49 protein-coding genes and 1 pseudogene (1 of these 50 only partly in view) are annotated in these 57671 nt (G+C 71.1%); 18 read left to right on the plus strand and 32 right to left on the minus strand.

Going from position 1 to position 57671, the window contains the following annotated elements:
- On the minus strand, positions 1 to 696 hold a 696-nt coding region (locus tag AWQ68_RS43370), incomplete at its 3' end, for a hypothetical protein (RefSeq protein ID WP_218006737.1).
- Positions 697 to 864: 168 nt separating this feature from the next.
- Here AWQ68_RS43370 and cofD point away from each other — a divergent pair.
- Entirely contained in the window at positions 865 to 1842 is a 978-nt protein-coding gene (gene cofD, locus AWQ68_RS00935) for a 2-phospho-L-lactate transferase (protein WP_066933026.1), read from the plus strand.
- Between the two features lie 20 nt (positions 1843 to 1862).
- Positions 1863 to 3146, plus strand: coding sequence for a coenzyme F420-0:L-glutamate ligase (locus AWQ68_RS00940; RefSeq protein WP_066934117.1), 1284 nt, complete (start codon positions 1863 to 1865; stop codon positions 3144 to 3146).
- Positions 3147 to 3164: 18 nt separating this feature from the next.
- Here the strand turns inward: AWQ68_RS00940 and AWQ68_RS00945 are convergent, their stop codons facing one another.
- The 4 genes from AWQ68_RS00945 to manB form a co-directional block, all read right to left on the minus strand.
- Positions 3165 to 4922, minus strand: coding sequence for a substrate-binding domain-containing protein (locus AWQ68_RS00945; RefSeq protein ID WP_373281480.1), 1758 nt, complete (start codon positions 4920 to 4922; stop codon positions 3165 to 3167).
- A 103-nt stretch (positions 4923 to 5025) separates the two neighbouring features.
- Complete coding sequence (locus tag AWQ68_RS00950) at positions 5026 to 7626, minus strand: bifunctional FO biosynthesis protein CofGH (protein WP_084463533.1); 2601 nt, start codon at positions 7624 to 7626, stop codon at positions 5026 to 5028.
- A 498-nt stretch (positions 7627 to 8124) separates the two neighbouring features.
- Positions 8125 to 9093: a DNA-3-methyladenine glycosylase family protein gene (locus AWQ68_RS00955; RefSeq protein ID WP_066934124.1), complete on the minus strand. Its 969-nt coding sequence runs from the start codon at positions 9091 to 9093 to the stop codon at positions 8125 to 8127.
- Between the two features lie 375 nt (positions 9094 to 9468).
- On the minus strand, positions 9469 to 10572 hold the full coding sequence (gene manB / locus AWQ68_RS00960) for a mannose-1-phosphate guanylyltransferase (protein ID WP_245655688.1): 1104 nt from the start codon (positions 10570 to 10572) through the stop codon (positions 9469 to 9471).
- 100 nt (positions 10573 to 10672) lie between these two features.
- Between manB and AWQ68_RS00965 the strand changes: the two genes are divergently transcribed.
- Positions 10673 to 11161: a type II toxin-antitoxin system RelE/ParE family toxin gene (locus tag AWQ68_RS00965; protein ID WP_084463534.1), complete on the plus strand. Its 489-nt coding sequence runs from the start codon at positions 10673 to 10675 to the stop codon at positions 11159 to 11161.
- A complete protein-coding gene (locus tag AWQ68_RS00970) occupies positions 11158 to 11493 on the plus strand; it encodes a helix-turn-helix domain-containing protein (RefSeq protein ID WP_066933035.1) in 336 nt (111 codons plus the stop codon). Before AWQ68_RS00965 ends, AWQ68_RS00970 begins: the two co-directional genes overlap by 4 nt.
- A gap of 43 nt (positions 11494 to 11536) precedes the next feature.
- On the opposite strand, the gene AWQ68_RS00975 is transcribed toward AWQ68_RS00970, so the two are convergent.
- Positions 11537 to 12490 carry a lysylphosphatidylglycerol synthase transmembrane domain-containing protein gene (locus AWQ68_RS00975; protein ID WP_066933038.1) on the minus strand — a complete coding sequence of 318 codons (954 nt, stop codon included), beginning with the start codon at positions 12488 to 12490 and terminating at the stop codon, positions 11537 to 11539.
- 70 nt (positions 12491 to 12560) lie between these two features.
- Positions 12561 to 13406, minus strand: coding sequence for a class I SAM-dependent methyltransferase (locus tag AWQ68_RS00980; protein WP_245655689.1), 846 nt, complete (start codon positions 13404 to 13406; stop codon positions 12561 to 12563).
- 220 nt (positions 13407 to 13626) lie between these two features.
- Here AWQ68_RS00980 and AWQ68_RS00985 point away from each other — a divergent pair, with 220 nt between their 5' ends.
- Entirely contained in the window at positions 13627 to 14574 is a 948-nt protein-coding gene (locus AWQ68_RS00985) for a lysylphosphatidylglycerol synthase transmembrane domain-containing protein (protein ID WP_066933042.1), read from the plus strand.
- Here AWQ68_RS00985 and AWQ68_RS00990 read toward each other — a convergent pair.
- From AWQ68_RS00990 to AWQ68_RS01005, 4 genes are all read right to left on the minus strand, one after another.
- Complete coding sequence (locus tag AWQ68_RS00990) at positions 14544 to 15620, minus strand: glycosyltransferase family 4 protein (protein WP_066933045.1); 1077 nt, start codon at positions 15618 to 15620, stop codon at positions 14544 to 14546. The genes AWQ68_RS00985 and AWQ68_RS00990 overlap by 31 nt on opposite strands.
- A gap of 10 nt (positions 15621 to 15630) precedes the next feature.
- Positions 15631 to 16563, minus strand: coding sequence for a glycosyltransferase family 2 protein (locus AWQ68_RS00995; RefSeq protein WP_066933048.1), 933 nt, complete (start codon positions 16561 to 16563; stop codon positions 15631 to 15633).
- An 85-nt stretch (positions 16564 to 16648) separates the two neighbouring features.
- Positions 16649 to 17428 (minus strand): permease-like cell division protein FtsX, encoded by a 780-nt coding sequence (locus AWQ68_RS01000; protein ID WP_157544738.1) that lies wholly within the window; start codon positions 17426 to 17428, stop codon positions 16649 to 16651.
- A gap of 195 nt (positions 17429 to 17623) precedes the next feature.
- Entirely contained in the window at positions 17624 to 19897 is a 2274-nt protein-coding gene (locus AWQ68_RS01005; protein ID WP_306306752.1) for a glycosyltransferase family protein, read from the minus strand.
- A gap of 113 nt (positions 19898 to 20010) precedes the next feature.
- On the opposite strand from AWQ68_RS01005, the gene AWQ68_RS01010 reads away from it, so the two are divergent.
- On the plus strand, positions 20011 to 21507 hold the full coding sequence (locus tag AWQ68_RS01010) for a hypothetical protein (RefSeq protein ID WP_066933054.1): 1497 nt from the start codon (positions 20011 to 20013) through the stop codon (positions 21505 to 21507).
- Between the two features lie 420 nt (positions 21508 to 21927).
- Complete coding sequence (locus AWQ68_RS01015; protein WP_245655691.1) at positions 21928 to 24252, plus strand: LCP family protein; 2325 nt, start codon at positions 21928 to 21930, stop codon at positions 24250 to 24252.
- 222 nt (positions 24253 to 24474) lie between these two features.
- On the opposite strand, the gene AWQ68_RS41895 is transcribed toward AWQ68_RS01015, so the two are convergent.
- Both AWQ68_RS41895 and AWQ68_RS41900 read right to left on the minus strand, forming a co-directional pair.
- Positions 24475 to 24843, minus strand: a complete 369-nt coding sequence (locus AWQ68_RS41895; RefSeq protein WP_157544740.1) for a hypothetical protein — start codon at positions 24841 to 24843, stop codon at positions 24475 to 24477.
- Positions 24844 to 24984: 141 nt separating this feature from the next.
- On the minus strand, positions 24985 to 25344 hold the full coding sequence (locus tag AWQ68_RS41900; protein WP_157544742.1) for a hypothetical protein: 360 nt from the start codon (positions 25342 to 25344) through the stop codon (positions 24985 to 24987).
- Positions 25345 to 25558: 214 nt separating this feature from the next.
- Between AWQ68_RS41900 and AWQ68_RS41905 the strand changes: the two genes are divergently transcribed.
- From AWQ68_RS41905 to AWQ68_RS01030, 3 genes are all read left to right on the plus strand, one after another.
- Positions 25559 to 27136, plus strand: a complete 1578-nt coding sequence (locus AWQ68_RS41905) for an acyltransferase family protein (RefSeq protein WP_157544744.1) — start codon at positions 25559 to 25561, stop codon at positions 27134 to 27136.
- A 60-nt stretch (positions 27137 to 27196) separates the two neighbouring features.
- Positions 27197 to 28357: a glycosyltransferase gene (locus AWQ68_RS01025; protein WP_157544746.1), complete on the plus strand. Its 1161-nt coding sequence runs from the start codon at positions 27197 to 27199 to the stop codon at positions 28355 to 28357.
- 94 nt (positions 28358 to 28451) lie between these two features.
- Positions 28452 to 29186, plus strand: coding sequence for an acetoacetate decarboxylase family protein (locus tag AWQ68_RS01030; RefSeq protein ID WP_084463538.1), 735 nt, complete (start codon positions 28452 to 28454; stop codon positions 29184 to 29186).
- Between the two features lie 42 nt (positions 29187 to 29228).
- Here the strand turns inward: AWQ68_RS01030 and AWQ68_RS01035 are convergent, their stop codons facing one another.
- The gene (locus AWQ68_RS01035) at positions 29229 to 29930 is read right to left on the minus strand and encodes a hypothetical protein (protein WP_066933060.1); all 702 of its coding nucleotides are present in this window, start codon (positions 29928 to 29930) and stop codon (positions 29229 to 29231) included.
- A gap of 19 nt (positions 29931 to 29949) precedes the next feature.
- Positions 29950 to 30300, minus strand: a complete 351-nt coding sequence (locus AWQ68_RS01040; protein WP_066933063.1) for a hypothetical protein — start codon at positions 30298 to 30300, stop codon at positions 29950 to 29952.
- A gap of 166 nt (positions 30301 to 30466) precedes the next feature.
- Between AWQ68_RS01040 and AWQ68_RS01045 the strand changes: the two genes are divergently transcribed.
- Together AWQ68_RS01045 and AWQ68_RS01050 are read left to right on the plus strand one after the other, a co-directional pair.
- Entirely contained in the window at positions 30467 to 32449 is a 1983-nt protein-coding gene (locus AWQ68_RS01045) for a sensor histidine kinase (protein ID WP_066933066.1), read from the plus strand.
- The gene (locus AWQ68_RS01050; RefSeq protein WP_066933069.1) at positions 32437 to 33078 is read left to right on the plus strand and encodes a response regulator transcription factor; all 642 of its coding nucleotides are present in this window, start codon (positions 32437 to 32439) and stop codon (positions 33076 to 33078) included. The genes AWQ68_RS01045 and AWQ68_RS01050 overlap by 13 nt, the downstream gene beginning before the upstream one ends.
- A gap of 24 nt (positions 33079 to 33102) precedes the next feature.
- Here the strand turns inward: AWQ68_RS01050 and AWQ68_RS01055 are convergent, their stop codons facing one another.
- The 6 genes from AWQ68_RS01055 to AWQ68_RS45570 form a co-directional block, all read right to left on the minus strand.
- A complete protein-coding gene (locus AWQ68_RS01055; RefSeq protein ID WP_084463539.1) occupies positions 33103 to 33984 on the minus strand; it encodes a glycosyltransferase family 2 protein in 882 nt (293 codons plus the stop codon).
- 202 nt (positions 33985 to 34186) lie between these two features.
- Complete coding sequence (locus AWQ68_RS01060) at positions 34187 to 34945, minus strand: CDP-alcohol phosphatidyltransferase family protein (protein WP_066933072.1); 759 nt, start codon at positions 34943 to 34945, stop codon at positions 34187 to 34189.
- Positions 34923 to 35963: an iron-containing alcohol dehydrogenase family protein gene (locus tag AWQ68_RS01065; RefSeq protein WP_066933075.1), complete on the minus strand. Its 1041-nt coding sequence runs from the start codon at positions 35961 to 35963 to the stop codon at positions 34923 to 34925. The genes AWQ68_RS01060 and AWQ68_RS01065 overlap by 23 nt, the downstream gene beginning before the upstream one ends.
- A 170-nt stretch (positions 35964 to 36133) precedes the next feature.
- Positions 36134 to 36865 (minus strand): phosphocholine cytidylyltransferase family protein, encoded by a 732-nt coding sequence (locus tag AWQ68_RS01070; protein ID WP_066933077.1) that lies wholly within the window; start codon positions 36863 to 36865, stop codon positions 36134 to 36136.
- Between the two features lie 132 nt (positions 36866 to 36997).
- Positions 36998 to 37621 (minus strand): DUF5941 domain-containing protein, encoded by a 624-nt coding sequence (locus AWQ68_RS45565; protein WP_066933080.1) that lies wholly within the window; start codon positions 37619 to 37621, stop codon positions 36998 to 37000.
- Between the two features lie 32 nt (positions 37622 to 37653).
- Positions 37654 to 39180, minus strand: a complete 1527-nt coding sequence (locus AWQ68_RS45570) for a CDP-alcohol phosphatidyltransferase family protein (RefSeq protein ID WP_066933083.1) — start codon at positions 39178 to 39180, stop codon at positions 37654 to 37656.
- 130 nt (positions 39181 to 39310) lie between these two features.
- Here AWQ68_RS45570 and AWQ68_RS01085 point away from each other — a divergent pair, with 130 nt between their 5' ends.
- Complete coding sequence (locus tag AWQ68_RS01085; RefSeq protein ID WP_066933086.1) at positions 39311 to 40717, plus strand: bifunctional cytidylyltransferase/SDR family oxidoreductase; 1407 nt, start codon at positions 39311 to 39313, stop codon at positions 40715 to 40717.
- 18 nt (positions 40718 to 40735) lie between these two features.
- Entirely contained in the window at positions 40736 to 42502 is a 1767-nt protein-coding gene (locus AWQ68_RS01090) for a CDP-glycerol glycerophosphotransferase family protein (protein WP_066933089.1), read from the plus strand.
- A 32-nt stretch (positions 42503 to 42534) separates the two neighbouring features.
- Here the strand turns inward: AWQ68_RS01090 and AWQ68_RS01095 are convergent.
- Positions 42535 to 43623: pseudogene (locus AWQ68_RS01095) on the minus strand (glycosyltransferase family 2 protein); the annotation flags it as partial.
- A gap of 29 nt (positions 43624 to 43652) precedes the next feature.
- On the opposite strand from AWQ68_RS01095, the gene AWQ68_RS01100 reads away from it, so the two are divergent.
- Positions 43653 to 45140 (plus strand): LCP family protein, encoded by a 1488-nt coding sequence (locus AWQ68_RS01100; RefSeq protein ID WP_066933095.1) that lies wholly within the window; start codon positions 43653 to 43655, stop codon positions 45138 to 45140.
- An 18-nt stretch (positions 45141 to 45158) separates the two neighbouring features.
- Here AWQ68_RS01100 and AWQ68_RS01105 read toward each other — a convergent pair whose 3' ends face one another.
- The 6 genes from AWQ68_RS01105 to AWQ68_RS01130 all read right to left on the minus strand — a co-directional run bounded on the left by AWQ68_RS01105 (position 45159) and on the right by AWQ68_RS01130 (position 51981).
- Complete coding sequence (locus AWQ68_RS01105) at positions 45159 to 46361, minus strand: MFS transporter (RefSeq protein ID WP_218006738.1); 1203 nt, start codon at positions 46359 to 46361, stop codon at positions 45159 to 45161.
- Between the two features lie 155 nt (positions 46362 to 46516).
- Positions 46517 to 46729, minus strand: a complete 213-nt coding sequence (locus tag AWQ68_RS01110) for a hypothetical protein (RefSeq protein WP_066933101.1) — start codon at positions 46727 to 46729, stop codon at positions 46517 to 46519.
- Complete coding sequence (locus AWQ68_RS01115) at positions 46726 to 47016, minus strand: hypothetical protein (protein WP_066934148.1); 291 nt, start codon at positions 47014 to 47016, stop codon at positions 46726 to 46728. Before AWQ68_RS01115 ends, AWQ68_RS01110 begins: the two co-directional genes overlap by 4 nt.
- Positions 47017 to 47047: 31 nt before the next feature.
- On the minus strand, positions 47048 to 48472 hold the full coding sequence (locus AWQ68_RS01120; protein WP_169808825.1) for a DUF2079 domain-containing protein: 1425 nt from the start codon (positions 48470 to 48472) through the stop codon (positions 47048 to 47050).
- 319 nt (positions 48473 to 48791) lie between these two features.
- Positions 48792 to 49571 carry a methylenetetrahydrofolate reductase gene (locus AWQ68_RS01125; RefSeq protein WP_066933107.1) on the minus strand — a complete coding sequence of 260 codons (780 nt, stop codon included), beginning with the start codon at positions 49569 to 49571 and terminating at the stop codon, positions 48792 to 48794.
- Between the two features lie 283 nt (positions 49572 to 49854).
- Positions 49855 to 51981 carry a prolyl oligopeptidase family serine peptidase gene (locus tag AWQ68_RS01130; RefSeq protein WP_066933111.1) on the minus strand — a complete coding sequence of 709 codons (2127 nt, stop codon included), beginning with the start codon at positions 51979 to 51981 and terminating at the stop codon, positions 49855 to 49857.
- Between the two features lie 815 nt (positions 51982 to 52796).
- On the opposite strand from AWQ68_RS01130, the gene AWQ68_RS01135 reads away from it, so the two are divergent.
- Positions 52797 to 53228, plus strand: a complete 432-nt coding sequence (locus tag AWQ68_RS01135) for a hypothetical protein (protein WP_157544750.1) — start codon at positions 52797 to 52799, stop codon at positions 53226 to 53228.
- A 52-nt stretch (positions 53229 to 53280) separates the two neighbouring features.
- On the opposite strand, the gene AWQ68_RS01140 is transcribed toward AWQ68_RS01135, so the two are convergent.
- Entirely contained in the window at positions 53281 to 53823 is a 543-nt protein-coding gene (locus tag AWQ68_RS01140) for a nitroreductase/quinone reductase family protein (RefSeq protein ID WP_066933117.1), read from the minus strand.
- A gap of 213 nt (positions 53824 to 54036) precedes the next feature.
- Complete coding sequence (locus AWQ68_RS43910; protein WP_174554064.1) at positions 54037 to 54495, minus strand: PGF-CTERM sorting domain-containing protein; 459 nt, start codon at positions 54493 to 54495, stop codon at positions 54037 to 54039.
- Between the two features lie 137 nt (positions 54496 to 54632).
- Here AWQ68_RS43910 and AWQ68_RS01150 point away from each other — a divergent pair, with 137 nt between their 5' ends.
- Positions 54633 to 55355, plus strand: coding sequence for a TetR/AcrR family transcriptional regulator (locus AWQ68_RS01150; protein ID WP_066933120.1), 723 nt, complete (start codon positions 54633 to 54635; stop codon positions 55353 to 55355).
- A 377-nt stretch (positions 55356 to 55732) separates the two neighbouring features.
- Here AWQ68_RS01150 and AWQ68_RS01155 read toward each other — a convergent pair whose 3' ends face one another.
- Positions 55733 to 56002 (minus strand): Imm32 family immunity protein, encoded by a 270-nt coding sequence (locus AWQ68_RS01155; protein WP_066933123.1) that lies wholly within the window; start codon positions 56000 to 56002, stop codon positions 55733 to 55735.
- A gap of 233 nt (positions 56003 to 56235) precedes the next feature.
- Between AWQ68_RS01155 and AWQ68_RS01160 the strand changes: the two genes are divergently transcribed.
- Positions 56236 to 57063, plus strand: coding sequence for a hypothetical protein (locus tag AWQ68_RS01160; protein ID WP_157544754.1), 828 nt, complete (start codon positions 56236 to 56238; stop codon positions 57061 to 57063).
- Between the two features lie 160 nt (positions 57064 to 57223).
- Here AWQ68_RS01160 and AWQ68_RS01165 read toward each other — a convergent pair whose 3' ends face one another.
- Positions 57224 to 57671, minus strand: partial view of an acyl-CoA dehydrogenase family protein gene (locus AWQ68_RS01165; protein ID WP_281217581.1) — the final stretch only. The gene runs 716 nt beyond the window's last position; only the last 448 of its 1164 coding nucleotides appear in the window; its start codon lies beyond the right edge, outside the window — the gene reads right to left on this strand; its stop codon occupies positions 57224 to 57226.

Raw genomic sequence — 57671 nt, forward strand, 5'->3', positions numbered from 1 at the left:
CGGGTGTCCGAAAGACTGGTCCTGCCCCTGACCGAACCCGCCATCCTGCGGGTGTCCGAAAGACTGGTCCTGGGCCTGGCCGAAGGGCGGCTCCTGCCCGGGGGCGTACGCCTGCTCCAGCTGTGTGGGCGCGAAGGAGGGGCTCCCCTGCGCGCCGCCGCCCTGGACGGGCTGGACGGGCTGAATCTGGGGGGCCTGCTGCGGGTTGTAGCCGCCGAAGCCCTCCTGCGGGAAGCCGCGGAACCGCTCCTCGGAGCGGGCCGACCCTCTGCGCGGCACGTCGGCGCCGATGGAGCTCCGGGCGAGCAGCATCCCGACGGCGGTGAGCGCGACCTGGGGCAGCGCCAGGATCACGTACTCGATCTTGTCCCCGAACGACCCGTCGGCGAAGAACCCGATGACTGTGGCGACCAGGCCGAGCAGGGTGGCGAGGCCGAGCAGGGCCATGGTGCCGAGGTTGACCAGCCGGGCGCGAGCCGTCGGGTCACCCGCCCGGGTCACCAGCAGCACCGCGCCCGCGGCCAGCGCCGTGTTCAGGGGACTCACGAACGCCTGCAGATAAGCCATGGCCCGGCCCGCGAACGACGCCGAGCCGAAGAAGAGGTGGACGGCGCCGAGGAGAACACTCGTAGCGACCACCGCCAGCATGATCCACGCGGCAGGCTCACGCAGCCGTCCGGAATCAACCCTGAGCACCACTACCCCCAACGCCTTCCATAAGACACTCGGGGAAGTTTCGCACAAGAGCGACTTTGGTGTCGGTAGACACAAGAACCTCATCTTATTACAAGTGTTGCCTATGTCACATTTGGCCTCATAAGAGGCCGGTGCCGCCGTCCGCAAGCCGGGTGCGAGACTGGCCGCATGCGCATCGTTTGCCTCGCCGGCGGGATCGGCGGCGCCCGTTTCCTACGCGGCCTCAAGGCGGCCTGTGCCGCGGCCGCCCCAGAAGAGCCCGCCGAGATCACCGTCATCGGCAACACCGGAGACGACATCACCCTGTTCGGCCTTCGGGTCTGCCCGGATCTCGACACCGTGATGTACACCCTCGGTGGCGGCATCAACGAGGAGCAGGGCTGGGGCCGCACCGACGAGACGTTCACCGTCAAGGAGGAGCTGGCCGCCTACGGCATGGAGCCCCAGTGGTTCGGGCTGGGCGACCGTGACTTCGCGACCCACATCATCCGCACCCAGATGCTCGCCGCGGGCTATCCCCTGTCACAGGTCACCGAGGCCCTGTGCGCGCGCTGGCAGCCCGGCGTACGGCTGCTGCCCATGACCGACGACCGGGTCGAGACCCACGTCGTCGTCGAGGACGAGCAGGGCAGGCGCGCCATCCACTTCCAGGAGTGGTGGGTGCGGCTGCGCGCCTCGATCCCGGCCCGTCAGATCGCCCTCGTGGGCGCGGACGAGGCGAGCCCGGCGCCCGGCGTGCTCGACGCCATACGCGAGGCCGACTTCGTGATCCTCCCGCCGTCCAACCCGGTGGTGAGCATCGGCACGATCCTCCAGATCCCCGGCATCAGGTCCGCCCTCTGTGAGAAGACCGTCGTCGGCGTCTCCCCGATCATCGGCGGCGCGCCGGTGCGCGGCATGGCCGACGCCTGCCTGGCCGCCATCGGCGTCGAGACGAGCGCGCAGGCCGTCCTGGAGCTGTACGGCTCGGACCTGGTCGACGGCTGGCTCGTGGCCGAGGAGGACAAGGCCGTCTCCCTTTACGGCGTGGCCGTCGAGGCGCGTCCCCTCCTCATGGACTCCCCCGAGGCCACCAGGGACATCGCCGCCGCCGCGCTCACACTCGCCCGCGGGCTCGCCTCGCGAGCGGGCGGGGCGGGCTCGTGACCGCGCGCGAGGACGGCGTCGTGTCCCGTATCACCATCGCCGGCGTCCCCGGCCTGCCCGAGATCCGGCCGGGCGACGACATCGCCGCCCTGGTGGCGGACGCCGTACCCAACCTGGCCGACGGCGACATCCTCGTCGTGACGTCCAAGATCGTGAGCAAGGCGGAGGGCCGGGCCCGGCGGGGCGACAGCCGTACCGAGGCGATCATGGAGGAGACCTCGCGGGTGGTCGCCCGGCGCGGCGACACGGTGATCAGCCAGACCCGGCACGGGTTCGTGATGGCGGCGGCCGGGGTGGACGCCTCGAACACCGAGCTCGGCACCATCCTGCTGCTGCCGGAGGACTCCGACGCTTCGGCGCGGCGGATCAGGAAGGGCGTGCGGGCCCGGTCCGGCGCCGACGTGGGCGTGATCGTCTCCGACACCTTCGGGCGTCCCTGGCGGCACGGATTGACCGACGTGGCGATCGGCGCGGCCGGTGTACGGCCGATGGACGACTTCCGGGGCGCGACCGACGCGTACGGGAACCCGCTTCGGGCGACGGTGACCGCGCTGCTCGACGAGATCGCGGCGGCGGCCGAGCTGGCCAAGGGCAAGCTCGCCGGAGTGCCGGTCGCGGTCGTGCGCGGGCTCGGCCACCTCGTGACGAGCGAGGACGGCCCGGGGGCGCGCGTCCTGGTCCGACCTCCGGACGAGGACATGTTCCGGTTCGGCTCCGCCGAGGTGGTCTTCGCCCGCCGGACGATCCGGGAGTTCTCCACCGCCCCGGTGGATCCGGAGGCGGTGCGCCGGGCGGTGGCCGCGGCCGTCGCCGCCCCGGCGCCGCACCACACGACCCCGTGGCGGTTCGTGCTCGTGGAGACGCCCGAGGCGCGTACGGCGCTGCTGGACGCGATGCGGGACGCCTGGATCGCGGACCTGCGCGGCGACGGCTTCTCCGAGGAGTCGATCGCCCGGCGGATCAGGCGGGGCGACGTGCTCAGGAACGCCCCCTACCTGGCCGTTCCGTGCCTGGTGATGGACGGGTCGCACACCTATCCGGACGCGCGCAGGAACGCCGCCGAGCGCGAGATGTTCGTCGTCGCCGCCGGCGCGGGCGTGCAGAACTTCCTGGTCCAGCTCGCGGTGGAGGGCCTCGGCTCGGCCTGGGTGTCGTCCACCATGTTCTGCCGGCCGGCCGTACGCGAGGTGCTCGGCCTGCCGGAGAACTGGGACCCGATGGGCGCGGTCGCCATCGGCCACGCCGCGGCGCCGCCCAGGGACCGGCCGCCGAGAGACGCCGCCGACTTCGTGGTCACCCGCTGACGGCCGCGCCGCCCGGGCTCAGCCGGCCGAGCCCGGGCAGGTCGGGTGGCACAGCCGCCGGGCCAGCGCCGAGAGGAAGACGTCGATGATCTGGCCGGGCTGCTCGGCCACGTAGAGCTGGCCGTTGGTCACCGAGACGATCTCGTTCAGGGCGTTCCTGTCGGCGCCCGCGCCGAAGGCGACCACGATGATCTGCACCGGCCGCTCGGGGTCCCACTCCGCGCGCAGCGCCTTGACCAGCTCGGCCCGGGAAAGGCCCTCCCCGTCGTCCTTGCCAGCGGTGAGCAGGAGCAGCGAGTTGTTCATCAGGGGGTCGTAGTCCCTGGACACCTCGCGGAAGCCGGCCAGGATCGAGTCGTACAGGGAGCTGGTCCGGCCGGGGAGCGCGCGGATGCCGTCCGCGATCCGGAACAGACTGGTCCTGCGGATCTCCTGTCCCGAGTCGGGCTTGGCGATCGAGCCGAGCCTGACCAGCTCGCGCTCGTCCGCCCGTCCGGCGAGGTGCCGGGCGAACTCCCACACGCCGATGGAGGTCTCGTCCGGGAACATCCGGATGCCGATCTTGGCGGCCTCGATCGCCACGTCGAGCCGGGTCGGGCCGCCCGCCCTGATCGGCTCCGCGGTCTCCTTGGAGACGTCGGCGAGGACCAGGATCCTGGTCGGCGGCGCCAGCCTGCTCCAGGCCTCCAGCGCCTCGTCGATGACCTCCGGGGTGATCGAGGGGCGCGGGTCCGGCGCGTCCGCCGGGATGTCCGGGCCGACCGGGAACGGCGGCTCCCTGCCGTCCGCGGGGCGGAAGCCGTCGCGGCGCATGGCCTCCTGCGTCTCGGCCGAGCGCAGCCAGCTCGCGAACAGCCGCGATCCCTCCGCCCGGTCCGGCTCCGCCGAGGTCACGACGTACGGATAGTCGAGGGTGATCGTGCCCTCCTTGGGGTGGAGGGCGACGGCGGGCGCGGCGCCCGCCACCTGGTTGTGCGCCCACACCGACTGCTCGGGGACGACCACGACCGGGCGCGACCAGAAGCCGGGGGCGTCGACGGCGCCGAGCATGCTGCGGTAGTCGGGGGCGGAGCCCGCCTGCGCCATCCGCACGAAGGCGGTGAGCTGCTTGCTCGCGTCCGGTCCCGTCCCGACGATGTCCCGGGCCGCGGCGACGGCGGCGATGCCCGCGCCGGAGACCGAGGGGTCGGGGACGCGGACGACGTCCGGCTCGCGCTCCGTGGGCTCCAGCCGGCCCCGCACGGTGGCGGGGAAGAGCATGTCCCAGCTCATCGCCGTGCCTCCGGCCGCGAACCGGTGCGCGAGCGGCCGGCTGGTGGCGAACACCAGCGGAGACGTGGCGACGACCGTCTCCCCCGACGCGACTCCCTGCGCGCCCTGCTTGCGGGCCAGCCGCACCCAGGCCGACGAGTCGGCGATCCAGCCGTCCGGACGGCGCGGCAGGACCCCCGCGCGGTCACCGATCAGGGTGCGCAGCACGGGGGCCGGCGGCTGCTCGGCCACCTGGACCTTGACGCACCGCCCGTCCACCTCGGCCCCGCTCTCGTTGAACAGCCGGGCCGCGTCCATGACGGGCGGCGCGATGTCCACCGCGGCGGCCACCGCGACCACGACCGGGTCGCGGGAAGAACACGTTCCCGGCAGTGCCCCCACGAAGCGGAACACCATGCCGACCAGCAGGAGCGCCATCGCCACGGACGCCGTGAGGAGCGTGTTCCGCAGCGGGGGGCGCGGCTGGTCAGCGGGTGTCGCGGCGCGGTGACGTCCGTACGGCACGGGCATGACCCCTCTCAGACAAGGGATCACGATTGTGCCTAGCCGCCCCGTGCGGGACGCAAGTCCCTCGACGGTGAATTTATAGAACTTGTTATAAGAAGGGTCACACGACCGGCAGGATCCTCCTGACGCTCTGGCACACGCCGTCGCTGCGCTCGGCCGCGGCGATCCGCTCCGGGCTCGGCGTGCCGTACGACGTGGTGCGCTGGCGCAGCGGGCGGCCGGTGGGGGCGACCATCGCGGCGATCTCGCTGATGGTCTTGTAGGAGCCGTTCTCCGAGCCGGCCATCCGGCTGATGGTCTCCTCCATCAGCGTGCCGCCGAGGTCGTTGACGCCTCCGGCGAGCACCGAGCGGCACAGGTCGTCGCGGAGCTTGACCCACGAGCACTGGATGTTCGGGATCGCTCCGTGCAGCATGATCCGGGCCAGGGCGTGGACGGCGCGGTTCTCGCGCGCGGTCGGCCCGGGGCGCGCCACCCCGGCGAGGTAGATCGGGGCGCTGTGATGCACGAACGGCAGCAGCACGAACTCGCGGAACCCGCCCGTCTCCTCCTGAATGTTGCGGATGAGCCGGATGTGCCGGACCCAGTGCTCGTGCGTGTCGACGTGGCCGTACATCATGGTCGAGGTCGTCGGGATGCCGACCCGGTGGGCGGTGGTGATCACCTCGATCCACTCGGCGGCCGGAAGCTTGCCCTTGGTCAGCACCCAGCGGACGTCGTCGTCGAGGATCTCGGCGGCGGTCCCCGGCAGCGAGTCCACCCCCGCCTCCTTGGCCGCGTGCAGCCACTCGGCGATGGACAGGTTCGTCCGGGCGGCGCCGTTGACGACCTCCATCGGCGAGAAGGCGTGGACGTGCATGTCCGGGCAGCGCTCCTTGACCGCCCGCGCGATGTCGAAGTACGCGGTTCCGGGCAGGTCGGGGTGGATCCCGCCCTGCATGCAGACCTCGGTGGCGCCCGCGTCCCACGCCTCGGCCGCCCGGTCGGCCACCTCGGAGAGCGACAGCGTGAAGGCGTCGGCGTCCGTACGGCGCTGCGCGAAGGCGCAGAAACGGCAGCCGGTGTAGCAGACGTTGGTGAAGTTGATGTTGCGGTTGACGACGTAGGTGACGTCGTCGCCCACAGCCTCGCGGCGCAGGCCGTCCGCGATCCGGGTCAGCTCGTCGAGGCCCGCGTCATCCGCGCCCGCGCCGTTCTGGTCCCCGGCCAGGTCGAGCAGGGCCAGCGCCTGCTCGTCGGTCAGCGCGGCCGGGTCGCTCTCCGCGACGCGCAGCGCCTCCCGGACCTCAGAGGCCACCCGGCCTGCGGCCGCGGGGCGGGGCAGCCGCTCGCGGAGGGCGTCCCAATCGCCGTAGACGCTGTCGAAGTCGGCCCGGCGGTCGGCCGTCCGCCCCTCGGAGTCGATCGCGACGTGCAGGTCGGCGCGCCCGCTGCTCGCGGTCGCGCCCTGGAAGCCGCCGTCGGGCTCCTGCCAGGGCCGCCCCTCCGGCGTCGCGCCCTCCCGGGCCAGGCCGGTACGGGGGTCGGCCAGGGCGGCGACGTGCTCGCGCAGCCGGGGGTCGAGCCACGGCTCCCCAGCCACCACATATTCCGGATATATCGTGAGCCGTTCCTTGAGCTCGAACCCGGCGGCCGCCGTACGCGCGGCGAGGTCGTCGATCTGAGGCCACGGACGCTCGGGGTTCACATGATCGGGGGTGAGCGGTGAGACGCCGCCCCAGTCGTCGATGCCCGCGCGGATCATCAGGGTGTACTCGTCGTCCACCAGGTTCGGCGGCGCCTGGATCCTGACCTTGGGGCCGAGCACGAGCCGGGCCACGGCGATCGTCGCGGCGAGTTCCCGCAGGTCGGCGTCCGGCATGCCGCGCATCGCGGTGTCCGGCTTGGCGCGGAAGTTCTGGACGATCACCTCCTGGATGCCGCCGTACTCCCTGGCGACGCGGCGGATCGCGAAGATCGACTCGGCGCGGTCCTGAATCGTCTCGCCGATGCCGATCAGGATGCCGGTGGTGAACGGCACGCTGGTGCGCCCGGCATCCTCCAGCACGCGCAGCCGTACGGCCGGGTCCTTGTCGGGTGAGCCGTAGTGCGGCTGGCCCTTCTCCGTGAAGAGCCGCTCGGACGTGGTCTCCAACATCATCCCCATGGACGGGGAGACCGGCTTGAGCCGCTGGAGGTCCCGCCACGTCATCACGCCGGGGTTGAGGTGCGGCAGCAGCCCGGTCTCCTCCAGCACCCGCACCGCCATGGCCCGCACGTACGACAGGGTGTCGTCGTAGCCGTGCGCGTCCAGCCACTCGCGGGCCTGGTGCCAGCGCTCCTCCGGGCGGTCCCCCAGGGTGAAGAGGGCCTCCTTGCAGCCCAGCGCCGCGCCCTGGCGGGCGATCTCCAGCACCTCGTCCGGCGGCAGGAAGGGGCTGTCGAGCTTGTGCGGCGCGGCCGCGAACGTGCAGTAGCCACAGCGGTCCCGGCACAGCCGGGTCAGTGGGATGAAGACCTTCCTGCTGTAGGTGATGACCCCCGAGCGGCCCACGGCCGCCAGACCGGCGTCCCTGATCCGTGAGGCGTGGTCGAGCAAGGTCTCCAGGTGATCGCCTCGGGCGTGCAGCAGGACGACGGCCTCGGTGACGTCGAGGGCCTTGCCGTCCCGCGCCCGAGCCAGTGCGCGCCGCAGTGCGGCGTCCGTGGGGTTCGCGCTCATGGGCTGCACATTACGTCCCGGCTCAGGGACGGCAGTCGGCGGGGGCGATCATTGCTTCAGCGTCTCTTAATGAATGGGTGCAGAACATTTCAATAGACGTGAATAGATGCACCGACACATACTTGAGGCATCACCCAACGCGACCGAGCCGCCACCGGTTCGGCCGTCACCCTGTCAAGGAGTCCGCCATGAGCTGGTTCGTCGTCGCCTTCCTGATCGCCGTCGCGGTGCTCGCCCCGTTTCTCGGCACCGACACCCGAGACGGCCGCGACTGGAAGCTCGGCTAGTGCGCTGTCGTCCGCAGAGGTTCACCGCGATCGACGTTCACCCGATCGACGCTCGCTGGGATCGACGCTCGCCGGGATCGACGCTCGCCGGATCGGGGGAGCGGAGCGAAGCGGGTTTCGCGAGGACCGCACGTTCCTTCCGGCGACGTGACCGACCCGGCCAAGGTTCGTGGGCACCCCACCAGGCCCCGGAGAAGACCCCCGCGGGCGGTCAGAACGACCGGTAGTCGCGCACCGACATCCGGGGACCGCGCGCCGGCGGCCGTGGAGCACTGAGCGCGATCAGCCACGCCACCCGATGGCGCTGCCCCCGGAACGGCTCCAGGAGCTCCAGCATGGCGGCGTCGTCCACCTTCCGCCCAGTGAGCGCGTAGCCCACATGGCCCGCCAGATGAAAGTCCCCCACACTGGGCGCGTCGGGATCGCCGTGGGCGCGCTGGCGGACCTCCGCCGACGTCCACACCCCGATCCCCGGAAGCGCCCGCAGCAGGCGGTCCGCCTCGGCGCATCCGCCGGACGGCGTCGTGGCCGTCGCCTCCAGCCGGGCCGCGTACCGCGCCGCGTTCACGATCGTCCGCGCGCGTACGGCCTCGGCCCCGGCGCGGTGCCAGTCCCAGGACGGGATCCGGCGCCACACCTCGGGCGGCGGTATGACCACCATGCCCTCGGGCGCGGGGCCAGGCGCGGCCTCGCCGTACCGGCGCATGAGCCACCGCCAGGCCCGCCACGCCTCCATGCCGACGACCTTCTGTTCGAGCACGGCGGGGACCAGCGCCTCGAAGACGCGCATCGACCGGCCGACGCGCAGGCCCGGGTTTCCGGCGGCCAGCCCGGTGACGTAGGCGGCCGTACGCGCGGCGCCCGATGACGCCGCCCGTGCCAGCACGTCGGCGAAAGCCGCGACGTCGTCGTCCGCCCCGAGCAGCGAGGGCAGCGTGTCGAGCAGCCACTCCGCGCCCGGACCCCACGCCTGGCCCAGGACCTCTCCGGCCGAGGTGGTGATGCGCAGCGTCCCGGGGCCGTCAGGAGTGCGGCAGGTCCGCCAGAACGCACCGTCGGGAGTGCGGCGCCAGGACGGGTCCCCGCCGCCGTGCCGGTGCGGCGACAGCGTCAGGACCAGGTCGAGGGCGCCCGCGGGGCGCCACCGGCGTTCCCGCTGCGTCACCGCCGTGCTCGTCATCGCTCCCGCCACCACACCGTCTCAACGTACTCGCCGACGGGCACCCGCCGGTCCCACGACCGGAACCGAGCCCCGGCCCGCCGGCGCTCCCGGCTGGCGGGGTGTCCCTTGGCCGGGTCGGTCACGTCGCCGGAAGGAACCCGCGGTCCTCGCGAAGCCCGCTTTGCCGGGCCTTCACTCGGTCCTCGCTCCCTTCCGCTCCGCTCCCTTGATCCCGGTGAAGGTTCGCGGACGCCAGCCGGCCGGCGGGACGTCCAAAACCCGGTGGTGTCCACGGCAGGTCGCCGGCCTGCCCGTCCCGGAGATTTCAGGGACCGGCAGGTCGCAGCCTGCCCGTCCCGGAGATTTCAGGGACGCGAGGAGGCCGGATGGACGTCAGATATCGCTGGAGAACCGGACCGAGCACTCGTCCAGCGTCACGCCCGGCCAGATGCGGGCGCCGGCGGCGAGCTCGTTGCCTGGGCCGATGACGGCCCCGTCGCCGACCACCACGTCGCGGAGCACCGCGCCCGTGGAGACGCGGGCCCCCGGGCCGACGATCGAGTCGATGACGGTCGCCCCCGGCTCCACCACGGCACCGTCGCCGAGGACGCTGCCCTGGACGGTGGCCCCAGCCTCGACCGTGACCCCGGCGCCCACGACCGTGCCGCCGCCGACCTTGGCCTCGGGCGAGACCCTCGCCCCGTCCAGCAGGAGGAACTCGCCCACCGGACCGGGCAGTGCGGGCGACTCCAGCCTGCCCAGCACGAGGTCGGCGGACCCCTGGACGAAGGCGGCCGGGGTGCCCACGTCCAGCCAGTACGACGTGTCCGAGTAGCCCAGGACCAGCTCGCCCGACTCGATCAGCCCGGGGAACGTCTCCCGCTCCACCGAGACGACCTGCCCGGCCGGGATGGCGTCGATGACCGAGCGCTGGAACACGTAGCACCCGGCGTTGATCCGGTTGGTGACCGGATTGGGGGTCTTCTCCAGGAACGCGGTGACGCGGTCGTCGGCGTCGGTCGGCACGCAGCCGAACCGGGATGGGTCGTCCACCTCGGTCAGGTGGAGCGTGGCGGCGGCGCCGCGCTCGACGTGCACCCTGATCTGGTCGGAGATGTCGTGCCCGGAGAGGATGTCGCCGTTGAGCACCAGCACGGGGTCGTCCGCTCCGCAGGTGAGCGCCTCGGCCGCGTTGCGGATCGCGCCGCCGGTGCCGAGGGGCGTCTCCTCGGTCATGTAGACGATCTCCAGCCCCAGGCCGGAGCCGTCACCGAACGCCTCGGCGAACATCGAGGCGCGATAGGAGGTGGCGAACACGATCCGGCGCACCCCGAACGAGCGGGCCTTGGCCAGTTGGTGCGCGAGGAACGGAACCCCAGCGGTCGGCAGCAATGGCTTCGGCGTAAAAAGCGTCAAGGGCCGCAAACGCGTACCTTGGCCTCCAACCAGAAGAATCGCCTCATAATGGGCTGACTCCGGCAAACAGCTCGTCCTCACATTGGCGAGGTTAGCCTAACGATCCGCAGGACGCCGTGAGGAAACCAGATGTGCCCGACCTGAGACCTGGGCATGGAATTCCGCTGGCCAGGCAAATGCCATGAATCGCGCAATCGGCCACAACGGCAGGGTGGCCGGGATCACTTTCATCCATCCCCGCGAAATCGGACCGACCCCGGGCCGCGGCTCCATACGCCACCACCCCACGGGGCCCGGCCGCCGCCTGTCCCACCTCTGGAGTAAAGGATTCGCTACACTCTGGCTCGACACGCTGGATGCGCGACCCCGGGCTCAGATCGTCGGCGCCGTCGATCGGCTGGCCGAAAGTGGTCCCGGACTGGGTCGCCCACTGGTCGACAAGCTGGGCGGCTCTCGGATCCACAACTTGAAGGAGCTGCGTCCGGGCTCTGCCGGCCGCTCCGAGATTCGGATCTTGTTCGTGTTCGACCCGTGGCGCTCAGCCATTCTCCTCGTGGGTGGGGACAAGTCCGGAGACTGGTCGGGCTGGTACCGCCGGGCCATCCCCCGGGCCGAAGAACTGTACGGGGAATACCTCAAAGAGCGCGAGGCGGAGGAGAAGGACCGATGACGAACTTTCCCAAGTGGAGCGACATCCGCGGCGACATCGTGGCCGCCTCGGGCGGAGAAGAGGCCGTGGCCGAGGCGCGGCGTCGCAACCAGGCCTACATCGACGGCGTCCGGCTGGCCGAACGCCGTAAGAACCTGGGCCTGTCCCAGACCGAGGTCGCCGATCTGATGGGGGTGACCAAGAGCCGGGTCTCCCAGATCGAACGCGGCGAGGTGTCCACCGTGGAGGCCATCGTCCGCTATGTGCAGGCCCTCGGCGGCCACCTCCAGATCTCCGCGGTGTTCGGCGATGACCTGTACATCCTGCGCGGCGCCGATCCCCACGCCGCCTGAACTCGACCTCTCCCGCCGCGCCTCGGTCCTCTGAGCCGCGGGGTCAGTCCTCCAGGTGGTCGCCGCGTACCGGTCCGGCGTGCGACTCGACCGGTACGGCGGGGGCCGACCGGCGTGCGGAGAGGCCGGCGAGGCCGGCGCACACGAGGTCGCCCACCGAGACGATCAGCCGTGAGCAGAGCGTCGCGGCGATCGCGGCGTCCTGGCTGAGCACGGGAGCCAGCGCGGCGACCATCGCGACCTCGCGCACCCCCGCACCGGCCGGGGCGATCACCACGATGAAGCCCAGGGACCAGGCCAGGGCGAACGCGCCGACGCTGAGCAGCGCCGCCTTCGGGCCCGACGCCCCGAGCCCGTGGACGATCAGCGCGAGATGCGCGCCGTACGCCGCCCAGCCGCCGAAGGCCCAGCCGCACGCGACCAGCACGCCGCGGCGGGTCAGCGGCCGTTCCAGCGGAGCCCGGCGCAGCAGCCGGAGCCCGCGGTTGATGCACCAGTTGACCACGGACGGGTGCAGGGCCGCCGCGAGCACCGGGATCAGCAGCAGCAGCCAGGCGAACCGGGCGACGGAGCCGCCCGCGAGCACCGGCAGGGTCACGGCGGCCGTCAGGAGGCCGCTGCCCAGATAGACGGGATAGGTGAGGAAGAAGGCCGCCGCGCTGCGCGCCCGGGGGACGCCGTGGTCGCGGCCCATCTCCATCTGCGCGAGCACCGGCCACAGCGAGCCCGGGATGTACTTACCGAGCTGACCGACGAAGAAGATCTTGGCGGCGTGCGGGAACGCCAGCGGCGAGCCGAGATCGGCGAGCAGCGCGCGCCACATCATCATGCCGCAGAGCAGCGCGGCGAGCACGGCGAGCAGCGAGCCGCCGAGCTCCGGCCACGACAGGCGGGCGAACCCCTCGGACACCTCGGTCCACCGGCTCGCCACCGCCCACGCGCCGAAGCCCAGCGCGACGGCCAGGAAGAGCAGCCGCAGCGCCTTGCGGCCGCTCACCGGCCCTCCCTCAGCGCGCCCCACATCGCCACGCCGACGACGAGCGCACCCCGAGGGTCTCGTATGCGGGTCATGGCGTGCGTACCGGCTCGGGCGGTTGCGGGAGCACGGGTCCGCGCGGGCGGCGCGGCCTCCGGGTCGCGACCCACAGGTACGTCGGCACGATCGGGAGCAGCGCCTTCAACGCCGAACGCGGCGCGCGCTCCAGAGTGCCCTTGGCGGCCCGCCCGACCGCTCCGGGGAACAGCTCGCCACCAGCGAACCGCTCGGGCGAGGCCAGCACCGGGAACGTGTAGTCCCACACGTGGAAGTCCCTGAGCATCCGGCGCAGGCCGCCCCGGGTGCGGAACCGTTCGTAGTAGTTGTCCGCCCGGCCGAACGCCCGCACGTAGCGGTCGGCGGCGGCGGGCGGCAGATAGGAGAGAAACGGCAGCTTGTAGTGCGGCTCCATGACGCCGAGCCGGTTGCCGAGGCCGAGGTAGAGCACGCCGTCGTCGGCCAGCACCCGGTGCATGTCCTTGATCACGGCGTCGGGGTCCACCACGTGCTCGTAGATGTGGTTGAACACCAGCACGTCGATCGAGCCGTCCGGGAACGGCAGCGCCCCGCCGTCGGCGCACACGAACTCGACGCGCTCACCGAAGCGCTCCGCGGCCTTGCGCAGCCCGGGGACGTCGATGTCCACCCCGAACGTGCGGCTCGCGCCCGCGCGCGCCAGCTCGTCGGCGATGAACCCGGCGGAGCAGCCGATGTCGGCGACGGTCAGCCCGGCCAGCGGGCGGTCGGGGTCCTTCGCGCCCAGGAAGTGCCCGAGCACCGCGATGATCTTCGCCGCCTTGCGGCGGCGCTTCTCCTCGTCCAGCATCGCGGACTGGAACTCGGAGTACTCAAGCTGGGCGGCCCGTTGCCTGCTCACCTGACGCTCACCACTCCCCGGCCGCCGCGCGGCCCGATCCGCCGGGCACCGCAGGGCCCGCCGCCGCTCATCGGCCCGCTCACCGCTCTCGCGCCTCCTGCGGCGCGCACCAGTCGCTTCCCACGCCGCCCAACAGTACCGGCGTGTCCGGGGCTCCTCGGCCCGGCCTGTGGAAAACTCACCCCTACCAAACGGTAGCTTCGGGCCGTACTCTTGGCGGATGCTGCGCCGCCTGCGATCGAGCCCGCTGCTCAGGGGCCTGCTGGCCCTGATCGCGCTGGGGTTCCTGGCATACGGCCTGGCCAGGAACTGGACGGAGACCTCGGCCGCCCTCGCCCGCCTCTCGTGGTGGTCGCTGGCCGGCTGCGCCGCCGCCGTGCTGGCCGGCTTCGCCTTCATGCTGCTCGCCTGGAGGGCCGTCCTGGGCGGCCTCGGCTCGCACCTGCCGTTCCCGGTGGCCGCTCGCGTGCTCTACGTCGGGCAGCTCGGCAAGTACATCCCCGGCTCGGTGTGGGCGTTCGCCGCGATGATGGAGCTGGCCCGCGACCACGGGGCGCCTCCCCGGCGGACGTTCAGCGCCACGGCGCTCGCCCTGGTCACCTCGCTCGGCTGCGCGCTCACCCTGGCGGCGGCCACGCTCTCCCACCAGATGGCCGGCCAGGCGTGGCAGTTGCTCGCGCTGATCCCGCTTATCCTCGTCGGCCTGCACCCCCGCGTGATGACCTGGGGCCTCAACCTCGCCCTCAGGATCGCCCGCAAGGAGCCGCTCGACCGGGTGCTGAGCGGAGCCGACATGGCCCGGGCGGCCGGCTGGACCATGGCCGGCTGGCTCTGCTACGGCGCCCACCTGTGGTTCCTCGTCGCCGGCCTGCGCCCCGGCGGGCTCTCGCTCTACGCCGTCGCCGCCGGAGCGTACGCGCTGGCCTGGGCGACCGGCATCCTCACGGTCGTGGTCCCGGCCGGCATCGGCGTACGCGAAGGCGCCATGGTCGTGGCCCTGGCGCCCGTCCTCGACACCCCGAGGGCGCTGGTGGTCGCGGTCGTGTCGCGGGTGGCCTTCACGCTGGGGGACGCCGCGTGGGCCGGGATCGGCTTCCTGCTCGCCCGCGCCGTCCCGCGCCCGGCCCTCCCCTCGGGTCAGGAGAGCCCGAGCAGCGTGTCGAGGTAGGTGTTCCAGAACGGCTCGGGATCGACGGCCTTGACCCCCTCTGCCAGCCGCCGGGGCGTACCAGGCCGGTAGAAGCGCGTGATCGCCTCGGCCAGCGCGTCGACGGAGCCCGGCTCGACGAGCAGGCCGTCCACGTCGTCCGTCACGTTGTCGGGCAGCGCGCCGACCCGGGTCGCGATGACGGGGACGCCGTGCTCGTGGCCGAGCCACACGTTCTGGCTGGCCGTGGCGGAGCGGTAGGGCAGCACGAGCGCGTCGGCCCGCGCGAACAGCCCCGGCACGTCCTCCGCCGGGACATATCCTGGCCGCAGCTCGACCCGACCGTCCAGCCCCAGCTCGCCGATGAGCGCCCTGGTCTCCTCCAAGCCGCCCCAGAACTCGCCCGCGACCGTGAGGCGCACGTCCGGTACCCGGGCCAGCGCCCGCAACAGCAGGTCGAGCCCCTTGTACGGCCGGACGATGCCGAAGAACAGCAGTTCACGGCGCGGCTCACCGCCCCGGGCGGCGGCGCCCCCGGACGCGGGCAGGTGCGGCGCGAGCGCGGACACCGCCACGGGGACCCGCGCGAGGCCGCGGGCCAGCTCCGCCTGCTGCTCCGAGTGGGCCAGGACCGCGTCCACCCGCGACAGCAGCGCCTTCATCAGCGGCCGGTCGTACGGCTTGCTCTCGTGCGGCAGCACGTTGTGGCACAGCGCGACCACGCGCGTTCTGCGGCGCAGGCCGTACAGGATGCCGAGGTAGGCGGGCACCTGGACGGGGCTGAGCACAGCCAGGATCACGAGGTCGGCGCTCCGCAGACGCCGCCCGCAGCGGACCCAGCCGTCGGGCCGCCGCCAGTCGAGCTCGCGGCGCGTCCCGGGGTACGGCTCGCCTTCCGGCGTGTCGATCGTCTGCTGTCCGGGATAGAGGAAGGAGGGGTACTGCGCCCGCCATGACTCGATCACCACATCGTGCCCGCAGGCCCGCAGCCGGTGGGCCAGCTCGGTGGTGTGCTGGGCGCCGCCTCCCTTGTAGGGGTAGGTCGGGCCGACGATCGCGATCCTCATCGTGCCGCCGTCACTCGGACCGGGAGCGGACGATCAGGTCGGCGAGCAGCGCGAGCGACCCGATCAGCAATCCCGAGATGAAGATCACGATCGTGTTGCTGGTCAGGTAGATCGTCCTGTGCGTGACCACGTCGAACACGCCCTTGAAGAAACCGATGCCGACCAGCCACAGCGCGGGCGGCATCAGGACCTTCAGCGGGTTGAAGTACATGATCATCCGGAGCACCTGGAGGATGTACCGGTAGGCGTCCGAGACGAAGCCGAACTTCGACTTGCCGGCCCGCTTGGCGTACTCGATGGGCAGGTAGTAGACGTCGTGCTGGTTCGACAGGAACGCCAGCGTGATCGTCGTGACGCAGGAGAACCCGGGCGGCAGCAGCCGCAGGTACGGCTTGGCGACCGACTTGCGGAACGCCCGCAGGCCGGAGTTCAGGTCGGGGATCTTCTGCCCGGCCAGCCGTTCGGCGACCTTGCGGATGAACCACTTGGCCGGCACCCGCAGGAACTTGTGCGAGCCCTCCTCGGTGGTCCGGGCGCCGACGACCTGGTCGACGGTCGGGTCCTTGTCCAGGATCTCGACCAGCTCGGGGATGCGCTCGTTGGGGTACGTCATGTCGGCGTCGGTCCACACGACGATCTCACCGCGGGCCTCCTGGGAGCCGATCCGGCGAACAGTGCCGGATCCGCCGTTGCGGTGGAACGCCTTGATCCGCATGTGCGGGAACCGCGGCGCGGCCTCCCGGAGCCGGGCCAGCGTCTCGTCGGTCGAGCAGTCGTCGACGGCGAGCAGCTCGTACGTGTAGCCGCTGGAGTCCATGGCGGCGCAGATGCGCTCGACCTCGTCGATCACGTGGTCCTGCTCGTTGTAACAGGGCAGGACGATCGTCACGTAAGGGTTGTCGGCGGGGATCACGGCGCTTCCAGAGGTATCGGGCGTGCTCACGTCGGCAAAGGGTACTCTGCCGCGGCCACCTCCCCGCCCCCAGATCGCGATCTCGTGCGGCTTCCGCCCCCTTACGCCCGCGGCCTCACGGCGCGGCGACCGGCGTCACTTCCCTCGCCCAGGCCAGGCCGGACATGCCCGCGACGGCCTTCTCGATCCGCGCCGCCGCGCCGGGGTCGGCGAGCTTGATGTAGAAGGTCTCGGGGAGGTCGTCGAGCCGGTCGCTCCCGAACGGCATCTGCCAGGAGACATGGTCACGCGCCTTCGCCGCGTGCGCCGGGTCCTCGGCGTAGATCTTCTCGATGCCGGGAAGGCGGCGGATCCGGTCGAACACGGCCTCCTTCTCGGCGTCGGTGGCCCGTCCGCGCCCTTCGCACGGTCTCGTGAACCCGTAGATGGGCGTCTCCGGACACAGAGCGACCGATACGTCCGCCTTTCCCCACCAGAAGTCGTCGCGGTACGCGATGGGGGCACCGACGCCGGGCAGGTCCGCCAGTGCGCGAAGCGGCGAACGCCAGTCCCCTCGCCCGAGAGTGCCGCCGTAGCCCTCGCGCATCAGGTCCGCGGTGAGGATGTCACCGACCCGGTGATCCTGCCGCGCGATCGCCAGCATCTCCTCCGGGGTCCTCCGGCCGTACGACGTGACCTCGGGGAGCGAGGCGAGGGTCCGCTCGATGACCCACCTCTCCTCGTCGGTGACGGCACCGCCGCCCGCGCACCACTCCCAGACCTCGGCGCTGGTGTCCTGGCAGAGATGGAGGAGAAAGGTGCCGGTTTCGGGCCAGGGGCCGCGCGGCGGCGGCAGCGGCCACTGACCGCGCTCATCCCGTGAGTCGGACACCGCCCCGAGCAGCAGAACGGCCACGGACACCGCCGCCGCGACCGGTTTCCACGCCCTTGAACTCCTGATCGGGGAAGCGAGTTTCCGCAGCCAAGTGGTCGCTTTCGGCTCCCGGGTGGGTTCCTTCCCGAAGGACAGCTCCTCGCTTTCCGGAGTATCCGACGACAAATCCATGCGGCAGACCCTAGCGCCATGATCACTGACCCGGCCGCACGGCGACTAACGCGGCTCCTGGGGGACGGTCATCCAGACGTCGGATGCGAGGCTCCAGACGGCGTCCGGCGGGCCAACGAGGGAGCGCTCGTCCTGGTGCGTACGCAGCCGCAGCACCTGGGTGGCCGTGCCGTACGGCGCGAGCTGGGCCTGGTCGGCGGCGAGCAGCACGGGTCGACGGCCGGCGGCCCGCACCTTGCCGATCACCCTGCGCACGTCGAATCCCAGGGCGACGCTCGACCCCTGGGGGTTCTTGACCCGCGCGGTGGGGAGGCCGCACTGCCCGCGAATCACCTGCGTGAACCTGTCCCCGGTGACCCGCTCGATGATCAGCACGGACGCGTCGCGCGGGATCGCCGCGCACATGCGGGCGATGCCGTCCGCCTCGCCCCGCTCGACGGGCGAGAAGGCGGTCCCGATCGAGATGACGGCGGGGGGAACCACGAACAGGAGCACTCCGGCGATCATGGCGAGGCGGGTGCCTCGTCCCGCGTGGTGGAGGCGGTCACGCCCCCAGCGCAGCCCCCAGACCGCGAGCAGGATCAGCCCGGGGATCACGACCGGCACCAGCCGCCGCGCCGCGAAGGGATGGTCGGGTGTGATCGCGGGACGCCACAGGGTCGTCACGGTCGTCCAGCCGATGATCGCGAGCGGGAGCAGCCACTCCAGGGCCCTCCCTCTGGCGAGGCGCCGCGCGAGTACCGCGGCGGCGAGCGTGGCCAGCACGACCACCGGGAGCCCGACGTACCAGACGACCCAGTAAAGGGAGTCCTCGTAGTAGAGCCGGGTGCCGTCCACCGGGAGCCGGTTGGCCATCTGGGCCTTCTCGATGAAGTCCGCGGTGAGCATGTCCTCCGACGTCACCGCCACGCGCCGCACGGTCTGCACCCAGGGCCGTACGGCGAAGCCCGCCATGACGAGCACGACCAGCGCGGCGGCCCACCCCGGCAACGCCGACGACCGGAACACCTTTGTCAGCCAGGGCAGGCGGGAGAGCCACGCCGGCCGCCGGGCCGAGCCGCCGGGCCGTCCCGGCTGATCGCCCCGCTCCGGTCCGCCGGGCTGTGCCGGGCGATCGGTACGTCCGGGGCGGGCCCGGCGGGCGGCGAGCCGGACGGCGATCTTCGGTGCGAGGGCCGCGCCCGCCGCGGTGACCACGACGACGACGGCGCAGATCGCGAGCAGCGGTAGCAGCGACCCCGAGAGGTACATCAGATAGGGACGGGCCAGCAGGTAACAGGCGGCGAAGCCGCAGAATCCGCCCACCCCGAGCCCCGCGAGGAGCGGCACGCCCAGCCGCCCGTCCGGGAACCGCCGCGCCGTCCCCGTGCCCGTCGGCGCGGGCGGCCAGGAGATGCGGCGCAGCGCGATCAGCACCCCCGCGTACGCGAGGACGGGGAGCACGTCACGCAGGCCGTCGATCCGGACGAGCAGGGCGAGGCCGAAGACGAGCCCGGCCAGCGCCGCCGCGATGCGGGCGCCGCCCCCGGTCCGGAGCCGGTGCCGCGCGTCGAGCAGCAGCGTCATGCCGCCGAACAGGAGGATCAGGGAGGGGATCTCGCTGAACGTCGTCCGCGACGTGTAGAGGATGGGCATGCTGACCGCGAAGACCAGGGCCGCGAGCGGCGCCCAGCGGGCTCCGGCCAGGCGGGCGGCGGTCCCGGCGACGACGAGCACCGCCAGTGCGCCCAGCACCGGCGGGACCAGCAGGAGCCCGGGCACCCCGCCGAGCCAGTAGCCGATCGCGTCCAGCATGGGTGGCCCCGGCATGAACTGGGGCACGATCGCGCCGTGGAAGTCGTAGAACCCCATGCTGTCGAAGCGCAGCGCGGGGTCGAGGCCGCCGAAGCCGGCCTGACCGTACGGGATGGGCAGCGACCCGTGCCGGGCCAGCCAGATCGCGTACTGCGCGTACGTCGCGGGGTCGCGCCGTACGAAGAGCTGCTCGGAGCGCAGGAACCCGTTGAACAGTCCGGACGCGACGGCGATGCCCGCCACGGCGGCGACGTGCCGGCCGAGGGCGGGCACGCTCTCCGGGAGGCGGCGCAGACCGAGCAGGCACAGGAGGAGGGCCGTCCCGCCGCCGAGCAGCGCCATGGGCAGCGGCCGGAACCAGCCGAGCAGCAGCAGCGGCAGGCCCGCGAGCAGCCATCCGGCAAGCGCGAGCGCGGGCACGGCGGAGCCGACGACGAGCACCCGGCCCGCCGACGGCCATGTCGTTCTCGGCCGGAGCCGGCCGAACCGTTTCGTCGGGATGACCCGAGCGTAACGGCCCGCCACGGGTGATCCGCCCACGCGCCCGGGCTCCCGCACTCTCGATATGTCGGCGCGGCCGGGTAGCGTACGCCGGGAAGAACGCGGGGCACGAAGAACGCCGGGGGACGGGGAGTCAGGTGTCGTGGTTGCGGCGCATCGCGCCTTGGGCTCGCCGCCACAGATGGTTCCTGGGGGTGCTCGGGCTCGGCGCCGCGCTCCGGATCGTGACCATGCTTGGGTATCGGCCCGCGCTGTGGTTCCCGGACTCCTACAGCTACGTCGTGACGGCGATGCGGCCGAAGCCCGACCTGGTGCGCCCGGCGGGCTACTCGATGTTTCTGCGGCTGCTGGAGCCCCTGCACGACTTCGGGTTCGTGGTGCTCACCCAGCATGTGCTCGGCCTGCTGACCAGCGTGATGATCTACGTCGCCGTGATCCGCCGTCGCAGGCCGCTTTGGGCCGGCGCGCTCGCGTCCGCGCCCGTCCTGCTCGACGCGTACCAGGTGCAGCTTGAGCACCTGCTGGTCTCCGACGCGCTGTTCACGTTCCTGGTCGTGGCCGCGGTCTTCGTGGCGCTGCGCCCCCTGACCTGGCGTACGGCCGTCGCGACCGGCCTGCTCCTGGCCGCGGCGACGCTGACGAGGACGGTGGGCCTCCCGCTGGTCGCCGCCTTCGCGGTCCTCCTGCTCTGGTACGGCTCGCGCGCCGCCGGGAAGGCCGCCGCGAGCGCGGACGACACGGGGGGCCAGGCGGGCACGGCACAAGGGTCACGGCGCGGGCTTCCCTGGCGGGTCGTCGGGGCGTTCCTGGCCGCCGCGCTGGTCCCCGTCGTCGCCTACGGGGGCTGGTTCTGGGCGGCCCATCACCGGGTGGGGCTGGTCGGGTCGAACGGCGCCTTCCTGTACGCGCGGACCATGTCCTTCGCGGACTGCCGGGTCATGCGGCCCCCGGCCGACCTGGCCGTCCTGTGCGACGACCGGCCCCCGGCCCGCAGGCCGCCGTCGCAGGACTACGTCTGGGACCCGGACTCGCCGCTGGTCCGCCTGCCCGGCATCACGTTCCTCAGCGAGACCGACGCGCTGGCCGGCCGGTTCGCGTGGCTGGCCATCCGCAGTCAGCCGCTCGACTACGTGGCCACCACGGTGGACGAGTTCGCCCGGACGTTCGTGTGGGGCCGCCCGGTCTATCCCGACGCCGAGGTCTACGGATATTACGAGTTCCCCTCGAAGACCCCCGCCCCGCCCGGACGCCATCCCGCGGTCGTCGGCACCCGGTTCGCCGAGCTCTACCAGCGGGGCCCGATCTCCACCCGGGTCGTCGAGCCGTTCGCCGGGGTGATGCGGGCCTACCAGAGCGTGGTTTTTCTGCCGGGCGTGCTGCTGCTGCCCGTCCTCCTCTTCCCGCCGCTGGCGGTCGCCGCACGGTGGGCCCGGCGGCTGGTCGCCTCCCGGGGGGCGGCGTCCCGTACAGGTGACGGGTGGCGTCTGGCCTGGGCGGTGCCGTGGGCGGTCGCGGTGCTGCTGCTGCTCATCCCCGCCGCGACGGCCGAGTTCGACTACCGGTACGTCCTTCCCGCGACCCCGCTGGCGTTCCTCGCCGCCGCGCTCGCCCTGCGCCCGCGCTCCCGGCGCTGACCGGCTCCGTACAGAGCCGTACGGAGCCGCGCGACCGCCTCATGGTGCTTCGGCCGGCCGCTGTGGACCGCTGGGGGCGGCTGATCGACGCGGGCTCCGGTCCCGCTCTCGGGCGATTGCGCGCTGACCTGGAAGATTCCTGAGAGTCCGGTATTCGTCAAGTATTTGACATACCCCGAATTATCTATGTTTGAGTATGCTTCGCGCTGGATCACCCCAGTCGAAGCAAAAGACAGGTCACGTCCTAAATCAGCGATCTCCCCGCTCGTTCACATGTGCGTGGCCTAGCCTTCGGCGAAGAGCTGTCATGCTCTCGGTCAAATGGCCGTAAAGCGAGGAGGAACACGTGTGCGTGCGAAGCAGTAGTCGGACCAGCTGTTCGCCCACACGTCCAGCGCGCCTCGCGTCGAGGAGGGGCGCATGAACGACCGGCGTCAGCCTCCGGACATGCCGACGAACGACCAGCGGGTCTGGGGACGCGAGGACACGGGACCGCGCTATGTCCAGGGGGATCGGCAGGACCGCCCGGACCGGCGGGACCGTCAGCCCGGCGGCCCCCGCGGGCGCGACGGCCGTCCCTCCCGGCAGGAGGGGTACCAGGACTCTCCTCGCGACGCCTACGGCCAGGACACCCACGACGCGCAGCGCGGCCGTCGCAGGGGTGGCGGCAGGACCGCCGAGCGGCCCGTTCCACAGGATCACGGGTACCACGACCAGGGATACGGTGACCCCGGACAACGCGACCAGCGGTACCAGGAACCCGGTCACCAGGGCCAGGCGTATCAGGATCCCGGCTATCAGGACCGGGCCCACCAGGGCCAGGGTTACCAGGATCAGGGGTACCGGGACCCGGCCGGCCAGGACCGGGGATATCAGGACCAGGCGTTCCGGCAGGACGAGTACGACGAGCCCGAGCGCGGCCCGTGGGGTGAGCGCGAGCCCGACGACGACTACCTCGACGACCCGCCGAAGCGGCGCTGGGGACGGCGTTCCAACGTCGACCCGTGGGACGAGCCCGACGACGAGCCGCGCCGCAAGCTCTGGGGGCGCCGCAAGTCCGACGACGAGGACGCCACCACCGACGAGGGCGACGACGGCGAGCCGGACGGCGGCCGGGGTCGCGCCAAGCGCGGCAAGCGCGGCGAAACCCACGAGATGGGCGCGGACGACGACGCTCCCCGGCGGGGATCACGCCGGGGCGGGGGCGGCGACGGCCGTCCCGGCGGTCCCTCCGGCGGCGGTCCGAGCGGTCCAGGCGGTCCGGGTTCGCGCCGCCGCGACTCGGGCGGCGCCAAGCGCGGCCTCGGCGTACTGGGCTGGACCAGCATCGCCATGACCACCGTCCTGGTCGCCGGCACGCTGACCGCGTACAAGGTCTACCGGGACACGTTCGGCATGATCCATGTCGGCGACTCGACCGACGACCTGGACAAGACGCGCCCGGTCAACGCGACCGGCGCCATCAACGTGCTGCTCGTCGGATCCGACACGAGGTCCGGTGACAACAAGAAGTACGGCCAGCACATGCAGAACGACGGCGAGCGCACCGACACGATCATGTTGCTGCACATCGCTCCCAACCGGGACGGCGCGACATTGGTCAGCTTCCCTCGCGACTCCATGGTCCTGATCCCCGAGTGCCGCGACGTCAGGACCAAGGCCGTCGTCGGGCAGCACCTGGGTATGATCAACTCCGCGTTCTCCAGCGGCGGCATGATCTGCACCCGCCGAACCATCGAGACGCTCACCAAAATCCCCATCGACCACTGGGTGAAGGTCGACTTCACCGGCTTCAAGAACATCGTGAACGCCCTGGGCGGCATCGAGATCTGCCTGCCGAAGGACGTCAACGACAAGAAGGCCAAGCTGGTCCTGAGCAAGGGCAAGCACATCGTCAGGGGCGAGACCGCCCTCGCCTACGTACGGGCTCGCTACGCCCTCGGCGACGGCGGCGACATCAGCCGGATCGAACGCCAGCAGGTCTTCATCTCCCAGGTGGTGAAGAAGGCGACCAGCAGCGGCATGCTCACCGACCTGAGAAAGCTGCAGAAGTTCATCGCCGCCACGGCCGACTCCGTCACGATGGACGACAAGCTCAACGGCGACGCGCTCATCCAGATCGCGATGAGCGCCTCCAAGCTCAGCGCCAAGGGGTTCAAGGGCACCAAGGTGCCCTGGGAGCCGTACGTCGCGGACAAGAACCGCGTCCAGTGGAAGCAGCCGGCCGCGGAGAACCTGTTCGCCGGCATCAGAGGCGACGTGGAGGTCACCGCCTCCCCGAGCCCGGCCGCCACCGCCTCCGGCGGCGCCACGCCCGCCGCGCCGACGGTGACCAAGCCCGAACAGGTCAAGGTCCAGGTGTTCAACGGCACCAACATGGATGGCAAGGCCAAGGAGGTGGCCGAGGCGCTGGCCGCCGAGGGCTTCCGCGTGGTCGGCGTCGGCGACGCCCGCAAGGCGGACGGCACCGACCAGCCGACGACCATGATCCGCTACACGGGTCAGGGCTGGGACCAGGCCAAGATCCTCAGCGGCAAGCTGCAGGGCGAGGTCAAGCCCGAGACCGGCAAGCTGGCGACCGGCCCCGCGAGCCCCTTCACGCCCGAAAAGACGCCGCCCAAGCCCGGACGGATCGCCGGCCCGATCATCCAGCTCGTGGTCGGCGCGGACTGGAAGGGCGTCAAGATCCCGTTGCAGGTGGGCGACGACGCCGTGACCTCGGAGACCGACATCTGCAAGGGCTGAGGTCAGTCCCTCACAGGGATTATTGATGTCCGTTACAGGAGTGATCCACGAGACTTGCGTTAAGGTTGGGCGAAGCGGACGCATTCCGTGCTTCCACGTTCGCCTGACCGCACGGGACGTCCGCGCTAGCGTCTTGGACGCAGGCTCCGTCTCGAATGAGCCACCGGCCCCCGCTCGGCGAACTTGAGAGTTTCCTCCCGTGACTGACACGCGCCCATCCCCTCACGTACCGGGAGCGAACCCGGGCGAACCGCACGATCCCTCCGAGGACGCGCCCACCGGAGTGATCGGCCGCATCACCGGGGAGTGGCCGCCGCAGCCCGCCGCCCCCGGCGACGGCACACCCGGGGACGCCCCGGAGCCCGAGCCGCCCGCACGGCAGCGCTGGGCGGCCACGCCGTCGGGAGGCCACTTCGGCGCCTCCCAGGAGCCGCCGTCGACCGGGCACTTCGCGTCCTTCGGCTCCGCGCCCGCGTCCCCGGCCGAATCGGCTGGCCCGCCGCCCTCCGCCGGCCCGGCAGGATGGGCGGGCTCTTCCGGCTCGGTCAGGTCTGGCGATCCGGCGGGCTCGGCCCCGGCGCCGTCCGGCATCGGACCGTCCCATCCCGGCGCCTCTGAGCCGGGCGCCGCGCGTCCGTCCGGCTTCGCGACCGGCGCGGAGCGCTCAGGCTCTCCGTCGTCCGGTACGGATTCCTCGGCGGCCCCCGCCCCGACGACCGGCCTCTCGGGAGGTCACACCGGCCCGCCCGCGTTCGGAACCGGCTCCTCGGCGGCTTCCACGTCCGGAAACGGCCTCTCGGAGGCCGCCCCCTCTGGAGACGGCTTCGCGGGAACCTCCGCGTCCGGAAACGACTTCGCCAGCTCCCCGTCCGGGAACGGCTTCTCGGGAACCTCCGCGTCCGGAAGCGACTTCGCGGGTTCCCGGTCCGGGAACGGCCTCGCGGGAACACCCGCCCCCGGATCCGGTGCGCCGGAACCCGCGTCGCGATCTGGAGCGTCCGGATCCGATGCGCCGAACCGGCCCGAAGAGTCCTCCCTGTCCCCCTCCTTAGAGGCGTCGCCCGCGCCCTCAGCCGCCCAGTCGTTCGCCAAGCCCGAGACGGCGTCTCAGGGCTCGGCGGCCGAGAGCCCGGCGACGGCCCCCGAGACCTCCGCCGACCTCGGCGCCGAGCACCGGCCCCTGCCCAAGCGCCGTCCGCGCTCGCCGAGGGCCGACGCCGCGCAGGCGACGGGAGCGCCCGAGCCGGCCTCCCAGGGCTTCGACTACTTCTCCAGCGGCCGCCCGGCGGACGCGGGAACGCCTCCCATGTCCGGACCGGCCGCCCCGTCCGAGGAGAACCTCTTCGGCGGATCCGCCCAGGGCCCGTACGCCGCGCCCACACCGGACCTGGCCGCGCCCACGGACGATCCGATCCCGAACCCCTTCGCGGCGCCTGTGCAGGACACCTCCACCGCGGCGCCGCCCATGCCCGAGCGCCTGCCGCAGCGTCAGCGCCGCGGCTCGGCCATCTACGGACAGGCGCCGACGCAGTCGATGCCGGCCGTCCCGGCGGCTCCGGCGGCTCCGCCGGCCCAGCAGCAGTGGCCCGAGCTGCCCGCGGACCCGTGGGACCCGTGGCGCCGGGCCGAGCACGAGATGCCGCAGGGCCTCGCCGTGCCGGGCACCGCGCAGCCTCCGGCCGCCGCGCCGGCCGCGCCCGCTCCTCCGGCCCCCGCTCCCGATCCGCTCCCGCTGCCCGCGTGGGCTCAGGCGCCCCAGCAGGCGTCGCCGTACGGGCCCGGGTCGGCGTCCGGGTTCGGCGAGGCGCGGCCTCCGGCCGGGTGGGAGGAGCAGGAACTCGAGGAGGAGCCCGCTCCGCGTCCCAAGCGACGCGACCCGTACCTGGACAACGTCAAGTTCCTGCTGATCGCGCTCGTGGTGACCTCGCACGCGATCCGCCCGACGGTCGGCGCGGACGCCAACCGCGCGCTGTACATCTTCATGTTCTCGTTCCACATGCCGCTGTTCGTGATGATCAGTGGCTATCTGTCGAAGAACTTCTGGAACTCGAACGCGAAGACGAACAAACTCGTCGACACGTTCCTCGTGCCGTACGTGATCGTCCAGTTCGGTTACGCCGCCCTCCGCGTCGCCTTCGGGCACAAGTGGAGCGTCTCGATCCTCGATCCGTACTGGCTCAACTGGTATCTCATCGCCCTGTTGTTCTGGCGATTGTCCACGCCCGTGTGGAAACGGATGAGATATCCGTTGCTCACCGCGTTGGTCGTCTGCCTGATCTCCGGACTGTCCCAGCTCAGCGGTGATTTCAGCATCGACCGCGTGTTCGGCCTGCTGCCCTTCTTCGCGATGGGCCTGGTGCTCAAGCCCGAGCACTTCGACCTGCTCCAGCGCACCTGGGTCAAGATCGTCGGCGGGGTCACCCTGCTGGTCTGGGCGGTCGCGGTCTACATCCTCGCGCCGCGCCTCAAGCTGGGCCTGTGGTACTTCAACGCCAGCTACCACGACCTGCACATGACGTGGTGGTACGGCATGGGCTTCCGCCTGGTGTTCCTGGCGGGCGTCACCGTGATCTGCTTCAGCGTCATGGCCCTGGTGCCGCGGCGCCAGATGTGGTTCTCCGAGCTCGGCACGCGCACGCTCTACGCGTACCTGCTGCACGGCGTGCCGGTGATGATCGGCAAGGAGATGGGCTGGCTGAAGGTCTCGTGGCTGGAGGGGCCCCTCGGCGTGCTGGCCGTCCTGACCGGCAGCTTCGTGCTGGCGACTATCCTGTGCCTGCCGATCACCCGCACCCTGTTCAAGTGGATGCTGGAGCCGCGCCTCGCCTGGCTCTACCGCAGGCCCAGGAAACCGGTGGAGCCACAGCCGGAAGTTCAGCGGTAGTTCCGCATGGATTAACGCGCCACATCCGGGCGCGACGGGATGAGACCCCAGAGTCGACACATGAGGGTATGTGTCGGCACGATCGTCCACCACCCCGAGGACGCCCGGATCGCGCACCGCCAGATCCGGGCCCTGCTCGACGCGGGGCACCAGGTCACCTACGTCGCCCCGTTCACCCACTGCAACGTGACGCCGTCGCCGGAGATCCGTGCGGTCGACGTCCCCCGGGCCGTGGGCCCGCGGCGTCTCAAGGCGCTCCGAGCGGCGCGGGCCGCGCTGGCGAAGGGCTGCCGGGACGCCGACCTGCTCCTCGTCCACGACGTCGACCTCCTGCTCGCGCTGCCCCGCCGCAGGCCGGTGACCGTCTGGGACGTCCACGAGGACACGCGCGGGGTGCTGGAGGGCGAGGCGTACCTGCCCGGGCCGCTGCGCCCGGTGCTGCCCCGGCTGATCGGCGCGCTGGAGCGGCGGGCGGAGCGCCGTCTGCACCTCATCCTCGCCGACGAGTCGCTGCGCGCCCATTTCCCCGGCGGCCACCCGGTGGTGCCCGACCACACCGACGTCCCCGCCACCGCGGCCGCCACCGGTGACGACCGGCTCGTCTACCTCGGTCGCGTCTCGCGGGCCCGCGGCGCCGCCGAGATGATCGAGCTGGCCCGCCGCCTGCGGCCGCACGGGATCCGGCTCGACCTGATCGGGCAGGCCGACGCCGGCGTGCGGCCGCTGCTGCGGGACGCCCAACGGGAGGGCCTGCTCGACTGGTTCGGGCACGTCCCCAACGCGCACGCGCTGCGGATGGCCGAGGGGGCGCTGGCGGGGCTGTCCCTGACGCACGACGTGCCCGGCTTCCGCGACTCCACGCCGGCGCGGGTCGTCGAGTACATGGCCCGCGGCCTGCCTGTGATCACAACGCCGCTGCCGGGCCCGGCCTCGCTGGTGACCGGGACCGGGTGCGGACTCCTGGTCCCGTTCCCAGGCGCGATCGCGCAAGATGGCGCGGGCCACGATCCCGTGGACACCGTGGAGGCGGCCGTGCGGGCCGTCCTCGCCCTCCGGGACGATCCCGCGGCGCGCGCCGCGATGGGCGCCCGGGGACACGCCGAGGCGCTGCGCCGGTTCCACTGGCCGGTACGCGCCCCCGAGTTCGTGGCCCAGCTCGAACGCTGGGCGCGGGCTCCGCACCCCGCCGCCCGCCCCAGCGGGCAGGCCCTCCCCGCCTGACCAGGGACCCGGGCCGGCCGTACGAGATGTCGATGAGGCGCCGAGCGTGCGACCGGCTACCGCCCGGGGCCCCGGGCTTGTTCTACTGGGAGACGTGAGCAGCCATCTCATCCAGGGACGCCGGATCGACATGCCGGTACGGATCAGGGACGCGTCCGTGGGCGCGGCCACCTACCTCGTGCGAGCCGACGCCGCCCGTGCCGTGATCGCGTACTCGGGACTGGACGTGACCGAGGTGCTGCCCGGCAAGGCCGCCTGCACCCTGGTGTTCGTGCAGTACCGCGACGGCGATCTGGACGCCTACCACGAGTTCGGCATGGCGTTCCTGATCCGGCCTCCGGACTCGGGCCGCCCGCCGGGACGGGGGCTGTTGGCGGGACTGAAGGACGTCCGTACGGCCGGCTCCGGCGCCTTCGTCCACTGGCTGCCGGTCGACCAGGGGTTCACGCTGGAGGCGGGCCGCCGCATCTGGGGCTTTCCGAAGGAGCGGGCCGACATCGACCTGCGGCTGGCCACGCCGTACAAGCGGTGCGTGCTGCGCAGGGACGGGCGGCTGGTGCTCGACCTGCTGATCCGCCCCGGCGTCCCGCTCCCGCCGGGCGGGCTGGCCGGGGTGGACGCCTACTCCCACCTCGACGGGGTCACCCGGCGGATCCCCTGGAGGGCGCACGCGAGCGGGCTGCGGGCGCGGCCCGGCGGCGCCCTGATCAGGCTGGGAAACCACCCGATCGCCAAGGAGCTGAGCGAGCTCGGCCTGCCGGGCAGGGCCCTGATGACGGCGACCGCCGATCACGTGACGATGTCCTTCCAGGACGCCGTCGCCATGTGATCGGGCGCGCCGCCGCCGTTCGACGTACGGTTCGCCGCGACGTCACCGTCGGGCGGCCAGGACGCGCGCGCCGGCGACGGCCAGGCCGACGCCCTCCAGGCACGCGCCCGCGACCTCGAACCACTCGCTGCCGACGATGAGCCCGGCCACGTGCAGCACGGGCCAGGCGAGGACCGCGGCGGCGGCCCAGACCGGGACCACGCGGCCGCGGAGGAAGGCCAGTCCGAGCAGCAGCGTCCCGACCAGGTTGCCGAGCACGAAGAGGAGGAACACCCAAATCGTGGACGGGTCGTTCTGGGAGCCGTCGAGGACGGCCGCGTAATCCGCGGCGTTCCCCGGGTGCTCCACCATCGCGAGCGTGACGTTCCCGGCTAAGGCGATCCCGAAGTAGCAGATGTACCCGGCGCCCATGAGCAGCGCGCCGACCCAGCCGAGTTTCCGGCCCCGGTCCACGAGGAGCCCCCGGGCGCCGATGACCGCCGGGACCATGAGCAGGCACCCCAGCAGCGCGGCGACGGTGCTGAGGCGGATCAGGCCGGGATGGGCCTCGGCCAGGGCGAGCGCCTCCGCGCCGGTGCCGTCGCCTCCCCCGGCGCGTGTGGCCCACGCGTACGCGCCGTTGGAGACGGCCAGCGCCCACGGCGCGGTGAACATCGCGAGGGCCGGCGCGATGCCGGGCCGCGGCGGGTTCGCCGTCGGCGACGTGCCGGAGGTCTGCTCGGACGGGGGCAGGGACGTTTCCATGATTCTCCTTGAGACGTGATCAGGCGCGGGCACGCAGCGCCGGGGCGACCAGCGCGACGCCGGCGAGGGTCAGGACGACGCCGAGCGCGGCGACGGCGCGTGCGGGGCCCGGCACGCCGTCGGCGAAGAACGCGGGCACGGCGCTGAGCCCGGCCAGGAGCCTGGTGACGATCACGAGCACCGCGCCGGCCCGGCCGCCGCGCCAGGCGAGCACGACGCCGACCAGGGTGAGCACCCCGAGGACGGCACCCACGACGGCCACCGCGAACGGCGGGTTCTCACCGTCGCCGAACGGCATCGTCACGACGTCGACGAGACCGAGCAGACCGGACAGGATCAGCCCGGCGACGAGAGTTCGGGAGCGGTTCACGCGGCCCTCCTTGGGTGGACGGATCTCTTCATGTCCGCAGTGTCCGCGCGTCGCACAGGCGCGCGGATCGGTGCCGCCCCGGGACCTCGCCACGTGCCGGCCCGGGTTCCGATCTCCGTGCTGCCACGTATTCACGGGCCCCGTCCGCCGGGCCTACGGTTGGCACGTGCCGTCTCCCCGCGCCCTCGCGTACGCCGCGGCGGTCGGCGTGTGCGGGCTCGCGGGCGCCGGGGCGGTGCTGGCCGGGCTCGCCGGCGGCGGGGACGCCGTCGCCGCGTTCCTGATCGGCGCGGCGTTCGCGCTGCCTTCCGTCGTGCTCGGCGTGGTGGTCGCGGTGCGGCGGCCGGACAGCGCGGTCGGCCTGCTGCTCGTGCTCGTCGGCGCGACCGCGATGTGGCTCGGGGTCGGCCAGCTGTACTCGCTGGCGGTCGTCCGGCGGCCGGGCCTGCCGCTCACCGAGCTGTACGCGGCCGTGTCCGAGGGCGACTGGATGTTCCTGTACGTCCCGGCCGCGCTGCTCATGCTCGTCTTCCCCGACGGCCGCCTGACGGGACCACGCCGGCGCTGGACCGCCGCCGGGTTGCTCGCCGTCGCGGCGCTGTTCACGGTGATCGCGGCGTTCGACCCCGATCCGTACCCGCCGCCCTTCCAGCACACGCCGCACCTCCTGCGGGTGGCGGAGCCGTACCTGTCGTTCCTGAACGCGGTCGGGATGGCGCTGCTGCCGGTCTTCCTCGGGCTGCTGGTCGCGTCCGCGGCCGCGATGGTGCTGCGCTACCGGCGGGCGACCGACGTGGTGCGGCGGGCGCAGCTCAAGTGGCTCGCGCTCGGCGCCTCCGTCCTGCCGCTGACGCTGCTGTTGTGCTGGGCTGGGTACCTCTTCACCGGCGGCGCCGACCTGGCCCTGATCGGCCTGGCGGCGACCGCCCTGACGGTTCCCGCGGCGACCGCGATCGCCGTGCTCCGGCACGACCTCTACGACGTCGACCGGGCGATCAGCGCCGCCGTCACGTACGGCCTGGTGACCGCGATCCTGCTGGCCTTCTCGACCGCCGCCTCGTTCGTGGTGGGTCTCGGCGCGGGCCGGGCCTCACCGGTGGCGGCCGCGGCGGCGACGGCGGTGTGCGCGGCCGCGCTGGCGCCGCTGCGCGTACGGCTCCGGCGTTGGGTGGACCGGCGCTTCTACCCGGCACGGCAGGCCGCCCTCGCCGCGGTCGAGGACCTGCGCGCCCGTACGCACGCCGGCCAGGCGCACCCCGAGCAGTTGGAGGAGACGCTGCGCGCCGCGCTGCGCGACCCGGAGCTCCGGGTCGGCTACCGGGTGCCGGGCGAGACCGGCCTGGTGGGCGCGTCCGGCGATCCCCTGCTCCCCGGCTCGGCCCACGTGGCCCCGGTGCGGCTCGGAGGGCACGACATCGGCGCGATCGTCCGCGGCTCGACCGGCAGCCGGGAGCTGCTGCGCGAGGTGGCGTCCGCGAGCGCCCTGCTCGTCGAGGTGGTACGGCTGCGCATCGAGGTCAGCCGGGCGCTCGACGAGGCCGAGGCCGGACGCGCCCGGCTGCTGCGCGCGGGGTACGAGGAACGGCGGCGGCTCGAACGCGACCTGCACGACGGCGCCCAGCAGCGCCTGGTCTCCCTCGGCATGGCGATGCGGCTCGCCCAGCGCCACCTGACCGACGGAACGGTGGACGTCGACGGCCTGCTGGACCGGTGGGTCGCCGAGCTGGCCGCGGCCGTCGCCGAGCTGCGGCAGATCGCGCACGGCCTGCGTCCGAGCAGCCTGGACGACGGGCTCGGCGCCGCGCTCGCCCTGCTCGCCGGGACGGCGCCGGTGCCCGTGACGCTCGACGTCGCCGACGGCGACCTGCCCGACGACGTCGCCACGACGGCGTACTACGTCGCGAGCGAGGCCATGACGAACGCGGTCAAGCACGCCGCGCCCACCGCGATCGGCGTCCAGGTCAGCCGCGCGGACGACGGGGTGACCGTACGGATCAGCGACGACGGCCCGGGCGGGGCCGTGATCCGCCCCGGCGCGGGCCTGGCGGGACTGGCCGACCGTGTCACGGCGGCAGGGGGTACGCTCCGGCTGTCCAGCCCGACCGGCGGCGGGACCCTGGTGGAGGCGGTGCTGCCATGCGCGTGGTGATCGGCGAGGACTCGGCGCTGTTCCGCGAGGGGCTGGCCCGCCTGCTCGAGGACGCGGGGTACGACGTCGTGGCCAAGGCCCAGGACGCCCCCGGCCTGGTCGCCGCCGTCGACGCCACGGCCCCGGATCTGGCGATCATCGACATCCGGATGCCGCCCGATCTCACCGACGACGGTGCCCGCGCGGCGCGGCGGATCCGCGCCGCCCATCCGGAGCTGGGGATCGTCCTGCTCTCGCAGCACGTCGAGTCCCGGCACTCCGTCGAGCTGGTGTCCAGCGGGCGGTTCGGCTACCTGCTCAAGGACCGGGTCCTCGACGTCGACGACTTCCTCGACGCGCTCCGGCGGGTGGCGGCCGGCGGCTCCGCCCTCGATCCCGAGGTCGTCTCCCGCCTCATCGGCGCGCACCGGGCGAGCGACCCCCTGCGCTCGCTGACCGCCCGGGAGCGCGAGGTGCTGGCGCTGATGGCCGAGGGCCGCACGAACGTCGGGATCGCCCGGAGGCTCTGGCTCACCGACCGTACGGTCGAGACCCACGTCAGCTCGATCCTCACCAAGCTCGGCCTGTCCGGGTCCGACGAGGACCATCGCCGCGTGCTCGCCGTCCTCGTCTATCTCAACCGGTCGTGAGGAGCCGGGTCCGGCCGATCGTGTCTAGACGATCGGCGGGCGGCCGAGGCGGAGCATCCGCCACGCCGTGCGCCAGGACATCGGCCGGCGCTCGCCGGCGGGCTCGCGCAGCCCCTCGCGGAAACCCCGGAACCACGCTTTGAGCGACGGCGCCGACCGCTCCCGGAGCAGGGTGAGGACGATCCAGTTGCCCAGGTACAGCGCGGCCAGTGGCCAGGGCAGGTTCCTGCGCGCCAGCCACACCCGGTTGCGGGCGTTCAGCCGGTAGAAGTCGGCGTGCCGGCTCGGGAGCACCAGCGGGTGGTACATGACGGTCTGCGCGTCGTACTCGATCCGGTAGCCCTCGCCCAGCAGCCGCCAGGCCAGGTCGGTCTCCTCGTGGGCGTAGAAGAAACGCTCCGGCAGCCCGCCGACCTGCAGGTAGGCCGAGCGCCTGATCGCGCAGGCGCCGCCGAGGAACGTGGTCACCGGCGAGGAGCGCTCCGGGTCGCCGGCGCGGAGCCGGGGGACGTGCCGCCGCTGCACCGAGCCGCCGTCGGGGTCCATCACGCGGAAGGAGATCACCGCGAGGTCGGGCTCGGCGGCGAAGCGCTCGCGGACATGCGCGACCAGCTTGTCGTCGGCGTACCATCCGTCGTCGTCGAGGAACAGCACGACGTCGCCCGAGCACTCCTGGACGCCGCGGTTGCGGCCCATGGGGATGCCCGCGTTGTGGCCGATCCGCACGGTCTTGACCGCCGCCCCGGAGCCGGGCCGCGGCCGGGCCGCGATCTCCGGCACGTCCGCGCCGTTTCCGACGATCACCACTTCGACGTCGCCGTCGGTCTGCGTGAGGGCGGACTCGACCGCCCGGTTCAGCTCGGCGACCCTGTTCCCCATGGTGAGGATGACGCACGAAATCTTCACCGCGTCATCGCCTCGACGCGTGGCAGCGAGCACACGATTTCATGATCACCGAGTCTGTACGGCCGAACCATCCCGAACCTGTCTGGTTTACTGCGCATCAAGGGTATCGGAACAGTGACCGAAGCCCCACCAAACACTCGGACGTGGCGGGAGGCCTCCCGGTTCCCCGATCCGCCTCCCGTAAACGTCGAGAAGTCCGGTGTCACGAGAGCCGCCGCGACGCCAGGATGCTGACGAGATGCAGCACGAGCTGGAGACCCGCGATCACCGCGCATGCGACGGTGAGGATCCGCGTCGCCGGGAACCAGAAGTCGAGCACCGCCGCCACCACCACGATCAGGGACAGCTCGACGGCCTGGATGACGCGGTGGAAGCGCAGCGCCGCGGCCACCTTCCGCGCCGCGCCGAGCCGGCGCGACTGGAAGTGCCCGGCGGACGCATCGGTGGCCGCGGTCAGCCCTGAGCGCGCCCGGGCGACGTCGACCAGGTCGGTCTCCGCCTTGATCAGGATCGCGCCGAGCGCGGCCGCGACGCCGAGCACGGTGTACCAGTCGGGCAGCACCTGCGACGCGCGGAAGCCCAGGCCGATGAGCAGCGCCGCCTCGGCGAGGTAGTGACCCACCCGGTCGAGGTAGACCCCGGCGATCGAGGTGCGGCCGGTCCACCGGGCGAGTTCCCCGTCCGAGCAGTCGAGCAGCAGGTAGACCTGGATCAACAGCGCGGCGCCGACGGCCGCCCAGAACCCGGGGATCGCCAGCACGGCGCCCGCGAGCACGCCGCACACGATCATCAGGCCGGTGACCTGGTTCGGCGAGATCGGGGTCTTGGCCAGCACCCAGGTCGCGTAGATGGACAGTTTCCGCATGTACAGCAGGCCGGCCCAGTGCTCGCCGCTGCGGCGGTCCATGGTGGTCTGCGGCTGCGCGACCGCGCGCAGCTCAGCGACCGACGGCGCGGACATAGTCCTCCACCCTCGTCCTGACCTCGGTCTCCGACAGGCGGAGGTGTTCGAGGATGGTGTATCTGCCGGGCCTGGTCGACGGCGCGAGCATCACCGCTTCGGTGAACTGGTCGACCGTCAGGCCGAGGTCGCCGGGCGTGACGGGCAGCGCGTGCTGCCGGAGGCAGTCGGTGATCTGATCGAGGCGCCGGCTGTCCTCTCTCAGGAAGAAACAGAACGCCGCGCCCACACCGGCGAGTTCGCCGTGGTTGGACGTTCCGGGAAAAAGCTGATCCACGGCATGAAGGATCTCATGGTCGCCACCGCTCGAAGGACGGCTCGACCCGGCGACGACCATCGCCATCCCGCTGAGGATCAGCGACTCGGCGAGGACGGTGAGGAACCCGTCGGACTCGATCGAGTCGGAGCGGCCCACCACCGCCTCGGCGGCCGTGCGCGCCATGGAGACCGCGACACCGTCGATGGGCTCGCCGCGTTCGGCGTTGCCGAGGTGCCAGTCCTCGATGGCGGACAGGTTGCTCAGGACGTCGCCCACCCCGGAGCGGACCAGGGCCGGCGGCGCGTCCTGGACGAAGTCGAGGTCCACCATGATGGCCAGCGGCATCGGCACCCCGAACGAGGGCTTGCCCCCGTCGTGGACCAGGGAGGCGACGGGCGAGCAGATGCCGTCGTGCGAGAGGTTGGTGGCGACCGCGACCATCGGGATGCCGGCGAGGGACGCGGCGTACTTGGTCGCGTCGATGGTCTTGCCGCCGCCGATGCCGATGACCGCCTCGTACGCCCCCTTCCGCAGGTCGGCGCCGAGCGAGATGGCGGCGTCCACCGAGCCGTCGGCCACCCGGAAGACCTGGGCCTCTCCCAGGGTCGGAGCGATCACCTCGGCGATCTTGTCGCCCTGACTCACTCCGACCGCGACGGCGACGCGGCCCGAGGTGGCGACCCGGCTGTCGGACAGCAGCGCACCGAGTTGCGCGATCGCGCCCCGCCGTACCTCCATGATCAGAGGGGCGGGGAGCATCCTGGCCAGAATCGGCAAGAGGATCTCCTTAGGCGACGAGAGCTAGCGCGCCACCGGGCGGGATCTGCCCGGCGGAGCGACGTCCAGGGGGGTGCGTCGCGAGGCGGCGGGGCCACGTCCCCCGCGACATGACGGAGCGGGGAGCGACCTGGAGCGCGCCGGACCGCGGCCTAGTAATGGCACGCGATCTCGCGCGCCTTGGCCAGGTCGTCGTGGTTGTCCACCTCGACCCAGTTGACCTTGCCGATCGGGGCGACCGAGATCTTCTCGCCCCGGTCGACCATCTCCTGGTAACCGTCCTCGTAGTAGAGCTGCGGGTCGCGCTCGAACGTGGCGCGCAGCGCGTCGGCCAGCCGCTCGGCCGCGCCGGGACGGATGAGCGTGGCGCCGATGTACTCGCCGTACGCCTCGGCCGGGTCCATCAGCTTGGTGATGCGCTTGAGGCTGCCGCCGTTGAGGGTGACCTTCATCTCCTCGTCGGCCAGGACCTTCACGTCGTCGACCGCGAGGAGGATGTCGCTGGTGGCCTCCGCCGACAGCAGGGTCTCCTCGACCGAGACCGGGTGCACGGTGTCGCCGTTGACCAGCAGCGCGCCCTGCGCGAAGTGGTCGCGCGCGCACCACAGGGAGTAGGCGTTGTTCCACTCCTCGGCCTTGTCGTTGTGCACCAGCGTCAGCTTCACGCCGTGTCGCCGCTCCAGCTCCGCCTGGCGCTCCCGTACGGCTCCCGCCTGGTAGCCGACGATCACCACGACGTCGCGCAGGTCGACCGCGGCGAGGTTGCGCAGGGCGATGTCAAGGATCGTGGTCTCGCCGTCGACCGGCACGAGCGCCTTGGGCAGCGTGTCGGTGTACGGCCGCAGGCGGCGTCCGGCTCCGGCGGCCAGCACCATTCCCAGCAACGTGCACTCCTAGAGGTCGATCGACTGACAGTAACCCCAAAGATTAGTTGCCTTTGTGCCCTGATCGGGTAATCCGTACGCCCGGCGGCGTTCATCCGCGGGGTTCATGCGGCGTGGGCCGTGGCCGCCGGGTCAGTCGCCGACGCCGAGGTCGGCCGCCTCGACGCCCGAGCGCGGCGCCGCGAGCCAGCAGGTCGCGCTCTCCCAGCAGAAGAGGCCCGACAGGTAGAGGCAGAGCAGCGCGAACATGGCGGTGACCAGGCCGAGGGCGCCTCCGACCGCGACGGCGAGCATCCGGCCGTCCCAGCCGAGCCCGGCCACCGGCAGCCAGGGCGGCGGATACACGTGCTGGCGCACGCGGTAGACGGTGTCGTAGTGGTGGAACACCACCGCGCCGAGCAGCGCGAAGGTCAGCAGCGGCGGGACGTCGTGCGCGAAGCCGACGCAGGCCACGAAGCCGTACTCGGTCAGCCGCAGGATCGGCGGGACCAGCCAGTCGAGCCGCCCGTCGTGCCGGTGGGAGCTGCCCGGCCCGGCGAGCAGCAGGGCGACCGCAGGGGCGAAGACGGCCAGGCCGTCGGTGCCCGCGATGCCGACGAGCAGCAGCACCCCGGTCACGAAGGCCCCCGCGACCGCGGGCGGCAGCGGCGGGAGCTGGCCCGCGACCAGCGCGCCCATCACCCGGGACAGCATGCCGTCGTCCCGGTAGGCGACGACCGCGCTGCGCGGCACCGGCGTCATATGTACGGAGACCATGCCCGCTCTCCCGCCCTGTGCGAGACCTGTTGTCATGTGAGAGACCTGCCGACGCGACCGGCGAGGGTGTACGCGAGCGCGACCGCGCCCCAGCCGAGCAGGGCGATGAAGGTCACCCTGGCGTTGAACACGGCCGCGGTGACGGCGATGAGCGCCATCCGCTCGCCGATGGGCAGCACGACGACCTTCTTCGCCCACCGGGTCGCCGTGCCCAGGTCGAGCCTCCGGGACAGCCCGACCACGCGGCTCGCGACCGTTCCCGGAGGAGCGCCGCGCCCGTTGCCCCACCGGCGGGGCGACGGATCGTCCAGGCCAGGCAGGTCGGAGGCGACGGAGAGCGGGATCGGCGGACGCTCCTCGCTCCACGCCGCGTCCGCCAGCGATCCGGCGTACGAGAAGTCGATCATGTGCCGGAGCGCCTGCAGCAGCATGGCGGCGACCGCGAGCGCCCAGATGCCGCCCGGTCCGGTCGCCCCCGCCGGGACGCTCGCGGCATAGCCGATGGCCAGCCCGGCGTACACGAGGTACTCCTTCACCCGGTCGAAGGTGGCGTCGAGCCAGGCGCCGAGCGGCGAGAAGCTCCTGGTGTAGCGGGCGAGCTGGCCGTCCACGCAGTCGAGCACGAACGACAGCAGGAGCGCCACCGCACCGGCGATCTGGGCGGTCCGCTCCCCCGCCGTGAACCAGATCGCGGCCACCACGGCCAGGCCGACCGAGACGCCGGTGACCGCGTTGGGCGCCATGCCCAGCCGCGCGGCGAGCCGTACGAGATGGGGGGACCAGGTGCTCACGCAGTAGGTGGTGAACAGGCCGTCGTCGGACTTGACCGCCGCCCGCAGCCGGGCGGCGCGCTCGTCCACCTCGGCCAGGCGGCGCACCGCCGCGTCCGCCGCCGCCTGGTCCGACGCCCGCGCGCAGTGCAGCCCGCCCAGCGGCGCGGCGTGTACGGGAATCCCGGCGCGCACCAGGCCGGCGAGCAGCAGGTCGGCCACCTCGCTGTCGCCCGCCCGGCCGAGCCCGCGGTTCTGCGCGAGGTCGGCGAGCTCCTCGGCCACGTCGGCGAGGCCGGCGAGGTGGTCCTCGCCGACCTGCAGGACGCCGCGGAAGGTGGCGTCCGGCGACTCGACCCGGTGGAAGGAGTTGCCCGCCACCGCGATCCGTCCCCGCTCGGTGCGCACCGGCGGCAGGAGCGGCCCGGCGGCGCCGGGCGCGACCAGCGCGCGCGAGCCGCGCGAGGGATGCTCCAGCACCGCGGCCAGGGCGTCGGTATGGGCGACGAGATCGCCGTACAGCACGGCCACGGGACCGCTCGCGGCGCGCGCCGCCTTGGCGACGGCGCGCAGGTCGTCGGCGAGCCCGCCCCCGGTGTCATCGGCCCGGGCGACGACCTGGACGTCGCGGACGGAGAGCATGCGCAGTTGGGCGGTGAGGCGGTCGAGGAGGGTGACGCTCCCCGACGTGAGACGGGACGCGGGTGTCGTCGCGAAGACCACGGCGACCGCGCCCGTCGAGGCGCCGGGTGTGGTGCCGGGCGTCTCCCGGGCCGCTGCTGCCGCCATGGGTCTCCCAATCCGCTGGTGATCGCTTCCGGGTCCACACCGCAACGTAACTGAGTGATCACGGGGTGGCAATGCCATTCGGCAGCGGTTCGCGAACGGCCTGCGGGTATGGTCATTCCGGGGAGGCATCATGATCGCGAAATCGCGTCTGCGTACGGTCGGAGTCGTGCTGGCCGGCGGGGTCGGCCAGCGGGTGGGGCTGAACACCCCGAAGCAGCTACTGAAGATCGCCGGCAGGACGATCCTGGAGCACACGCTCAGCGTGTTCGACGGCCACCCGGAGATCGACGAGGTCGTCGTGCTGATGACCCCCGGCTTCACCGACGAGGTCGCCTCCCTGGTCGAGCGGAACGGGTACACGAAGGTCACCAAGATCCTCGAAGGGGGCACGAGCCGCACCGAGACCACGTGGCGCGCGCTCCAGGCGCTCGGCGACGAGGAGTGCGACGTGCTGCTGCACGACGCGGTCCGCCCGCTCGTCGAGCCGCGCATCATCAGCGACTGCGTGGCCGCGCTCGCCCGCTACGAGGCGGTGGACGTGGCCATCCCGTCGTCCGACACCGTCGTCGTGGCCGTCCCGGGGCCGCGCGGCGAGATCATCCGCGACATCCCCGACCGCTCGCGGCTGCGCCGCGGCCAGACCCCGCAGTGCTTCCGGCTGTCGGTCATCCGGGCGGCGTACGAGCGGGCCTTCGCCGACCCCGACTTCGAGAAGCTGCCCGCGACCGACGACTGCGGCGTCGTGCTGCGCTACCTCCCCGACGTGCCGATCTACATCGTGCCGGGCAGCGAGCACAACATGAAGGTCACCCACCCGGTCGACGTGTTCATCGCCGACAAGCTCTTCCAGCTCGCCGAGAGCACCGCCCCCGCGCTCACCGAGGAGGGCTACCAGGAGGCGCTGCGCGGCAGGTGCCTGGTCGTCTTCGGCGGCAGCTACGGCATCGGCGCCGACATCGTGCGGCTCGCCCGCGGCTACGGCGCGACGGTCCACTCCTACTCCCGCACCGTCAACGGCGTCCGCGTCCAGGACGCCGCCGCGGTCGAGGACGCGCTCGCCCGCGCGTACGCCGAGACGGGCCGCATCGACTACGTGGTCAACACGGCGGCCGTCCTGCACATGGGCAAGCTGGGCGAGGCCGACCACTCCACCATCGAGGAGACGATCGGCGTCAACTACCTCGGCCCGGTCAACATCGCCCGCGCGTCGTTCAAGTACCTGGCGGAGACGCGCGGCCAGCTCCTGCTGTACACCTCCTCGTCGTACACGCGGGGGCGGGCCGACTACAGCCTCTACTCCTCGACCAAGGCGGCGGTCGTCAACCTCACCCAGGCGCTCGCCGACGAGTGGGCGGACCAGGGCGTGCGGGTCAACTGCGTCAATCCCGAGCGCACCGCCACACCGATGCGGTTGCGCGCGTTCGGCGACGAACCCGCCGGAACGCTGCTGTCTCCGGGCGCGGTCGCCCGTACCAGCCTCGACGTGCTCATCTCCCGCCTCACCGGACACGTCATCGACGTGCGGCTCGCCAGGTGACTGGGTACGCAGCGATGCATGGGGGGATCGTTCAAGGGAAGAAACGCGCTGCTCAGCGGGGTGGTGCTCGCGTCATATCCGGCCCTGACGGCGGCCGCGCTGTATCCGGATCCGTGGGTCTTCGTGATCCTGGCGCCGTTGTCGTACGCCGCGGAGGCGGCTCTGCCGTCGGGCGCCGCCGAACGGCTCGGCCGGCTGCAGCTCCCGGCCACGCTGCGCTTCATGATGCGCGAGATGGCGGCCGTGCTGCTGCTCGCCAGGACGGCGGGAGCGGAGTCCCCGTGGTTCGCGCTCCTCGCGGGCGGGCTGTTCCTGTTCCACTGGATGCGCGCCGTGCAGAGCGGTCTCGCCACCTATCTGAACCGGTGCCACAACCTGAAGCCGGTCGGCACCAGGAACCTCGACGTCTCCTTCCCGCCCGCTCCGCCTGAGACGCTGGTCAACTGGCGCGGCGCCCGCCTGCTGTACCTGGACGCGCTGCCCGTCGGGACCGCCGCTTGCGGCGCGCTGACCGGAATCGACTGGCTCGGCTCGGCCGGGGTGGCGGGGGCGCTCGTCCTGGAGACCGCCGCCGTGCTGGCCCTGTCCGCGTACGCGCTGCGGGCCGCTCCGCTGGCCGACCGGCGGCGCGTCATCGCGACGGTGGACGAGCGGGTCCGCGCGTACCGCCCCGAGGTGCTGCTCTACTTCTCCGGCCCGGCCGACTCCGCGTACCAGGCGACGATGTGGCTGGGCACGCTGGAGCGGATCCGCAGCCGGGTGCTGGTCGTGCTGCGGGAGCGGGATCTGCTCGGCGCGCTGGGCAGGACGACGCTCCCGGTGCTGTGCATCCCCTCGGCGGTCGACATGATGAACTTCCGCGGCCTGGACACGGCGCGGGTCGCCCTGTTCGCGTCCAATGTCGGCAACAACATCCACATGCTGCGGGTGCCCGGCGTCACCAGCGTCTTCATCGGCCACGGCGACAGCGACAAGGAGGCGTCGTTCAACCCCTTCACCAAGGTGTACGACGAGGTCTGGGTCGCCGGTCCGGCCGGGCGGGACCGCTACCGCCGCGCCGGGGTCGGCGTGCGCGACGAGGCGATCGTGGAGGTCGGCCGCCCCCAGCTCGCGGGGGTGCGGCGGACCGGTCCGGGCCTGCCGTACCCGAGCGTCCTGTACGCCCCGACGTGGGAGGGGTGGACGGACGACCTGTTCCACACGTCGGTGATCACGATGGGGCCCGGGGTTGTGCGCCGGCTGCTCGCCCTCGGCGTACGCGTCATCTACAAGCCGCACCCGCTCACCGGCCACCGCTCGGCGCCCGCGCGCCGGGCGCATGACGCGATCATGCGGACGCTGCGCGACGCGACGGCGGGGGACGCGGCCGTGCCCCACCTGGTGGTGACCGGGGACGAGCCGCACCTGTACGAGTGCTTCAACCAGGCCGACCTGCTGATCAGCGACATCTCCAGCGTCATCGCCGACTTCCTGGCGAGCGGCAAGCCGTACGCGGTGACGAACGTCGCCGGGCTGCCGGAGCGCGAGTTCCGGGAGCGGTATCCGACCGCCTCGGCGGCCTACCTGCTCGGCCCGGACTGCGCGGAGCTGCCCGGCGTGGTGTCACGGATCCGCCCGGAGGAGGACGTGCTCGCGGAGGCCAGGCACGAGCTGAGGAGCCATCTGCTCGGGCCGGACCGGCCGGACGCCCTCACCCGGTTCGACGAGGCGGTCACGGCCGCCCGCGCCAGAGCGGGCGCGGCGGCGGGCAGGAGCCTCGCGACGGCGGGCGACGAGGTCGCCTGACCGTCCGGGCCGCCGCCCGCCGCCTCGCGCGGCTATTCGCTGTAGTGATCCTGTACGGGCATCCGCTGCACGGTGGGACGCGGCTTGCTGAGCCCCGGCGGGCTGGTCAGGAAGCCGGTGCCCCATGAGACGTGCATCGTGGCGTAGACCAGCGGCAGCCGGATCAGCGCCGCCGCGGACAGCCCCTGCCCGGTGAGCGCCGAGCCGGCCAGGATCGCCGCGATGTACGCCCCCGGGACGAGCAGGCCGGGCCAGAAGAACGGCGACACGACGAGGCCGAGGGCCATCGCGAGCACCGCCGCGGGCGGCGCGAGGTAGCGCAGGTTGATGGTCCCCTGGTGGGTACGGGAGACCACCCGCCGCCACCGGCCGTAGTGGAAGTACTGCTTGGCCAGCGCCCGGACGTTCGGCCGGGGACGGTAGGACACCCGCATGCGCGGCTGGAAGTAGACCAGGCCGCCGGTCTCGCGGATGCGGTGGTTCATCTCCCAGTCCTGGGCGCGCTGGAAGTGCTCGTCGTAGCCGCCGACCCGATCCAGCGCCTCCCGGCGGAAGACGCCGAGGTAGACGGTGTCGGCGGGGCCGGCCTGGCCGCCGGTGTGGAACCGGGCGTTGCCGACGCCGATCTTGGAGGTCATCGCGCAGGCGACGGCCTGCTCGAACGGGGTGACACCCTCGGCGGCCATGATGCCGCCGACGTTGTCCGCGCCCGTCTGCTCCAGGGTCTCGACGGCGGTGGCCAGGTAGTCGGGCGGCAGCATGGCGTGGCCGTCCACCCGGGCGACGATCGGATTGCGGGACGCGGCGATGGCCGCGTTGAGGGCGTTGGGCGTGCGGCCGGTTGGGTTCGGCACGACGACGACGCGGGGGTCGGCCGCCGCGATCGCGTCGGCGACCTCCTGCGTGCGGTCGTGCGACGGGCCGACGCTGAGGACGACCTCGATGGGGCCCTCGTACTGCTGGGCGAGGACCTGCCGTACGGCTTCAGCCAGGTGCCGCTCCTCGTTGAGCACCGGCATGATCACCGAAATCGGCGGCCAGTGGCGCGTGCGCGACTGGCTCGTTTGTGGCGAGTCGGGGAAGGGCTTCATGGCCTGGCTCACGCTACTGTACGTGGGGGCGGAGACGGCAACCGAAAGGTGACCGCGGGATGCGTGGCGACCACGAGGAGGACTCCGGCGTTCGCGTGGGGGGCGACGGCAACGGCGGGGTCAGGCTCGCGGCGCGGCGGGCCAAGCGTGGCCGCACCAGCCTCCGTTCACTGATCGTCTCCGGCTCCCTCTCGGCGGCGGTGCTGCTCGGCTCCGGAGCTCTGTGGGCGGTCCCCAACTACGCCATCAGCCAGGTCAAGTCGGTCGACGCGGGTACCCAGGCGTCGGCGCCGCAGGGCGCGATGAACATCCTCCTGGTCGGGCTGGACAAGCGCGACGACCTCAGCCGCCGGCAGCAGAACCAGCTCCACCTCGGCCGCGAGGAGGGCCAGCGCACCGACACGATGATGGTCATCCACCTCTCGGAGGACCACACGAAGGTCACGGTCGTCAGCCTCCCCCGCGACAGCTGGACCGAGATCCCCGGCTACGGCACCCACAAGATCAACGCGGCCTACCAGTACGGCGGGGCCAAGCTCGCGGTGCGCACCGTGCAGGAGGCCACCGGCCTCAAGATCAACCACTACATCGAGGTCAACATCCTCGGCTTCATCGACGTGGTGGAGTCCCTCGGCGGCGTCACCGTCTGCACGCCGGTCCCGATCAACGACCCGAAGACGAAGCTCAACCTCCAGCCTGGCACGTACGACCTCAACGGGGCGGACGCGCTCGCCTACGCGCGCACCCGGGCCACCGCGCGCTCCGACCTGGACCGGATCGACCGCCAGCAGCAGGTGATCTCGGCGCTCATGCAGAAGGCCCTGAGCGGCGGCACGCTGACCAACCCGGCAAAGCTGACCGGACTGGTCAACTCGACGCTCAAGACGCTGACCGTGGACGACGCCCTCAAACAGGACGTCATGGGCCTGGTCGGCCAGCTCAAGGACGTCTCGACGGACGACGTGTCGTTCGCGACCGTCCCCCTCGCCGACGTGAACTTCACGACGCCGACCAAGGAGTCCGCCGTCCTGTGGGACAAGAAGGCGGCGCGTGAGCTGTTCCAGCGGATCGACTCCGACCAGCCACTCACCGGCCCGACCGCCACGGCGTCGCCCAAGACCTCGCCCAAGGTCTCGCCCTCGGCGTCCGCGTCCCCGGCGCTCACCGTGCCGCCCCAGCGCATCTCGGTCCGCGTGCTGAACGGCACGCTGATCACCGGGCTCGGCGCCAGGACGAAGGCGGCGCTGATCGAGGCCGGCTTCATGGTGCCCGCCGCGCCGGGCGACACCGCCAATCGCGACTTCACCACCACCGTCGTCCGGTACGCCAAGGGGCGCGAGGACTCGGCGCGCACCGTCGCCGCCGCGATCCCCGGCGCCGAGTTGCGAGAGGCGAACGTCCAGGGCATCGAGGTGGTCGTCGGCCAGTCTCACAACACCGTCAAGAAGGTGAAGGTCGCGGCCGAGCAGCCGACCGCCACCCCGTCGGAGACCCCCACGCCCGCGACGTCGGCCAAGACGGCCACGGAGAACATCTGCAAGAAGTGACCGGGCCGCCGGGCCGGTTCACACCGCCTCGGGGGCCCAGCGCTGCCGTACGGGCGTGAAGGCCGCGGCGACGGCGACCAGCAGGCATCCGGCCCCGGCCACCAGGTAGACCGCCGAGGCGCCGTAACCTTCCGCGGCGGCGGTGAGCACGGCGGCGCCGACCGGCCCGAGGGCGTAGTGGACGGTCCAGAACGCGGACGTGACCCGTCCGAGCAGGTGGTCGGGCGTGACCTCCTGGCGCAGCGACATGCTGCAGATGCCGGCGATGGCCGTGGCGAACAGGAACGCCGTCATCATCGCCGCGACGACCGTGACGTGCCGCGTCACGCCCAGCGTGATGACGGCGATCCCGGCCAGGCATTGCGCGCCGATCCAGCAGGGGCCGAAGCCGAACCTCCGGCGCGCGCGGCCGACGAGCGCGGACGCGGCGATCGTCCCGGCGGACGCGACCGCGAGGACCGTCCCCACGGCGGCGTCCGTCTGCCCCAGGTCCTCTTTCAGGTGGTAGATGGTGATGTCGGTCAGGCCGAGCGTGACGAAGATGAAGAAGGACAGCAGCACGGTCAGCGAGCGCAGCACCGGGTGCCGCCACAGGAACCGCACGCCGTCCAGGAAGCCGGAGAGGGCGCCCGTCGCCGGGGCGGGGCCGCGGTCGCCGCGCGGCCTCGGCCGTACGAGGCACAGCCCGAGCGCGGAGACCGCGAAGCTCGCCGCGTCCACGCCGATCGCGACCGAGGGGCCGAACGCCCCGGCGACCACCCCGGCCAGCATCGGCCCTGCCACCCCGGCCACCGCGTACGACGCGGAGAGACGGCCGTTGGCCTCGGTGATGCGGTCCGGCTCGACCAGCGCGGGCACCACCGTCACGTACGTGACCTGGAAGGTCATGCCGAAGCACGCGCCGAGGGGCACGATCACGTAGAGCAGCCACACCTGCGGCGCGAAGAGCCAGACGATCGGGATGAGCCCGTAGAGGACGGCCCGCGCGACGTCGCAGACGATGAGCACCGTGCGGCGGTCGAGGCGGTCGGCCACGACGCCGGCGAAGAGCCCCGTGACGACCGACGCCACCCCGGACAGGCCGGTCAGCAGGCCCATCTGGAGCACCGAGCCCGTCACCTTGAGGGCGAGCAGCGGGATCGCGACGGCGGTGAACATGTCTCCGGCCACGGAGAGCGTCTGCGCGATCAGGAAGATCGTGAATCCGCGGTCTCTCCGCACTGGCGGCGCCTCCGATAGGTGATCGATCGATGATCGGCGCATCACGTTAGCCGCCGGGCCGTCCGGGCCGCATCACATTAACGTTCCTGTTCACCCTGCTCACCGCGATGTACATCGGCGCCTCCCTCCACCCGGAGCACTGATGCGGGAGGTCGTCAGTCCTGGGTGTCCCGATAGGCGGTGATCTCGATCTCGTACTCGTCGTGATCCGCCACGTTCTCGCGGTCGTACGGGTAGCGCACGCACAAAACGAGGCCGCCGACGAGCGCGAAACCGGCCAGGACCAGCACGATCCCCCAGCGCACCGATAACGGGCCCGCGCTTCTCGGAGGGATTTCGCCGCGCGCCACGTCGCCGATCCTCTTCATCCTGTTTCCGTTCGCTCGACGCCGTGGCGATACCAGAGGACCAGTTTCGCGGCGATGCCGTCCGTCTGCCCGGGCACCGGATCCAGGCCGAAATGGTCCTCAAGCTCGTACCAGAGATATTCGCTGAGATCGGCCACCCCGGCTCCGCGGGAAAGCCTGGCGAGAACAGGACCGATGAGGCAGTCGTATTCGTCGGGCGGAAAGTCGAGCTCTTCGTCGTAGACGCCTATGGGGTCCCATTGGTTGAGGAGGTAGCGCAGTTCCTCTTGCCGTTCAACGGGGTTCACCGTACAAGTCTCGTGGATTATCGGCCTGTCGTCATCCACACCCGTGCTCCGCCGACAACGGATCGCACAGCACCACATAGCGGTCCCGCGAAAAGACCTCGCGATAACCGCGTCGTCGCAATAGCTGAACGTCGGCGGCCTGATCCTGGACGGAGTCGAAATGCGGCTGCTTGTCATTGAGGTCGGCCAGAATCCACGGGGCGCGCTCGGGCCGAGCGGCGGTTTTCGCGGCCCAGACGACGACTTCGGTCCGCGCGGACATGTTCGGCCCCAGCGCGCTCGCCGCCTCCACGAGGACGCCGTCCGGAATCCGCCGGATGGCCTCCTGCGCCGCGGCGAAGCGCGGCCCCGGGCGGTACCACCTCGGCGAGAACAGATTGCCCGACGCGAAGAACGGCATGACCCCGACCGCCACGACGGCGACGACGGCGGTCCAGGGCCGGACCACGTGCCCGAGCCGCCGCCCCTTCACCATGCGGCGCAAGCGCGCTCCCCCGTCCACCGCGGCACAGAAGAGAGCCATGATGACCGCCGCGTTGTAGTGGTAGCGCGTCCCCCACCAGCCGGCGGCCCCTGGGTCCGTGGCGAGCATCCGTTCGGCGAGCAGGACCGCCGCGGGCAACACGTACGGCGAGAGCAGCGGAAGGAAGAGCAAGGGGGCGAACAGCAGGAGCAGCGTCACCGGCTTCGTTCCGGGGGTGGCGAGAACGTGCAGGACCTCCTGAGGCCGGGTCACCATGTGGACGACCGCCTCGCCGACGTCGTCGCCCCATCCGCTGTAGTACCAGTAACGGCGCGGATCGCCGCCGAAGGCCGGGATGAGGACGTAACCGGCCAGCCAGAAGAAGCCCGCTCCGCCGAGGACCATCGCGACGCCTGTGCGCCGCCACTCGCGCAGGAAGAGGAGGCCCAGCCCGAGGCCGGCGACGAGGAGCGCCAGGTCCTCCTTGACCAGGAGCAGGGCCGTCGCCGCCGCCAGGACGTGCCACCGGCGCCCGGCCTGCAGCCGTTCGAACAGGATCGCGGTGATCAGCGGCACGAACGCGTATTCATGGAAATGGAAGTTCACCGTCTCGGCGACCGGCCAGGAAAGGACGTAGGCGATCCCCAGCAGATACGCGGCGGTCACGCCGAGCACGCGCCGCGCGTAAACCCAGAAGGGCACCACGGCCAGGGCCAGCAGAGCGGCCTGCGCCACGATGAGCGTCTCGGGGCCATTGTGGATCCAGTACAGCGGGGCCAGCGCCGCGAGAATCGGCGAGAAATGGTCGCCCAGCAGCGAGAACGTGGAGCCGAGCTGCTCCCAGTTTCCCTTCACCGTCGAGAGGGGCGGCCCGAGCTCCGCGTACCCCCGGACGCCCTGGTCGAATATGACCAGGTCATAGATCCCGGTCCGGAACGTGAAGAACTTGACCAGTCCGAGCAGCGAATACGCGAGAAAGGCGATTACCGCCACAGCTCCCACCGCGTACCGATGGCGAAAGAATGCACGTGATCGACCCGAGAGCATGAGGTCGAGCATGTCATGATCTTGGTCCACGGCGCCGACGATCCACAAAAGTGGAAAGAAACAGCACTCTGCACGTTTTGCCGGATTTACTGCCCCGCTAAACCCGACATAACATCCCAGTCAAGCACTATGTTCACGAAAGCCCGAGGCAAGGTTTCGCACGTCACGGTCACCGCCCCGCCGGGGGAGACGTCCATTTGACCTGCGTCCCGTTCGTCTCCGGCGGGTCGGCCGGAGGCGCTCATCGCGGCACGGCAGGAGGCTCTCAGAGCGCTCTGGACAGCCGGGCCTCCACCTCGCGATAGCGGGCCACGGGGATCAGGTGCACGCCGTCGAAGGCGCCCGAGTCGCGGATGCGCAACACCTGCTCGCACGCGGCCTCGACCCCGGCGAGCCGGTCACCGGCCACGCGCTCCACCAGCTCGGCGGGGATGTCGATGTCCGGGATCGCGGCGGACAACCGGCGGGCGTGGTTCTCACTGGCGATGACCATCACCCCGGCGTAGACCGGCACGTCCACCGGGTTGGCCTCGCGCCAGCGCAGCAGCGCGTCCAGAGAGAAGCTGACCTGGGCGAACACGAAGTCGGCCGCACGCTTCCAGGCGGGCAGGGGGCGCAGCCCGGCGGCGGTGCCGACCCGGAAGGCGGGGCCGCCCGCGAAGGCCGGGTCCTCACTGAGCGAGCGGACCTCCTCGATCATGGAGCGAACGGTGAGGTCGCTGGTCCGGTTGCCGGTCGTGGGCTTGTCGCCGTATACGAAGAGGAACTGGTCCACCCCGTAGGCCGCCGCGGTGAGCAGGTCCCGGCGGAAGCCCAGCAGGTTGCGGTCGCGCGAGTTGAGGCAGGCGATGCTCCTTCCGCCCATCGCCTGGACCTCGTGGGCGACGGCGACGCTGGACACCGTGGCCCGGCCGATGTGGTTGTCCGGGATCAGGAAGGAACCGGCGATCTGGCTGAGCGTGCCGATCTGGTGGCGGACGCGCGTGAGGTCGGGACGTGTCGGCGGCTCGATCTCGCAGACGACCTCGAAGGGGCGATCAGTCATGCCGCCAAACCTACGGAAGTCATGATCTCCGGGCCGGGCGTTTCGATGAACGAGATCGACTCGAGGTCGGTCGAACACCGGCTGTCGCCCCGTGAATATGCGCCGAGCGGAGTTCACTCCCGCACCGAACGGCTCCCGATCTCCGTCGGCGAGTACCGGCCCCGCTGGGGCTCGATGCCACCGAAGCTCGCGGAGACCCCGTCCCGTAACGAGCCTCGGGCGTTTTCGTGCCGTGCGACATCACCACGTCAAGGCTCTGCGCTCTGGCGGTTTCAGCAGTTACTCAGTGTGATTCGACGACGGTCTCGTGAAGACTCATGGTTGTTTCTTCCGGTGACAGACCGGTGTATTTTCCGGCGAAGGCCAGGATGTCCGCAGCCAGGGCGCGTTCTTTGCTCGCGGGAGAGGCGGCATGGGCGGTGTCGGGTTCTCGGCGCATGAGGATCGGCCGGTCACCGCTGGTGGCATGTTGGAGGGCCGCGCACATTTTGGTGACGTGGGCTTCCCCCGTCTGTAGATCGGTCACCGCGCCGGTGAGAAGGAATGCGGGATAGGGAACTCCCGGCGTGACGTTGTGGTAGGGGGAGTATTCGAGGAGCCATCGAAGTTCTTCGGGTCGGGAGGCGCTACCGAATTCATCCGTCCATGTGCATCCCAGGCCGAATTTTTCGTAGCGCACCATGTCGCACAGCGGGCCCTCGGCGATGACCGCGGCATACAGGTCGGGTCGCCGCATGGCCGCGGCGGTGACCAGGAGTCCGCCGGCGGACTGGCCATAGATCGCCAGTTGGTCGCGAGTGGTCCGATCGGTATCGATGAGCCAGGTCGCGGCGTCGTTGAAGTCGCTGATCGCGCGGTGTTTGTACGGTCCGCGGCCGGCATCGTGCCACTGTTGGCCTTCCTCTCCGCCTCCGCGTACACAGGCGACCGCGTAGAGGCCGCCGGCGCCGACCCATGCGGCCGCCAGAGGGAAGAACCATGGGCGCATCGGCATGCCGAAGCTGCCGTAGCCGTACAGGAGGGTGGGTCGGGGACCCTCATGTTCTTCAGCCGAGGTGAACAGGAACAGCGTGATCTCGGTGCCGTCGGCGGCGGGATAGCGGACGCTGCGGCTGCGGATTTCCGCGGTGTGTCCGGCTGTCGTGGCGCCGGTTTCCTGTTCCGTCGTCCCGCTGATCGCGTCGTAGCGATAGATCGTCGGAGGGGTGGCCACGTCGCAGTAGCTGAACCACGCGTGACGTCCGTGCGGGACGTTTGTCCGCAGGGACGACACGACGCCCGCGCCGGGAAGGGGCAGACCGGTGAGCAGCCGGCCCGTGTCCAGGTCGTGCAGTGTCAGGGTGGAGGTGCCGTGGCGGGCGCGTGCCACCAGCAGGAGGGGCCGCGGAAGTGCCGGGTCGTCCAGGACCAGGCACTCGTCCAAGGGCGCCTGCGGATCTTCGGCGACCAGCGTGCGCCAAGCGGCCGGGTCGGTGTCGTGCAGGCGCGCCGTACAGATGCGGCCACACGGGGCCCGGTAGTCGGTGACCAGCAGCAGATTGCCGTCCGGGAGGAAGCGTGGGAGAACCCGGGCGCCTGTGGCGCGCCCATCCACGATCTTGACGAAACCCGGGGCTTCCGGATCGACGAGCTCGGCCACGTACACGTCGTTCGGTGAGGCGGGCCCGGCCATCGCGGTGATCGCCAGATAACGGCCGTCGCCGCTGACCGTGAGCCCGTAATAGTGGTCCGGGGCGTCCTCGCCGCCGAACACCACCGCGTCGGCCTGCCAGGGCGTACCGATCCGGTGCAACCTCACCCGCCGCTGCAGACGCATGTCGCCGGGGGCCAGCTCCTCGTCGGGAACCCGGCTGACGTAGTAGAACGCGTCCCCTCCCGGCAGCCAGGCGAGTGAGGTGTTACGGGCGCGCGGCAACGGCCCGTCCACCGCTTCCCCGGTACGCACGTCCAGCACCGTGATGTCGCTGCCTGGCTGCTCGGCGACCTCCATCTGGACGGCCACGCGTTCGCCCTCGCGCGACGGCCACCAGGTGTACAGCCCGGTGTGGCCGGACGGATCGATCACTGCTGGATCGACCACCACACGTCTGTTCCCCTCGGCGTCGACGACGAGCAGGCGCCGTTGCTCGTCCCCACGGAGCTGCTCGGCGAGGAACATGACCGGACCACGCGCCATCGGCGGCTCGGACACGCCGAAGGATGACACCTGATCCAGCAAGGACGCCCACGATCGCGTCTCCGGCCGTCCTTCGCGATACGCGCCGAAAAGACGATCCTGGGCGGCGGCCCAATCCCGCACGCGCGCGTCATCACCGTCTTCCAGCCACCGGTACGGGTCGGAAACCGGGAATCCGAACAGATCCTCCACCACATCGCTACGCCGAGCGGCAGGGTAAGAAAACCGCGCCATAAACGCCCCCCGATGCGTCGCCCCGCTATAAAGGTCGAGGTACTGCGGCCTGTACGCACCGCAGTACCTCGATTCGCTCAGCGGCTATGACTGGCCGCGGAGAATGTCTGCCTGCCAGGCGCGTGCATCGCCAACGCGGCTAGTCGGAGTGCTCCCGGAATAGGGCAGGTATCCGTTCATGCAAGCCTCCCGGATTCGACGATTCGCCCGGAATGGGCGATTACGACAACTATATCTCCACACCTGGATCAAGAAAGGCAGGCGCCACCCCCGACAGCCGGCGCCGGTCCTCCCGGCTTTTCCGCGCGTGCGGACCGAAAAGCCGACCTACATATCCGCTATCTTCCTGGCAAGATTTCCCGCAAAAGAAAAACGCATACGGGAATGCCGCGTGAAGATCGATCTCACGCAAAAGTTACTCGGAGCCTTTCGAGATAGATCCCAGGACTGACGGAGTCCTCATATCGCGAGACCAAGAGCAATCAAGGGTCACCGCGAGCCCCCTTGCCGACGTCGGAGACATGGGCAAGGGGCTCGCGCCAGGATCGACGGGACCGAGCCCCCTCTCCCGCCCCCCTCCTCGGGACATGCCGGCGGCGAGGGGACGCTTCGTTCACATCGAAGAGATCACACGCGGTCGCCCGGCCCCTTCGGGGCAGACACCATCCGGCGGTGTGTGATCAGGCCGCCAACGAAAATGGCTCGCTCATGGACATGAGCAGCGGTTACGGTTGCGGCCGTCTCGGATCACTCCTCGCTGCTTTCGGTACTTCCATGGAACAGCGACGGAAAAGAACAGAAGCGTGGAGGCGCCCATGGCAATGCCGAAGAAGGGCTCACGTCCCATCAGCGTCGAGGGCACCGCCTTCCGCTGGCGCATCCGGCACAAGGCCGGCCGCCGCCAAGGTGACATCTGGAGTCCCCTCACCGTCACCGTTGAGCGAGCGGAGGAGCCGGGGCGTGTTCTCGTCGTGTCGCTTCCCTGCGCCCGGGCGGACAACCCGCTCGGAGAACGGACGATCGCGGTCCGCCCCGCCCTCGTCGCCGGATGCATCCGGCGAGCCATCGAACAGGGATGGAACCCCGGGCAACCGGGCGCGGCATTCGCCCTCACCGTCACCGAGGACGACCTGGCCGTGCTCCTGGGCGAACCGCCTCAGTACCTGATCCCCTTCCTCTGGGGCATGATCCCTGAAGGCGGAAGCATCAAAGACCTCCCCCGTTGCACCGAAATCCGGAGCCGCTGAAAAGAACGCCAGCCAGGCATCGTCCGGTCTGTAGGGAAGGGCAGATACCTCGTCAACGCTTCCCGCCCTGCTCAGATGGTGAATGCGGATCGGCGGCATGTGCTTGCCTGCGGACCCGGAAGACCGGATACCGGTGCGCGATCGTCTCGAACTCCGACAGCGGCGCCCGCCGGTCTACGGGCATGTGGGGCCGCGCGCCAGGAGCGACGGCGAGATAGCGACGGAGCACGGGAGCTCGTTGCTCCACCGGGATCTCTTCCAGCGAGACCACCTCGCGGCCACGCCGGCGCAGGACGGCGCGGCCACCTGCGGCTCGGACGTTGCGCACCCAGTTCGCGTCCGGCCCGAGCATCGACACCAGGAAGCGCTCCCCGTCATGGTCCGCGACAGCGACCGGCAGCGATACCGGCCGTCCTGTGCTTCTCCCGACCACCTCCAAGGTGACCGCGTTTCGCGGGAAGAAGAGTCCCGATGCGTACAGCAATGCGTCAAGGCGGTTCACCGCCCGCATGAACGCCCCCGGCCGACTGCCTTCGTACAGCTTTCGCTTGAGCGCACCGAAGTATTCGGCCAACGACGGGGTGATCCGGGTCATCGCGACCCTCCGGAAGCGGTCGCAGTGAGCGGTTCCCTTGCAATGACACCCTGACTCAGCCGACGATCCGCCCCATCCGGCCGTCGCCCGTCTTGCGCTTTGACGGTGACGGGATGTCGGTTCAGCGGTTGCGACAGCCGATATCTCGGGAAGGTCATGGCTCCGGGTTTCTCCGGGCACCGCTTGCACGTAAGCCTGAAGTCACGCATTCGGTCATGCCTGCGATGCCGGCCGCGATCTCCTCCACAGCAGCGCGACCGCCAGGAGTCCTGCCAGGCACGGCAGCATCCCGACCCAACCGAGCAATGACGGCAGGCCCGTGTCTCCAGAGGTGTCCCTCACGAGCAGGTCGAACAGGGCGATGCCCAAGCCGAGCACGAACATCAGGGTCGCGACGCCGCGGGCCCACCGCTTGCCCGTGCTGGCCGCCCAGATGGTGGAGAACCAGCAAATGATGCCGAGTGCTCCGACGACTGACAGGCAGACAAGCCACGTCATGACGGCGGTGTCGATGCGCTCCTGCGCGAAGGTGGGATAGCCGGCCCGGATGTGGCCGGCCAGCACGTTGCCGGTGGAAAGGTCGATCCACGGGACGACCACCGCGACGACGGTGAGCCCGAGGCCCGCGTACATCGCGCCGATGGCTGATCGCCCATGACGGGTCTTGGTCATCGAACTGTCTCCTTCAAAGTGAAGCGCACATGCCGCGCTCAGGTGGTCACAGCGCCGCTACCTACACCGTAGGTATTACCTACGGTGTAGAATATAGGCCTACGGTGTAGGTTGAGCAAGGCGCGAGAGGGCGACGAGTGGCGAAACGCACGCAGGGCAAACCGGCCGGGCTGAGCCGCCAGCGGATTGCCGCCGCAGCGGTGGATCTCGTCGATCGCCAGGGCCTGGAATCATTCGGGGTGCGGCGCCTGGCATCCGAACTCGGCGTCGATCCGATGTCGATCTACAACCACATCAAGGGCAAGGCCGCCCTGCTGGACGCCGTCTCCGAAGCCGTCCTGACCGAGGTCTCGGCCACGGCCGCGCAGTGGCCGGACGGCTGGATGGACATCGCGCGCACGATGGCCCGCGGATACCGGGACATGGCGATACGCCATCCCCGAATCTTCCCGTTGCTGGCGACCCGAGCGCAGACCTCAGTGGTGGCCTTCGAGGCGCTCGAGCGGCTCACTGCGGCGATGCGTCGCGCCGGGATCGCGGACCAGACGATCGCGGACGCCCCCCTGGTTCTCTTCGGATTCCTCAACGGGTATCTGCTCGCCACCGTGAGCGCGGATCCCGGCGGGACCGATGAGCCCGCGACGGGCGCGACCCAACCGGCGATCGATCCGGCCCTGTATCCGGCCCTGGCCGCCCTGGCACCCCTGCAAGCGGGGTTCGGCGGTGAGGCCGAGTTCGAGCGGATGCTGGAAACGGTCCTGGCCGGCATCGCGGAAGGCGCGGCCGGAGCGCAAGCGGCGCGTTCAGGGCGAAGGCCCGCCACGGCCGCAGGGCCGACGAGCGACCATAGCGGCGGCTGAGGGCGTGGACGATGCCTGAGAGAGCGATCCCCTGTCTGAGCATGTGAATCTGGTGATCGTGACCGATACAGGGACCGCGTTGTCGTCGATCGTCACATGAACGTCGGGGTGATCTTCGAGATGCCAGCTGTTGGCGCTGCACTCTGCGCCCGTGAGGTCCACATGATGATGGAGCGGGTCAGAGCTCTCGAATGAGAGACCCAGCAGGAACAAGACGCCGTGCTCGTTACGCTCGATACCTCCGGTTATCAGGAGCCGTTGTACGTCAGCGGCGTCGATTCCAGCCGGCCCGAGATCGTCTTGGGAAGGGAATCCAAGGGCATCGGCTGCGGCGTCGTTCATCCGTATGATGATCACTGCTGCAAAGTACGTCGGACTCAAGCGTTGTGGTCGAGAACCAACGGCAGGGAGTCCTCGTCGATCTCGCCCGGATCGAGATGCGCGTGGTAGTACGTGGGGACATCCGGCTCAGCCAAGGCCAGGAGGTGCACAGCAAGGGCACGGAGCCCGGCTTTGTCAGCTCGAATCAGGACCTCATCGCCCTCGACCGACACGCAGACGGAGTAGTCGGCTGGCCAAGGACGGGCAAGCCCGCCATCAGGCCGGTAGGCAGGGATCTCAACCGTGATGGTCTTGGTGGGAAGCATGTTCACGAGGTGATTTTGGTACCCAGGGCTTACCTTCCTGGAGATGGCCACCTCTGCCAGCCCTGACCCGAAAATACGAGAGCGGACGCAAGGACTACCCCGCCCGCCTTTATCGAGGGCTATCACCACTTGGGATCACCAGTCTGCACAGGATCGTTATGAGACATCCCTTATCTCATCAACACCACCCTCTTACTCTCTTTCCTGCTATATCCCCCCAAGCAAGGACGTTGATGAAGCTCTTCTTCACAGGCCTCGTGGCAACGGCCGCGGCCGTGTGCGCGGTGGCCGAACCCGCTCAGGCGGCATCCGTCGCATCCGTGCAGGCCGCTCCAGTGGACCCGGTGAAAGCCCTGAAGGCCCATCTGGTCCCGGGTAAAGGCGTAAAGATCATCGAATCAAGCGGCATCACCCTCGATTTCACCGCCAATGACCAAGCTATGCAGGTACAGGTGAGCACCCGCACGGTCGGCACCCTGGCTTTCGGCAAGGGCAATGTAGCGGCTGCCGACCTCCGTGTCCGCATGTCCTCACGCCAGAAAGGGCCCAACCTTCCCTACCGGGTCATCGCTGAGGGCAGAAACGCCTACGTGACCAACGCCGGCATCGCCAAGGCGCTGCCTTCCGGTCGTTCCTGGATCCAGTCGAAGGCCAGTGGGCACGAAAACGCCGTCCTCCACAAGGGCGTCACTCCAGCGGAACTGCAGTTCATGCTGAACAACGCATCAGAAGTGGCGACCGGCGAATATCAGGGCACCACCACACTCGCTGACTTCCGGCACGACAAGTCCGCTGGGGAAGGCAACGTCGAGTTCCACCTGTACTTCGATGAACACAACCTGCTCACCCGCACGGTCGTCGACACGACGGCCTACCCGGACGGCGACAGCACGGCCTATGACCAGATGGTCTTCCACACCGATACCAAGTATTCGGGCTGGGACGCCAAGGTGAAGATCGCCGCACCGGCGGCCAGCCAGGTCATCAGCGAGAAGAAACTCAACGCGAAGACCCGCAAGGCCGTCATAAAGGCTGGCTATCCGGAGAGCGGCCCCTTCTAACCTGCACCAAGAAGGAACCGATGATCAGTCGGCGTCGCCCGACAACAGCCGGACGCCGAAACATGATCTACAAGCTAACAGTGATCGTTTAGGGCTCCCTCCCAGAGACAGCGAACCCCGCCTCCCGAGTACGGGAGACGGGGTTTCCACACGTCAACGGCTACTTCAACAGCTGGCGGGCCATGACCATGCGCTGGATCTGGTTGGTGCCCTCGTAGATCTGGGTGATCTTCGCGTCGCGCATCATGCGCTCGACCGGGTATTCGCGCGTGTAGCCGTACCCGCCGAGGAGCTGGACGGCGTCGGTGGTGATCTCCATGGCGGCGTCGGAGGCGGCGCACTTGGCGGCGCTGGAGAAGAACGTCAGGTCCTTCACCGTGGCGCCGTGCATGGCCGCCTCGGACTTGGCGGCGGCGGCGTAGGTGAGCTGCCTGGCGGCCTCCAGCTTCATCGCCATGTCCGCGATCATGAACTGCAGACCCTGGAACTCGGCGATCGGCTTGCCGAACTGCTTGCGCTCCTTGACGTACCCGATGGCGTAGTCGAGGGCGCCCTGGGCGATGCCGAGCGCCTGAGCGGCGATCGTGACGCGGGTGTGGTCGAGGGTG

Origin of the sequence: Microtetraspora fusca (assembly GCF_001570365.1) — a bacterium.
In the GTDB taxonomy this organism is placed as follows: domain Bacteria; phylum Actinomycetota; class Actinomycetes; order Streptosporangiales; family Streptosporangiaceae; genus Microtetraspora; species Microtetraspora fusca.

Coding starts and splice junctions, on each gene's coding strand:
- AWQ68_RS01140 (WP_066933117.1), bottom strand. CDS start 53,823: ATGACCCGGATCACCCCGTCGTTGGCCGAATACTTCGGTGCGCTCAAG.
- AWQ68_RS00965 (WP_084463534.1), top strand. CDS start 10,673: ATGAATCGCGCAATCGGCCACAACGGCAGGGTGGCCGGGATCACTTTC.
- AWQ68_RS01015 (WP_245655691.1), top strand. CDS start 21,928: ATGAACGACCGGCGTCAGCCTCCGGACATGCCGACGAACGACCAGCGG.
- AWQ68_RS01155 (WP_066933123.1), bottom strand. CDS start 56,002: ATGCTTCCCACCAAGACCATCACGGTTGAGATCCCTGCCTACCGGCCT.
- AWQ68_RS01025 (WP_157544746.1), top strand. CDS start 27,197: ATGAGGGTATGTGTCGGCACGATCGTCCACCACCCCGAGGACGCCCGG.
- AWQ68_RS01135 (WP_157544750.1), top strand. CDS start 52,797: ATGGCAATGCCGAAGAAGGGCTCACGTCCCATCAGCGTCGAGGGCACC.
- AWQ68_RS00970 (WP_066933035.1), top strand. CDS start 11,158: ATGACGAACTTTCCCAAGTGGAGCGACATCCGCGGCGACATCGTGGCC.
- AWQ68_RS01110 (WP_066933101.1), bottom strand. CDS start 46,729: ATGAAGAGGATCGGCGACGTGGCGCGCGGCGAAATCCCTCCGAGAAGC.
- AWQ68_RS45565 (WP_066933080.1), bottom strand. CDS start 37,621: ATGGTCTCCGTACATATGACGCCGGTGCCGCGCAGCGCGGTCGTCGCC.
- AWQ68_RS41895 (WP_157544740.1), bottom strand. CDS start 24,843: ATGCCGGACGGCGCCGGGGCCGAGCCCGCCGGATCGCCAGACCTGACC.
- AWQ68_RS01130 (WP_066933111.1), bottom strand. CDS start 51,981: ATGGCGCGGTTTTCTTACCCTGCCGCTCGGCGTAGCGATGTGGTGGAG.
- AWQ68_RS01085 (WP_066933086.1), top strand. CDS start 39,311: ATGATCGCGAAATCGCGTCTGCGTACGGTCGGAGTCGTGCTGGCCGGC.
- AWQ68_RS01125 (WP_066933107.1), bottom strand. CDS start 49,571: ATGACTGATCGCCCCTTCGAGGTCGTCTGCGAGATCGAGCCGCCGACA.
- AWQ68_RS01065 (WP_066933075.1), bottom strand. CDS start 35,963: ATGCTCCCCGCCCCTCTGATCATGGAGGTACGGCGGGGCGCGATCGCG.
- AWQ68_RS00990 (WP_066933045.1), bottom strand. CDS start 15,620: ATGAGGATCGCGATCGTCGGCCCGACCTACCCCTACAAGGGAGGCGGC.
- AWQ68_RS01035 (WP_066933060.1), bottom strand. CDS start 29,930: ATGGAAACGTCCCTGCCCCCGTCCGAGCAGACCTCCGGCACGTCGCCG.
- AWQ68_RS00955 (WP_066934124.1), bottom strand. CDS start 9,093: ATGACGAGCACGGCGGTGACGCAGCGGGAACGCCGGTGGCGCCCCGCG.
- AWQ68_RS01060 (WP_066933072.1), bottom strand. CDS start 34,945: ATGTCCGCGCCGTCGGTCGCTGAGCTGCGCGCGGTCGCGCAGCCGCAG.
- AWQ68_RS00985 (WP_066933042.1), top strand. CDS start 13,627: ATGCTGCGCCGCCTGCGATCGAGCCCGCTGCTCAGGGGCCTGCTGGCC.
- AWQ68_RS01100 (WP_066933095.1), top strand. CDS start 43,653: ATGCGTGGCGACCACGAGGAGGACTCCGGCGTTCGCGTGGGGGGCGAC.
- AWQ68_RS01160 (WP_157544754.1), top strand. CDS start 56,236: ATGAAGCTCTTCTTCACAGGCCTCGTGGCAACGGCCGCGGCCGTGTGC.
- AWQ68_RS45570 (WP_066933083.1), bottom strand. CDS start 39,180: ATGGCGGCAGCAGCGGCCCGGGAGACGCCCGGCACCACACCCGGCGCC.
- AWQ68_RS01050 (WP_066933069.1), top strand. CDS start 32,437: ATGCGCGTGGTGATCGGCGAGGACTCGGCGCTGTTCCGCGAGGGGCTG.
- AWQ68_RS41905 (WP_157544744.1), top strand. CDS start 25,559: ATGTCCGGACCGGCCGCCCCGTCCGAGGAGAACCTCTTCGGCGGATCC.
- cofD (WP_066933026.1), top strand. CDS start 865: ATGCGCATCGTTTGCCTCGCCGGCGGGATCGGCGGCGCCCGTTTCCTA.
- AWQ68_RS43910 (WP_174554064.1), bottom strand. CDS start 54,495: ATGACCAAGACCCGTCATGGGCGATCAGCCATCGGCGCGATGTACGCG.
- AWQ68_RS01090 (WP_066933089.1), top strand. CDS start 40,736: ATGGGGGGATCGTTCAAGGGAAGAAACGCGCTGCTCAGCGGGGTGGTG.
- AWQ68_RS00950 (WP_084463533.1), bottom strand. CDS start 7,626: ATGAGCGCGAACCCCACGGACGCCGCACTGCGGCGCGCACTGGCTCGG.